Annotated in this window: 51 protein-coding genes, 2 pseudogenes and 1 riboswitch; of the genes and pseudogenes, 38 read left to right on the top strand and 15 right to left on the bottom strand. The window is 35.6% G+C overall.

All coding sequences use genetic code 11. From position 1 onward, the window contains the following. Window positions 1-6 precede the first annotated feature (6 nt). On the top strand, window positions 7-186 hold the full coding sequence (locus PLX19_RS20580; RefSeq protein ID WP_272190686.1) for an acid-soluble spore protein H: 180 nt from the start codon (window positions 7-9) through the stop codon (window positions 184-186). A 30-nt stretch (window positions 187-216) separates the two neighbouring features. On the opposite strand, the gene PLX19_RS20575 is transcribed toward PLX19_RS20580, so the two are convergent. Together PLX19_RS20575 and PLX19_RS20570 are read right to left on the bottom strand one after the other, a co-directional pair. Further along, the gene (locus tag PLX19_RS20575; protein ID WP_272190685.1) at window positions 217-1,608 is read right to left on the bottom strand and encodes a peptide MFS transporter; all 1,392 of its coding nucleotides are present in this window, start codon (window positions 1,606-1,608) and stop codon (window positions 217-219) included. 443 nt (window positions 1,609-2,051) lie between these two features. After that, window positions 2,052-3,017, bottom strand: coding sequence for an ABC transporter substrate-binding protein (locus tag PLX19_RS20570; RefSeq protein ID WP_272190684.1), 966 nt, complete (start codon window positions 3,015-3,017; stop codon window positions 2,052-2,054). A 175-nt stretch (window positions 3,018-3,192) separates the two neighbouring features. Here PLX19_RS20570 and PLX19_RS20565 point away from each other — a divergent pair, with 175 nt between their 5' ends. The 3 genes from PLX19_RS20565 (at window position 3,193) to PLX19_RS20555 (ending at window position 6,130) form a co-directional block, all read left to right on the top strand. Beyond that, on the top strand, window positions 3,193-4,197 hold the full coding sequence (locus PLX19_RS20565; protein ID WP_272190683.1) for a FecCD family ABC transporter permease: 1,005 nt from the start codon (window positions 3,193-3,195) through the stop codon (window positions 4,195-4,197). Beyond that, window positions 4,194-5,252, top strand: coding sequence for a FecCD family ABC transporter permease (locus PLX19_RS20560; protein WP_272190682.1), 1,059 nt, complete (start codon window positions 4,194-4,196; stop codon window positions 5,250-5,252). Before PLX19_RS20565 ends, PLX19_RS20560 begins: the two co-directional genes overlap by 4 nt. A 65-nt stretch (window positions 5,253-5,317) precedes the next feature. Continuing rightward, complete coding sequence (locus PLX19_RS20555) at window positions 5,318-6,130, top strand: ABC transporter ATP-binding protein (RefSeq protein WP_272190680.1); 813 nt, start codon at window positions 5,318-5,320, stop codon at window positions 6,128-6,130. Window positions 6,131-6,168: 38 nt separating this feature from the next. On the opposite strand, the gene PLX19_RS20550 is transcribed toward PLX19_RS20555, so the two are convergent. Next, window positions 6,169-6,900 carry a class I SAM-dependent DNA methyltransferase gene (locus PLX19_RS20550; protein WP_272190678.1) on the bottom strand — a complete coding sequence of 244 codons (732 nt, stop codon included), beginning with the start codon at window positions 6,898-6,900 and terminating at the stop codon, window positions 6,169-6,171. Between the two features lie 206 nt (window positions 6,901-7,106). Between PLX19_RS20550 and PLX19_RS20545 the strand changes: the two genes are divergently transcribed. The 3 genes from PLX19_RS20545 to PLX19_RS20535 all read left to right on the top strand — a co-directional run bounded on the left by PLX19_RS20545 (window position 7,107) and on the right by PLX19_RS20535 (window position 9,516). Beyond that, on the top strand, window positions 7,107-8,297 hold the full coding sequence (locus PLX19_RS20545; protein ID WP_272190677.1) for a glycine C-acetyltransferase: 1,191 nt from the start codon (window positions 7,107-7,109) through the stop codon (window positions 8,295-8,297). Window positions 8,298-8,331: 34 nt separating this feature from the next. After that, a complete protein-coding gene (locus tag PLX19_RS20540) occupies window positions 8,332-9,306 on the top strand; it encodes an L-threonine 3-dehydrogenase (RefSeq protein WP_272190675.1) in 975 nt (324 codons plus the stop codon). Between the two features lie 81 nt (window positions 9,307-9,387). After that, a complete protein-coding gene (locus tag PLX19_RS20535) occupies window positions 9,388-9,516 on the top strand; it encodes a hypothetical protein (RefSeq protein WP_272190674.1) in 129 nt (42 codons plus the stop codon). A gap of 61 nt (window positions 9,517-9,577) precedes the next feature. On the opposite strand, the gene PLX19_RS20530 is transcribed toward PLX19_RS20535, so the two are convergent. The 4 genes from PLX19_RS20530 to PLX19_RS20515 form a co-directional block, all read right to left on the bottom strand. Further along, complete coding sequence (locus tag PLX19_RS20530; RefSeq protein WP_272190673.1) at window positions 9,578-9,775, bottom strand: hypothetical protein; 198 nt, start codon at window positions 9,773-9,775, stop codon at window positions 9,578-9,580. 148 nt (window positions 9,776-9,923) lie between these two features. After that, window positions 9,924-11,807: a vWA domain-containing protein gene (locus tag PLX19_RS20525; protein ID WP_272190672.1), complete on the bottom strand. Its 1,884-nt coding sequence runs from the start codon at window positions 11,805-11,807 to the stop codon at window positions 9,924-9,926. A gap of 3 nt (window positions 11,808-11,810) precedes the next feature. Further along, entirely contained in the window at window positions 11,811-12,704 is an 894-nt protein-coding gene (locus PLX19_RS20520; protein WP_272190671.1) for an ATP-binding protein, read from the bottom strand. A gap of 135 nt (window positions 12,705-12,839) precedes the next feature. Further along, window positions 12,840-14,366: a cardiolipin synthase gene (locus PLX19_RS20515; protein ID WP_272190670.1), complete on the bottom strand. Its 1,527-nt coding sequence runs from the start codon at window positions 14,364-14,366 to the stop codon at window positions 12,840-12,842. Window positions 14,367-14,672: 306 nt separating this feature from the next. On the opposite strand from PLX19_RS20515, the gene PLX19_RS20510 reads away from it, so the two are divergent. The 5 genes from PLX19_RS20510 to PLX19_RS20490 are packed head-to-tail and all read left to right on the top strand — an operon-like array spanning window position 14,673 to window position 20,133. After that, on the top strand, window positions 14,673-15,032 hold the full coding sequence (locus PLX19_RS20510) for a 6-carboxytetrahydropterin synthase (protein WP_272190669.1): 360 nt from the start codon (window positions 14,673-14,675) through the stop codon (window positions 15,030-15,032). A gap of 14 nt (window positions 15,033-15,046) precedes the next feature. Next, the gene (locus PLX19_RS20505) at window positions 15,047-17,458 is read left to right on the top strand and encodes a 6-pyruvoyl-tetrahydropterin synthase-related protein (protein ID WP_272190668.1); all 2,412 of its coding nucleotides are present in this window, start codon (window positions 15,047-15,049) and stop codon (window positions 17,456-17,458) included. After that, window positions 17,455-18,039 carry an exosortase family protein XrtG gene (gene xrtG / locus PLX19_RS20500; RefSeq protein WP_272190667.1) on the top strand — a complete coding sequence of 195 codons (585 nt, stop codon included), beginning with the start codon at window positions 17,455-17,457 and terminating at the stop codon, window positions 18,037-18,039. Before PLX19_RS20505 ends, xrtG begins: the two co-directional genes overlap by 4 nt. Window positions 18,040-18,041: 2 nt before the next feature. Then, complete coding sequence (locus tag PLX19_RS20495; RefSeq protein WP_272190726.1) at window positions 18,042-19,391, top strand: TIGR03111 family XrtG-associated glycosyltransferase; 1,350 nt, start codon at window positions 18,042-18,044, stop codon at window positions 19,389-19,391. A gap of 19 nt (window positions 19,392-19,410) precedes the next feature. Further along, window positions 19,411-20,133, top strand: coding sequence for a Firmicu-CTERM sorting domain-containing protein (locus PLX19_RS20490; protein WP_272190666.1), 723 nt, complete (start codon window positions 19,411-19,413; stop codon window positions 20,131-20,133). 70 nt (window positions 20,134-20,203) lie between these two features. Here the strand turns inward: PLX19_RS20490 and PLX19_RS20485 are convergent, their stop codons facing one another. Then, on the bottom strand, window positions 20,204-21,628 hold the full coding sequence (locus PLX19_RS20485) for an amino acid permease (protein WP_272190665.1): 1,425 nt from the start codon (window positions 21,626-21,628) through the stop codon (window positions 20,204-20,206). 454 nt (window positions 21,629-22,082) lie between these two features. Here PLX19_RS20485 and treR point away from each other — a divergent pair, with 454 nt between their 5' ends. From treR to PLX19_RS20395, 17 genes are all read left to right on the top strand, one after another. Further along, window positions 22,083-22,793, top strand: a complete 711-nt coding sequence (treR, locus tag PLX19_RS20480; protein WP_272190664.1) for a trehalose operon repressor — start codon at window positions 22,083-22,085, stop codon at window positions 22,791-22,793. Between the two features lie 135 nt (window positions 22,794-22,928). Beyond that, window positions 22,929-24,356 carry a PTS system trehalose-specific EIIBC component gene (gene treP / locus PLX19_RS20475; RefSeq protein WP_272190662.1) on the top strand — a complete coding sequence of 476 codons (1,428 nt, stop codon included), beginning with the start codon at window positions 22,929-22,931 and terminating at the stop codon, window positions 24,354-24,356. 15 nt (window positions 24,357-24,371) lie between these two features. Further along, a complete protein-coding gene (gene treC, locus PLX19_RS20470; RefSeq protein WP_272190661.1) occupies window positions 24,372-26,036 on the top strand; it encodes an alpha,alpha-phosphotrehalase in 1,665 nt (554 codons plus the stop codon). 186 nt (window positions 26,037-26,222) lie between these two features. Beyond that, window positions 26,223-26,426 carry a hypothetical protein gene (locus tag PLX19_RS20465; RefSeq protein WP_272190660.1) on the top strand — a complete coding sequence of 68 codons (204 nt, stop codon included), beginning with the start codon at window positions 26,223-26,225 and terminating at the stop codon, window positions 26,424-26,426. Window positions 26,427-26,695: 269 nt separating this feature from the next. Then, window positions 26,696-27,670 carry a phosphotransferase enzyme family protein gene (locus PLX19_RS20460; RefSeq protein WP_272190659.1) on the top strand — a complete coding sequence of 325 codons (975 nt, stop codon included), beginning with the start codon at window positions 26,696-26,698 and terminating at the stop codon, window positions 27,668-27,670. A 493-nt stretch (window positions 27,671-28,163) separates the two neighbouring features. After that, window positions 28,164-28,892: an amino acid ABC transporter ATP-binding protein gene (locus PLX19_RS20455; RefSeq protein ID WP_272190658.1), complete on the top strand. Its 729-nt coding sequence runs from the start codon at window positions 28,164-28,166 to the stop codon at window positions 28,890-28,892. Between the two features lie 12 nt (window positions 28,893-28,904). Then, window positions 28,905-29,729 (top strand): glutamate ABC transporter substrate-binding protein, encoded by an 825-nt coding sequence (locus tag PLX19_RS20450; protein WP_272190657.1) that lies wholly within the window; start codon window positions 28,905-28,907, stop codon window positions 29,727-29,729. Between the two features lie 61 nt (window positions 29,730-29,790). Further along, window positions 29,791-30,447 (top strand): amino acid ABC transporter permease, encoded by a 657-nt coding sequence (locus PLX19_RS20445; RefSeq protein WP_272190656.1) that lies wholly within the window; start codon window positions 29,791-29,793, stop codon window positions 30,445-30,447. Continuing rightward, on the top strand, window positions 30,448-31,092 hold the full coding sequence (locus tag PLX19_RS20440; protein ID WP_272190655.1) for an amino acid ABC transporter permease: 645 nt from the start codon (window positions 30,448-30,450) through the stop codon (window positions 31,090-31,092). A gap of 138 nt (window positions 31,093-31,230) precedes the next feature. After that, the gene (locus PLX19_RS20435) at window positions 31,231-32,655 is read left to right on the top strand and encodes an amino acid permease (protein ID WP_272190654.1); all 1,425 of its coding nucleotides are present in this window, start codon (window positions 31,231-31,233) and stop codon (window positions 32,653-32,655) included. After that, a complete protein-coding gene (locus PLX19_RS20430) occupies window positions 32,633-33,010 on the top strand; it encodes an OsmC family protein (protein ID WP_272190653.1) in 378 nt (125 codons plus the stop codon). Before PLX19_RS20435 ends, PLX19_RS20430 begins: the two co-directional genes overlap by 23 nt. Window positions 33,011-33,580: 570 nt before the next feature. Continuing rightward, window positions 33,581-34,039: a MarR family winged helix-turn-helix transcriptional regulator gene (locus tag PLX19_RS20425; RefSeq protein WP_272190652.1), complete on the top strand. Its 459-nt coding sequence runs from the start codon at window positions 33,581-33,583 to the stop codon at window positions 34,037-34,039. A 19-nt stretch (window positions 34,040-34,058) separates the two neighbouring features. Next, window positions 34,059-35,672: an MDR family MFS transporter gene (locus PLX19_RS20420; RefSeq protein ID WP_272190651.1), complete on the top strand. Its 1,614-nt coding sequence runs from the start codon at window positions 34,059-34,061 to the stop codon at window positions 35,670-35,672. Window positions 35,673-36,422: 750 nt separating this feature from the next. Beyond that, window positions 36,423-37,322 (top strand): ribokinase, encoded by a 900-nt coding sequence (gene rbsK, locus PLX19_RS20410; RefSeq protein ID WP_272190650.1) that lies wholly within the window; start codon window positions 36,423-36,425, stop codon window positions 37,320-37,322. Window positions 37,323-37,451: 129 nt separating this feature from the next. Continuing rightward, window positions 37,452-37,631, top strand: a complete 180-nt coding sequence (locus PLX19_RS26280; RefSeq protein ID WP_442869074.1) for a hypothetical protein — start codon at window positions 37,452-37,454, stop codon at window positions 37,629-37,631. A gap of 182 nt (window positions 37,632-37,813) precedes the next feature. Next, window positions 37,814-38,464 (top strand): fructose-6-phosphate aldolase, encoded by a 651-nt coding sequence (gene fsa / locus PLX19_RS20400; RefSeq protein ID WP_272190649.1) that lies wholly within the window; start codon window positions 37,814-37,816, stop codon window positions 38,462-38,464. Window positions 38,465-39,507: 1,043 nt separating this feature from the next. Then, on the top strand, window positions 39,508-39,726 hold the full coding sequence (locus PLX19_RS20395; RefSeq protein WP_272190648.1) for a helix-turn-helix domain-containing protein: 219 nt from the start codon (window positions 39,508-39,510) through the stop codon (window positions 39,724-39,726). Between the two features lie 58 nt (window positions 39,727-39,784). On the opposite strand, the gene PLX19_RS20390 is transcribed toward PLX19_RS20395, so the two are convergent. The 3 genes and pseudogenes from PLX19_RS20390 to PLX19_RS20380 form a co-directional block, all read right to left on the bottom strand. Beyond that, window positions 39,785-40,939, bottom strand: coding sequence for an MFS transporter (locus PLX19_RS20390; RefSeq protein ID WP_272190647.1), 1,155 nt, complete (start codon window positions 40,937-40,939; stop codon window positions 39,785-39,787). A gap of 377 nt (window positions 40,940-41,316) precedes the next feature. Further along, window positions 41,317-41,694 (bottom strand): annotated as a pseudogene (locus PLX19_RS20385) (CAP domain-containing protein); the annotation flags it as partial. Between the two features lie 1,499 nt (window positions 41,695-43,193). Further along, window positions 43,194-43,733, bottom strand: a complete 540-nt coding sequence (locus tag PLX19_RS20380) for a DUF3967 domain-containing protein (RefSeq protein WP_272190646.1) — start codon at window positions 43,731-43,733, stop codon at window positions 43,194-43,196. Between the two features lie 259 nt (window positions 43,734-43,992). On the opposite strand from PLX19_RS20380, the gene PLX19_RS20375 reads away from it, so the two are divergent. The 4 genes from PLX19_RS20375 to PLX19_RS20360 all read left to right on the top strand — a co-directional run bounded on the left by PLX19_RS20375 (window position 43,993) and on the right by PLX19_RS20360 (window position 47,816). Then, complete coding sequence (locus PLX19_RS20375) at window positions 43,993-44,841, top strand: phospholipase C (protein WP_272190645.1); 849 nt, start codon at window positions 43,993-43,995, stop codon at window positions 44,839-44,841. Between the two features lie 155 nt (window positions 44,842-44,996). Beyond that, window positions 44,997-46,169, top strand: a complete 1,173-nt coding sequence (locus tag PLX19_RS20370; RefSeq protein WP_272190644.1) for an amino acid deaminase/aldolase — start codon at window positions 44,997-44,999, stop codon at window positions 46,167-46,169. Continuing rightward, window positions 46,157-47,473 (top strand): D-arabinono-1,4-lactone oxidase, encoded by a 1,317-nt coding sequence (locus tag PLX19_RS20365; protein ID WP_272190643.1) that lies wholly within the window; start codon window positions 46,157-46,159, stop codon window positions 47,471-47,473. Before PLX19_RS20370 ends, PLX19_RS20365 begins: the two co-directional genes overlap by 13 nt. 136 nt (window positions 47,474-47,609) lie before the next feature. Continuing rightward, window positions 47,610-47,816: a hypothetical protein gene (locus tag PLX19_RS20360; RefSeq protein WP_272190725.1), complete on the top strand. Its 207-nt coding sequence runs from the start codon at window positions 47,610-47,612 to the stop codon at window positions 47,814-47,816. A gap of 47 nt (window positions 47,817-47,863) precedes the next feature. On the opposite strand, the gene PLX19_RS20355 is transcribed toward PLX19_RS20360, so the two are convergent. Together PLX19_RS20355 and PLX19_RS26275 are read right to left on the bottom strand one after the other, a co-directional pair. Beyond that, on the bottom strand, window positions 47,864-48,160 hold the full coding sequence (locus PLX19_RS20355) for an antibiotic biosynthesis monooxygenase (RefSeq protein WP_272190641.1): 297 nt from the start codon (window positions 48,158-48,160) through the stop codon (window positions 47,864-47,866). 70 nt (window positions 48,161-48,230) lie between these two features. Beyond that, window positions 48,231-48,371, bottom strand: a riboswitch (cyclic di-AMP (ydaO/yuaA leader). Between the two features lie 122 nt (window positions 48,372-48,493). Then, a pseudogene (locus PLX19_RS26275) lies at window positions 48,494-49,024 on the bottom strand (methyl-accepting chemotaxis protein); the annotation flags it as partial. 803 nt (window positions 49,025-49,827) lie between these two features. Here PLX19_RS26275 and PLX19_RS20345 point away from each other — a divergent pair. From PLX19_RS20345 to PLX19_RS20325, 5 genes are all read left to right on the top strand, one after another. Then, complete coding sequence (locus PLX19_RS20345) at window positions 49,828-50,982, top strand: 3D domain-containing protein (RefSeq protein WP_272190639.1); 1,155 nt, start codon at window positions 49,828-49,830, stop codon at window positions 50,980-50,982. A gap of 100 nt (window positions 50,983-51,082) precedes the next feature. Then, window positions 51,083-51,310, top strand: a complete 228-nt coding sequence (locus tag PLX19_RS20340; RefSeq protein WP_272190638.1) for a helix-turn-helix transcriptional regulator — start codon at window positions 51,083-51,085, stop codon at window positions 51,308-51,310. Next, window positions 51,303-51,776, top strand: a complete 474-nt coding sequence (locus PLX19_RS20335) for a DUF2178 domain-containing protein (RefSeq protein ID WP_272190637.1) — start codon at window positions 51,303-51,305, stop codon at window positions 51,774-51,776. Before PLX19_RS20340 ends, PLX19_RS20335 begins: the two co-directional genes overlap by 8 nt. A gap of 143 nt (window positions 51,777-51,919) precedes the next feature. Beyond that, window positions 51,920-53,356, top strand: coding sequence for a YncE family protein (locus tag PLX19_RS20330; protein ID WP_272190636.1), 1,437 nt, complete (start codon window positions 51,920-51,922; stop codon window positions 53,354-53,356). Window positions 53,357-53,480: 124 nt separating this feature from the next. Then, the gene (locus PLX19_RS20325) at window positions 53,481-54,113 is read left to right on the top strand and encodes a class A sortase (protein ID WP_272190635.1); all 633 of its coding nucleotides are present in this window, start codon (window positions 53,481-53,483) and stop codon (window positions 54,111-54,113) included. Window positions 54,114-54,223: 110 nt separating this feature from the next. Here the strand turns inward: PLX19_RS20325 and PLX19_RS20320 are convergent, their stop codons facing one another. After that, window positions 54,224-55,609 carry a peptide MFS transporter gene (locus tag PLX19_RS20320; RefSeq protein ID WP_272190634.1) on the bottom strand — a complete coding sequence of 462 codons (1,386 nt, stop codon included), beginning with the start codon at window positions 55,607-55,609 and terminating at the stop codon, window positions 54,224-54,226. A gap of 177 nt (window positions 55,610-55,786) precedes the next feature. Then, window positions 55,787-57,370, bottom strand: a complete 1,584-nt coding sequence (locus PLX19_RS20315; RefSeq protein WP_272190633.1) for a DNA-binding protein — start codon at window positions 57,368-57,370, stop codon at window positions 55,787-55,789. Window positions 57,371-57,671: the final 301 nt, after the last annotated feature.

The following is a 57,671-nucleotide window of genomic DNA, read 5'->3' as shown; positions in this document are numbered from 1 at the left end:
ACAATGATGGATATAAATCGAGTAAAACAAATTTTATCATCATCAAGTAGAATTGACGTTACATATCAAGGTGTGCCTGTTTGGATTGAAAGCTGTGATGAGACAAGTGGGCTTGCGAATGTACACGATATAAAAACACCACAAGAAACAGTACAAGTAGATATCACTGCATTAGAAGAGCATTAAAAAAAGCGGAGAAATTTCTCCGCTTTTTCTTTATTCCATCATATGTGCAATTTTCTTAGAGAACATAAGAAGTACTAAGCCTAATACAATAACGATAATACCGATGCTTGCGAATACTTCTAAATAACCTAAAGATTGTGTGTAAGCTGCTAATTTACCAGCTAGCCAGTTTGCACATCCAGTACCAGCCATCCATACGCCCATTAGTAAAGAAGCTAATTTTACAGGTGCGATTGCACTTACCATAGATAAACCGATTGGTGATAAGAAAAGCTCACCAATTGTATGGAATACATACGTGATAACGATGAACAGTAAGTTTGCTTTTACAGCAATATGAGCTTCATCACTACCTGTTTTTAGAACTGCTAATGTTAATACAAGGTAACCAATTCCTAACAGAATCATACCAAATGCCATTTTTGTTGGGATTTTTAAATCACCATTTTTTGTTTTAGAAAGTTTTACCCATAATGCCGAAACAATTGGTGCTAATAAAACGATAAACAATGGGTTAACAGATTGGAACCAAGAAGTTGGCATTTCCCATCCGAAAATAGTACGATCAACGAATTTATCTGTATAAAGCGTTAAAGAACTACCTGCTTGTTCGAATCCTGCCCAGAAGAAGACAACGAAGCAAGTTAAAATAATAATTGCCCAAGTGCGGTTTTTCTCTTGTTTTGTTAAAGGTTTTTTCTCGACAACTTTTGCAGTGCTATTTGCTGATTTTTTACCAACAACTGTTGTTCCGATATCACCAAGATAACGTTTAGCTAGTAAGTTAAAGATAAGTTGACCAACAATCATACCGATACAAGCGGTTAAGAAGCCGTATTTGAATCCTTTTACCATAACGCCGTTAACAGTTGATGCAAAGAAATCTTCTGCTAAGAAACCACAAAGTAACGGTGCGATTAAAGCGCCTAAGTTAATACCCATGTAGAAGATTGTAAAAGCAGAGTCACGGCGCTTATCATTTTCACCGTAAAGTGAACCTACAAGAGTTGAAATGTTTGGTTTGAAAAATCCATTACCGATAATTAATAATCCTAATCCTAAATAAAGGCCAGTTGTTGTATTCATTGAGAAAAGAACAAAGTTACCAATTGCCATAGTGATACCACCAACAGTAATCGCATGGCGTTTTGTAATAAAGTGGTCAGTTAACCAACCACCAATAATTGGCGTGAAATATACGAGCATTGTAAATGTACCATAAAGTTGTACAGCGGATGCCTTGTCAAACCCTAATCCACCGCCAACAACTGCAGTCGTTAAATAAAGAACTAAAAGACTACGCATTCCGTAGTAGCTAAATCTTTCCCACATTTCTGTAAAGAACAACAAATATAATCCCGGAGGATGTTTCTTTTTTTGTTGTTGTTCTTCAGCTTTGTTTAACTTTACAGCTGCATCCATTTTCATTCCTCCTAATCTTGTTCAACGGATATTTATGTAATCATTTTAATTTACAAAATATTTAGAAGTCAATAGTATTATATGGAAATAGAATAAAAAATTTTGTAAATTCTATAAAAACATCTTCCGTCATCGTATTTTTCCCCTGAAAAACTCAAAATAAGCGTTTTCAAACCTAATATTTTCCGTTTAAATAGCATATAAAATAATTAATAATCAGAAAATTTTAACTAGGTAAACTTTTCTGATATACCAAATTATTATCAGGGATACTTTTTGAATATAACATATTTTGAATAAGAATACAAAATAAAAAACAACTTCTATAAAGAGAAGTTGTTTTTTTGAGATATTTTATCCCGCACTTTTGAACAGTAAGAGCTTGATTGAGCAGGCTTTCCATCGGTAGGGAATGAAGAAATTCTACTGATGGAAGTTTCACTTTATTTTACAAATCGTTTTTCAATGTCATCTAGCATCAAGTTCGCAGCCATTACACCGCCAGCTGTATTCCAAATGACATCGTCCACTTTGTATACTTTACCGTTTTTGGAAGCATTTAAGTTTTTGAATAAAGGATCGTTGATATATTCTTTTTCTAATTCAGAACCTTTCTTTTCATTCCCTTTATCATATGTGAAGTAGAAGATAATATCGCCATCCATTGCAGAAATCCGCTCTTTAGATACGTTACGTTCCGCAAAGTCATCTTTGTTTTGATCACCAGGACGTTTGAAACCAAGTTCTTTTAAAATAACACCAGAGAATGTATCTCCGTGATAAATACGAACATCACCAGGCATAAAGCGCACCATAGAAATTTCTTGATTTACTTTATCTCCAAGTTTACCTTTTAAGTCTTTTATACGTTTGTCGTAATCAGCTAGTACCTGTTGACCTTCTTTTTCTTTATTCACTGCTTTTGCATAAAGTTTAAAATTATCTTTCCATTCACCGCGTAGTGTTTCTGAGAAAACAGTAGGAGCAATGCCTTTTAATTGCTCGTATATTTTTTCGTGACGCAGTTTATTACCAATGATTAAGTCGGGTTTTAAAGCAGCAATTGCTTCTACATTGGGTTGAAGCTCAGTGCCGACAGTTTTTACATTTTTTAGTTTATCCTTTGTATGTGGATACCATGGGTTACCGGTAGGTGCTTCAGCGGCACCGACTGGTGTTACCCCAAGGGCAAGTAAAGCTTCTGTTCCTTCATTTGTTAAAACAACGACACGCTTTGGATTAGCAGGAACTTCTGTTTTACCCATTGCGTGTTCCACAGTAATCATTTCTTTCTTTTCTTCTTTTTTAGGCTCAGCTTTGTTATCTGATTTCCCACATGCCCCTAAAAGAAGGGTAAATGATAACACGAATACAAATAATGCAAATGATTTTTGTTTGATGAAATTCATTATGTATCCTCCTAGATATTGAGAATCTTTTTCAATTAACAAAATTGATATTAAGGGGTTATAAATAGATTGTCAATAGTTCCAATTGAAAATAATTATTACTATCATTGATGTTGCGAATTAAGTTACAATACATTAACAACGTAATCATTATGTATTAAAGGAGAAACGTTACATGTTATTAAAAACAAATCAGGCAAAATGGGTTGGATTATTTGTTGGAATCATTGCAGTTATTACTTGTATTTGGGGGAGTATTATTTTTGGATATACAAATACAAGTGGGAAATTAGCATGGGATGCTTTTTTCCATTTCAATGGTTCGAATGAACATATTATTATTCAAAATGTACGTTTACCTCGTGCGCTTATTGCCGCTAGTGTCGGTGCTAGTTTATCCATCGCTGGTTGCCTTATGCAAACTTTAACAAAAAATCCACTCGCTGCTCCGGATTTTATCGGATTAAACTCAGGTGCTGCCTTTTTCATAGTTGTAGCGATTGTTGTTTTTTCGATTTCATCTTTGTCAGCGTTTACGTGGATTGCCTTTTTAGGTGCAGCAGTTGCTGCTGCGCTTGTATTTGCTTCTAGTTCTTTAGGAAAAGAAGGGACAACTCCTCTTAAGTTAACATTGGCAGGGGTAGCGATAAGTGCCTTATTTTCTTCTTTAACACAGGGACTGCTTGTATTAAATGAAAAAGCGTTAGAAGAAGTGTTGTTCTGGCTTGCTGGTTCTGTACAAGGGAGAAAGTTAGAAGTATTACAATCCGTATTTCCATATTTATTAGTTGGTTGGATTGCCTCTCTCTTGATAGCAGGGAAAGTGAACACGCTAATGATGGGAGAAGATGTAGCAAAAGGGCTAGGACAACGAACAGTGATGATGAAGGCATTGGTACTGCTTATTGTTGTTTTATTGTCAGGTGGATCTGTTGCTGTTGCAGGACCAATTGGATTTGTTGGAATTATTACCCCTCATTTCGCAAAAGCTCTTGTCGGTGTAGATCATCGTTGGAGAGTTCCGTATAGTGGATTGTTAGGTGCCATTTTGTTATTATTTGCAGATATTGCTGCGAGATATGTGATTATGCCACAAGAAGTACCAGTAGGGGTTATGACAGCATTTATTGGTGCACCATTCTTTATTTATATCGCACGTAAGAGAGGACTTAGCAAATGAAGAAGTACATTCCGTTTCGTATAGGAAAAGATGGACTCTCGTTTTTAATGTATAAACGAGCTTGTCTCGTCTTGTTAGGTTTATTAGTTGTTTTAATCGGATTATTTTTTGCAAGTGCGGGTATGGGAGAGATGAAAGTAGCTCCATATGATGTATGGCAAGCAATTATCGGAAACGGTGATGCAATGTCTAGTATGGTTGTAAATAAGTTTCGTATGCCACGTATTCTCATTGCAATTCTTGTAGGAATAGCTCTTGCTGTAGCCGGATGTATTTTACAAGGGCTCGTTCGAAATCCGCTTGCATCTCCTGATATTATTGGCATTACAGGTGGGGCAAGTGTAGCGGTTGTATTATTCCTAGCTATATTTAGTGATAAAAACAATGCATTAACAGTAAGTATCCATTATATGCCATTGGCGGCCTTTATTGGGGCAACCATCGTTGCAGTTTTTGTATATTTATTTGCGTGGAGAAATGATGGATTATCGCCGATTAGTCTTGTTTTAATTGGTGTTGGATTTTGGGCACTAACGAAGGCAGCGACAACATTATTCATGTTGCTAGCACCAATCTACCAAGCGAGCCAAGCCAATGTGTGGATTACCGGTACTGTTTACGGAGCTTCCTGGCAAAACGTAGGGGTGTTAGCACCTTGGGTTCTTATTTTAACAGTGGTTGCATTTATAGCTGCGAGACATTTAAATGCACAAGAACTTGGTGATGATATTGCTGCCGGACTTGGTATTCGTTTAACGAAATCACGTCTTTTCCTATTGCTCCTTAGTACAGCGTTAATTGGAGGAGCGGTTGCCTTTGCAGGTGGAATCGGATTTGTTGGTTTAATGGCACCACATATTTCAAGAAGGTTAGTAGGTTCTTTATATGGTGCGTTAATTCCAGTAGCAGCTGTTGTAGGTGCGATTTTAGTACTTGCTGCAGATTTAATTGGGCGCACAGTCTTTGCTCCGCTTGAAGTGCCAGCAGGTGTATTTACATCAGCAATCGGTGCTCCATATTTTATTTATTTACTTTATAAAAGTCGAAATTCATAAAGGTAAAGAAAAATATACATAGATGATTTACTATCTATAAAAAAACGGAGTAAAGGAAGATAAACATGCAAAAAGCATTAGAAACAAAATCATTAACGTTGTCTTATGGTGAAACAATTATTATTGATGAATTAGATTTAGAAATTCCAAAAGGAAAAATTTCAATTTTTATAGGTTCAAATGGCTGTGGAAAATCTACTTTATTACGTTCGCTTGCCCGGTTATTAAAACCTGCATCTGGGGATATTTTATTAGGAGATCAAATTATCCAAAATATGCAAACGAAGCAAATTGCTCGTCAGCTTGCAATTTTACCACAAGGTCCACAAGCGCCAGAAGGAGTAACTGTTCTTCAGCTTGTTAAACAAGGACGTTATCCATATCAAACATGGTTAAAACAATGGTCAAAGCAAGATGAAGAAATGGTATGGAAAGCATTAGCTGCAACTGGAATGACCGAATTTGCAGAACGAGATGTTCATGCATTGTCTGGTGGACAACGTCAGCGTGCATGGATTGCAATGACACTTGCACAGGATACAAATATCATTTTATTAGACGAGCCAACAACATATTTAGATATGACACATCAAATTGAGGTACTGGATTTATTATTTGAGTTAAATGAGAATGAGCAACGGACAATTGTAATGGTGCTGCATGATTTAAATTTAGCTTGTCGTTATGCACATCATATTGTAGCAATTCGTGATAAACAAATTTATGCACAAGGAAAACCAGAAGATATTATTAATGATAAGCTTGTACGTGATGTTTTTCGCATGGATTGTGAAATTATAACAGATCCGTTATTCGGTACACCGCTTTGTATCCCGCAAGGAAAGGGAAGACGTATACTTCCGCAAGCGATTAATTAAAAGGCAAAGTAAAAAGGCGATAGTGATTCATCGCCTTTTTACTTTGTACATGAAAATAATAGAAACAAAGGAATGCGCAGTCTACGGTTATATTCTTCTTCATTTTGAAAATGCTGCAGCTCTGGTGTTGCTTCGCGTAAACTAGTAATCGTAAAACCAGCTTTTTGTAAAGATAGGAAGTATTGTTCAATTGTTCGGTGGTATTTAACAACTTGTTCATGAATCCATGGCTCGACGCGTTTACCAGTTTTAAAATAATCATCAACCAGCCAGCTTGTTCGTTTTCCAGTGGCTTGTAAGCTTTCAAATGCAGAGGTAATAACTGGATGTTGGACACTAAAGGCAAAAGTCCCGCCAGGTTTTAGCGTTTGAAAAATTTGTTTGAAGCAATCATCAATATGTTCAATATAATGAAGGACAAGTCTAGATGTAACGGTATCAAAAGTAGAAGATGGGTATGTATAGTCTTTGAGGTTTAAAAGGTGAACAATTCCATTTGTATGTTGTAATTGTTTCTGAGCTTCTTCATGCATACGATGAGAGCCTTCAATGCCGGTATAAGAGTGACAACCTTTCTGTAGTAGCTCTACTCCAAATTGTGCATCACCGCAGCCAAGGTCAAGAATGCTTTTACCTTTTATATGGCCGAGTAACTGTAAGAGAGCAGGCTTTTCAATCGTATCGTTTGGGTTATCAATTCGATGCCTGCGTTTCATATATTGTTCAAAAAATAAGTCTTCATTGTAAACGTCAGATTCTGTATAAGACATTGTATCCTCTCCCTGAAAGCGTTTTTTTAATTCTACCAAAATCTAAATAATAATAATAGATTTCCGTCATTAGATAAGATATAATCAGTAGATGTAAGCGTTTACTTTAAACTATTTTCCTATAACAATTTTAAAAAACGTGTTAAGCTGGTAAAGGAAGTATTATGGTAATACTTTCTTTATATGAACGATAGGGAGGTTTCACGATGTCTAGCAAAACACTTGACAATTTTTTAGTAGAAAACCTAGAGGATTTAAAATCAAAGGGGCTTTATAACGTTATTGATCCGCTTGAAAGTTCGAATGGACCAATCATCACAATTGGCGGAAAAGAATATATTAATTTATCTTCAAACAATTATCTTGGATTAGCAACAGACCAGCGCTTAAAAGAAGCAGCAATCAGCGCGATTCATAAATATGGTGTTGGTGCAGGAGCTGTTCGTACAATTAACGGTACACTTGATTTGCATATTAAATTAGAAGAAACAATTGCAAAGTTTAAACATACTGAAGCAGCAATTGCATATCAATCTGGATTTAATTGTAATATGGCAGCGATTTCAGCTGTTATGGATAAAAATGATGCAATTCTTTCAGATGAATTAAACCATGCATCTATTATTGATGGTAGCCGTTTATCAAGAGCAAAAATTATCGTTTATAAACATTCTGATATGGAAGACTTGCGTAAAAAAGCAATCGAAGCGAAAGAATCAGGTCTTTACAATAAATTAATGGTTATTACAGATGGCGTATTCTCAATGGATGGCGACATAGCAAAACTACCAGAAATCGTTGAAATTGCAGAAGAGCTAGATTTAATGACGTATGTTGATGATGCACACGGTTCTGGTGTACTTGGAAAAGGTGCTGGTACAGTGAAACATTTTGGACTATCTGATAAAGTAGATTTCCAAATCGGTACATTATCGAAAGCGATTGGGGTAATCGGTGGATATGTTGCTGGTAAGAAAAACTTAATCGATTGGTTAAAAGTGCGCTCACGTCCATTCTTATTCTCAACAGCATTAACGCCAGCTGATGCAGCTGCTTGTATGAGATCAATTGAAATTTTAATGGAAAGCACTGAGCTGCATGACCGTTTATGGGAAAATGGTTGCTATTTGAAACAAGGCTTAAAAGAGCTTGGTTTTAACATTGGAGAAAGTGAAACACCAATTACACCTTGTATTATTGGTGATGAAGTATTAACACAACAATTTAGTAAACGTCTAAACGAAGAGGGCGTATACGCAAAATCAATTGTGTTCCCAACTGTAGCAAAAGGAACAGGACGTGTTCGTAATATGCCAACAGCAGCACATACAAAAGAAATGCTTGATGAAGCAATTCGCACATACGAAAAAGTTGGAAAAGAAATGGGTATTATTTAACACATTTACATCTAGGAAAGCTTACTAATGAGGAGTGGGGAAAATGAAAAAAATTCTAGTAACCGGTTCTTTAGGTCAAATTGGTTCTGAACTTGTAACGAAACTTCGTGATGTATACGGTGCATCAAATGTTGTTGCAACAGATATTCGTGAAACAGATAGCGAAGTTGTAAAGTCTGGCCCATTTGAAATTTTAGATGTAACTGATGGTCAAAAATTACATGATATTGCAAAGCGTAATGAAGTGGATACAATCATTCATTTAGCAGCATTACTTTCTGCAACGGCAGAAAAAAATCCGCTATTTGCTTGGAACTTAAATATGGGCGGTCTTGTAAATGCGTTAGAAGCGGCACGTGAGTTAAATTGTAAGTTTTTCACGCCAAGCTCAATTGGTGCATTCGGTCCGACAACGCCAAAAGATAATACGCCGCAAGACACCATTCAGCGTCCAACTACGATGTACGGGGTCAACAAAGTAGCTGGAGAACTTTTATGTGATTATTACTATCAAAAGTTTGGTGTAGATACGCGCGGTGTGCGCTTCCCAGGTTTAATTTCATACGTTGCGCCTCCTGGTGGGGGAACAACTGACTATGCAGTTGAAATTTACTACGAAGCAATTAAAAAGGGTGCGTACACTTCTTACATTGCAGAAGGAACATACATGGATATGATGTACATGCCAGATGCATTGCAAGCGATCATTTCGTTAATGGAAGCAGATCCAAGTAGGTTAAAACATCGCAATGCATTTAACATTACAGCAATGAGCTTCGAGCCAGAACAAATTGCAGCATCTATTCGTAAATACATTCCAACATTCACGATGGATTACGCGGTTGATCCAGCTCGTCAAAAAATCGCAGATAGCTGGCCAAACTCAATTGATGCAACAGCAGCAAAAGAAGAGTGGGGCTTCAAAGCAGACTATGATTTAGACAAAATGACAGCTGATATGCTTGAGAAATTAAAAAAAAAATTAGAAACTGAGCTAGTAATTAGCTAATGAGAAGAACCGATTCAATGTGTTGAATCGGTTCTTTTCTCATTAGCTAGCCTATATAAATCCATTTTAATTTTTCGACATATGGATTGCGGCGATGTAGAAAAAAAGGAAGCTGCAATCGTTTGCGCCCTTTGTTTTAAAACATCGCACGTGGCAGGAAAAGGCCCTGACCGCTTCTATGCACAGCCAGATGCACTCGTCCTCCCATAAAAAGAAAGAGGTTTTTATGTCGTTTTTTTAATTTGGATATATCTACATTAGTTTTCCGATATTATTGCTTTGTTTCTTCAAACTGTTTTTCATATTCGTTGCTAAATGCTTTATGTGTTTTTTGATCTTTATCCCAAGGATTCGATTTTCCTAACTTTTTGTTAGAGGCAGAACCGTAAGGCCCTTCAGGAAACTCCTCAGGAATGACATATTGATGTCTAGCTTCAGCAGTTGTAACATCCGAATATTGTTCATCCATTTTGGGGCACAAATGAATCATCCTTTCACATGTATTTGATTCTTAATATGCCCCAAAAATTTTCATTTTTTATCGGCGATTCGACACAATTTAAAGACCGCTCGGCAATAAAAGACAAAAAAACCGGAGCTGCACCCAGCTCCGGTTTTTATTCAATCGTTTTCAGTAGTAACTTCTTCAATAGCGGTTTAATCTTTAATCGTAAATCTTCAGCATGATTCGCTACTAAGAAGTGGTGGTTGTAAATATTTTTCATCAGTTGATACGTAGCTTCTTTTGCTTCGCCTTCTTCGATAAAGATCCCGATGACTTCTATGCCGCTTTTGCGAGCAAGTTTTACAGCTTCGTGTGTATCTAAAATACCGTCTTGTTGATAGTCTAATGCAGACGGTTCGCCATCTGTAAAGACGAGTAGGAATTTATGTTTTTCCGAACGCTTTGCAAGTTTTTCTGACACGATACGAATAATGTATCCATCACGGTTATCTTCTTCTTCACGAAGTTGCATGACTTCTGGACCAATGCTTGGAAGCGTTGAATTTTGATAGGTTACGACTTCATGAATGACGTTTGGCTTATTTTCTGGCGTGGCGCTAGAAGCATCTTCCCAAAATCCGCTAATGGCGTGTGGAATTTTTAACGATTTTAAAGCTTCATGGAACAGAACAACGCTTTTTTTCGTTTCTTCCATTTTGTTATACATCGAACCAGAGCAGTCAACTAGCAGGTGAAAGACAACGTCAAGCTCTTGTGATTCTTGTCCTTTTTTATAAAACATACGCGGTTGTTTTTCTGTATAAATACGTAGGAACTTTTTACGGAGTCTTCCGTAGTATTTATCAGCATTTGCGTTTGTTTTATTTTCAATTGTTTTTTCGATGATTTTCTTTAGTTCTTTCACATCTTTATTTACGACAGATTTTATAGCTTGATAGTCTTTCTTTTCATCATGGTTTGGTTTACGAGCTTCTTTAAAAGTGTGCGATGCGCCGGCGTTATATTTTCCGTATGCACCTTCCCCTTGGCTAGAAGCATGAGATGCTCTCGTATCTTCAGCGTCTGCACCGTCGAAGTTCGACTGCGTACTTTTTTGGGAAGTACCTTGCACAGAAGCAAGTGCTTGATCACTATCCTCAGATTCACGGGCAGTATCACCCATCATATTTGTTTTTGTACCGCTTTCTAATTCAAAGCGTAAGAAGTTTTCGTTTTCATTGTTTTTATTTTCACGATGCCAAGTTGAAAAGCTTTCATTTATTTTACTCTTATTATCGTCATCATCAACAATTTGAACATCATCGTTTGCTAATTCATCTACTCGTTCTTCAATTTTGTCAAAAATGACAGAAGTATTGAGCGGCGCAAGACCAAAGTAGTTATTAATCATATCATGTTCTAAAAGTTCTTCTAAACGATAGCGAATTTTTTCGACAACATACATCGTATCTTCTGTTGTACGCGTTTGAAATGTTTCATGTAAGATTGCTTCAATCTGTTCAAAGTAGTCGTTGTTAAACATTTCGTATTTTTCGCTCGTTACTGTTAAGTAACATAAACAAATAAGCATATCAGCATGATAATTCCGGATCCGGTTAATTTCATATTGTGAGCTGAAATAATTTCGATACATTTCTTTTCGGCGTGCAAAAATTGGTTTTGTACCAGGACGCTCTCGCTTCACAATTTCTTCAACTCGTAAATCTTCTAATAGAACGAATAGCTGTGTTAAAAAATTTTTAAGCGGTGATTGCTGTAGTTCTTTTGCATAATTACGAATTAGTTGCATATCGGAATGATGTTTGTAGCCAAGCGCTTTTAAATATACTTCACTTTTTAAGCCGATTATTTTATCCGTTTCGCTTCGATCATCCCAAAAATGACTGATGACAATTTTATTTTCGATTTCGTCATAATATGCTTTATATCCATATTCTAAATACGCATTTTCCTCTTTTAGAAGAGCGTACATTAAGTTTTCCATTTGTAGAAACAGAGACGCATCGATTTTTTTATCGCTAAAAATTTGTCTCATGAATTATCCCTCAAAGAAATAGCTTTCTGCTAATTCACGTACCGTCATTTGTTCCGTCTCATCACTTAATTTTGCAATAATACTGCGTTCAATTGCACGCATCACTGGAATATATACACTTAAATCACATGCATCGATAATACCGCGAATACTTGCCGCTTCTTCACTCACACGACCATCACGAGCAAGGGGCATCAAGTCACTAGCGAATGCTACAAACTTTTCGATTGTTTCTGCATTCTTTAATTTTGATTCAGCTAATAACAATTCTTTTAATGTTTCACCTTGAATATAAGGAACTTCAATAATAACGAAACGGTTTTTTAACGCCTCATTTAGTTCACTCGTTCCAACATACCCTTCGTTAATGGCAGCAATTACACGATATTCATCACTGCCATACACAACTTCTTGTGTGAATGGGTTTGTAATCATTTTTCGGTAGTCGAGTGCACCGTGAAGAAGTGGAAGCGTTTCTGGCTTGGCCATGTTAATTTCATCGATATAAAGGAAGTGACCATTTTTCATCGCTTTCATCAATGGACCATTCACGAAAGTAACTTCAGAGGCACCGTCCTTTGTTGTTAATGTGTTGTATCCTAAAATACCTTCTACATCTAAATCAACAGAGCAGTTGATGCTATGCATGGGCTTTTGGAATAGATATGATAGCGTTTCAGCAAGAACGGTTTTACCGCTTCCCGTAGGGCCTTTTAATAGAACGTTTTTGCCAAGAAGTAAGGCAGTAATTGCATCTTCAATAATGCTGCTATCTGCTGCTTTGTACATTTTTGTTCCAATTAAAGTAGCAGCATTGCCTGCTGCCTGTTTATTTGTTTCATGAATATTTACAAGTTGCTCTTTTAATCCCTCATGTATATGAAATTGTTCTAACATGTATTTCCCACCTAACATTATTTTCATAAAGTAAACAATCCTTCTTATGATAACGTGTTTTCATAAGTGAAGCAAAGAAAAAACATCTTCCAACTTGGAAGATGTTACCTTATAAACACCGATGGGAGTTTCACTTTATAAAAGCGGTGAAATAAGTCGCATTAGTGATTCAAGCATTCTTTTTCGAAGGCTTCTTCTTTGAAATACTTCCCAACGAATTTCTGTAGAATCCTTAAAGTCTTGTTCAAAATCACGTTTAATATCAAGGACAGTCTGTGAATTATACAACATAGCGATTAATTCATAATTCAGTTCAAAACTACGAATGTCCATATTTGCTGTACCAATTGTTGCAACTTCATCATCAATTAAGACAATTTTAGCATGCATAAAGCCATCTTTATAACGATAAATAGAAACACCTGCTTCTAATAACGGAGCAAAATAAGATTGAGAAGCTTGGTCGCTTATCACGCTATCGCTTATGCCAGGATACAGGATGCGGACATCGATTCCAGCGATTGCACTTAAACGTAGTAATGTTAATGTTTCTTGATCAGGAATAAAGTATGGCGTTGCAATCCAAATAGAACGTTTCGCTGATGTCATTGCTGCTAACAGGGCATTTCGAATCGTCTTGTCATTTGCACTTGGGCCACTTGCGACAATTTGGACAGCACCTTCTGTCTGAGCTGTCGACCCTGGGAAATACTCTTTCTTCATAAACGGTTCCCAAGAATAGCTGTTTAATCCACTAAGTGCGTATAACCAATCTTCTAAAAAGAGCGCTTGTAGTTTGTATAATGCTTTCCCCTCAAGTTTTAAATGACTATCTCGCCAAATTGGAAATTTCTTAGAGCGCCCAAGATATTCATCCCCAACATTCAATCCACCTGTAAAACCAATTTTACCATCAATAATAATGCTTTTCCTGTGATTCCGGTAATTGACAGTTTCAATTAACCACGGAGAAAGGACAGGATCGAATTCTACTACCTCGATTCCTGCATCCTTCATCGGTTGCAAAAAGGTGCTTCGTAATGGATAGCTTCCGAGGTCATCAAATAAAAAGCGGACAATTACACCCTCTTTTGCTTTTTCGATTAAAGCATCTCGAATCCTTGTTCCAATTTCATCAGCTCGATAAATGTAATATTGAATATGAATATGGTGCTTTGCTTCGTGAATGGAAGACAAAATTTCTGTAAATGTTTCTTCTCCATTTGTTAATAATTTCGTCGTCGTTTCATCAGCAATAGGGCCCCCGCCAAATTTTTGAATGATTGTAGTTAAATGGGCAGAGTGTTCATTTAGAGACGATGGTATTTCTTGTTTCAATCGTTTTCCTTCTAAAATTTCACGGAACAACTTTCTTTGTTCTTCGGAACGATGTAAATGTTTTATTCGGCGCCATTTACTTCGGCCAAATAATAAATACAAAAATACGCCAAAAATCGGGAGAATTGCTAATACTAAAAACCAAGCTAATGTACTTTGCGGAGATCGATTTTCAATAAAGATGACGAAAGCAATACCGACAGCTGTAATAAAGAATACGACTCCAGCGAAAGTATATAACGATATAGATGATCTGTTTAATAGCATGAGTAAAATAGTTGAAATGGAAATAACAAATAGTAATTGCAGAACACGATTTTTCATTGGTAGGAATGTCACCTTTTTCTGATTAGTTATAGCTATAGCTTTATTATAAAATGTTTTATTTCCATTAAACAAATAGGAAGTTTTGGTTTGTTCTGCATGGGAGCAGACTTTTTTACTGTTTTAGAAAAGAGATAATTTTACATAGGTCGAAAGGGAAATACTATTGTTGTAACTGCTCTGATGTAATGGATATGTAAAAAATGGAAGTTTGATATTTAGTTTTTGCTACTTTGTGTTTCATTATATACTATGTACTCGTTCTGTATGAAGGGACGCTACAAAATGGTTGAAGGAGAAATTATGATGATTACAAAATATCGTCTACATTTTTATTTGAACGCAAGGCATTATGTGTCTATTAATGGGAATAGATCAGATGTACATCCGCATACATGGGAAATTACATTACTTATTTTACATAAAAAAGAAGAAGAGTTACATTTTACTCATATTGAAAACGTCATTGGAGAATACTTAAATGAATACCAAGGAACGTGCTTAAATGATTCTCCAAGGTTTGCAGGAAGAAACTGTACGATGGAACAAATTGGACGAATTTTTTTTGAAGATTTGACAGGGCGTTTACAGAAGCATGATGTTCCGCTTGAGGAATTAACAATTAATGAGAATCCAATGCGGCAATATGTGATTCAGAGAGGATAGTGAGGAAAAGCAGTATGAAGTTTGAACAACGAAAACGAGTTGGGCTGTTTCTTTTTCTTTTTCAACTTTCTTTATTAGTAGTATGTGCTTTACTTATGTCATGGTATGTGAATCGCTTCGGGCGTTATCCGTGGGGGTCGGACACTTATGGGCATTTTTATAAAGCAAATTTACTATATGATGAATTTCAAAAAGGACATTGGTATGTGAATTATAGTGCACAGTGGTATAACGGATTTCAACCATTTCGATTTTGGGCACCTTTATCTTATTATATTTTAGCTGTATTACGAATGTTCACAACGGATATGGTTTCAGCGTATCAATTATTTTATATTTTTCTTTTTATAATAGGTGGACTTGGCTGGTTATTGTGGGGAGTGTATACAAAACGACAATGGCTAGCATTTTTTATTGGGATACTATGGTTCTTCGTTCCAGAAAATCTTCGCATTTTATTTGCAGAAGGAAATGTTCCTTTTTGCACAATAACATCAATATTACCATTTCTATTTTTACTATTTTACCGTGCAGTACGTGAGAAAAGACTTCAATTGTACCTCATTCTTTCTATTTTAATGGCAATCATAACGCTGATTCATCCGATGTTAACAGCGATGGTCGGCCTTTCTTTCTTCTTATTTTGCCTTATCGACTCAATTATAAATAAAGAGATGATTCATAAATTTATTGTACTCACGTATGCGGCATTAGGGATTGGTTTATCTGGATTTTGGCTATTTCCAGCATTAAATGGCGGCATTATTGGAATGGACCGAGAGGCTAATTTAGAAGTAATGGCACTACACTCATATCCATTAAGTGTATCGCTACATCCATTTTTACGTTTTCATGATATCGAAATCTATTATTTTGGCTGTTCATTTGCTGTTCTCGCTTTATTTGGCTTACTTTTTAGTTCCAAAAAACAGATAACAGGATTTTCTGTTGCCTTATTCATTATGATAGGTACAACAAAACTAGCGTTACCATTGCTGCAAAATATGCCTTTTGTTCAAGTGCTATGGATGCGCCGCTTTACTGCTATGGCGATGGTGATGATTTTGTTCTCTTTTTTATTATGGAAAAATCTTCGGAAGTCTTTCATGTGGTTGTTTATTTTGTTATTAGCTGTTGATTCAGGAGTTTCTTTTTATACAGTTGGATTTAACCAAGAATTTCCGAAAGGACAAGCTGAAGATTTAGATGTGGCCATTTTTACAGCATCGCAGCGTATCGCGATGTTAGATAACTCTGAGTATGGTTCTTTTCCAAGTTATTATTTATCGTATCATGGAAAACAGAATAAGGTAAAAGACCAGGTGTATGGCTGGGCGTGGCAAGGCGCAACGACGGCACAAAATTTAGTACAAATTAATACAGCATTAGAACATGAATATTATGATATTCTATTTGATCGTACGCTAGAAACAGGAGCGGATACATTCGTATTAAAGAAGAACTTTGTGAAACACCCTAAGGAAATGAAGGAATCGGCTAAGCGAGTGGGATATGAGTTACTAAAGGAGACACCAAGTAATTATATTTATAAATATCCTATTGAAGGGAATTTTGGAACAAAAGTGCAATATGAGGGGATCGCAATTGGAAAATATGCGCCCAATATCACTTATATGTTCCCGCAATTATTAATAGGGGACAGAATGAAAATTGATGACTACACGTTTAGCGAGTTGAAAAATTATAAAGTTGTTTACATTTCAGGCGTAGATTACAAAGACAAAAAAGCAGCAGAACAGTTAGTGGGAAAATTAGCTAATCATCACGTTAGAGTGGTAATTGACACAGCTGGAATGACAGAATCATTTCTGAATGTAAATGTTCAATCCATTGCGTTGCAAGATCAGTATGGGGAATTATTTTATAAAGGTAAAAAAATAGAAACAAAACCATTTCCTAAAAAATCAAGTGATTGGAGAACAAATGTTATTAGTGACATAACTAATTCTGAATCACAGTTATATGTGAATAAACAGATTTTTAATTACCTAGCTAAAAGAAAAAATGAAAACGTAATGTTTATGGCATTAAATATTCCTTATTATACGTTTTTAACGAGAAATGGGGATACACTACAAGTTCTTGAGGATATGTTGCAATTAAAAGCTTACACATTACCAAAGAGAGAGGTTGTATCGGTACGTTTAAAACGAAATCATAATGAAGTCATTGTTGATAGTGAACAAGTAAATATACTTGTTCCTGTTGCAGCAATTGATGCTTTCCAAACAGTAGAAGGTACATATGAAAAAATGAATCAATTTATGAACATAAAGACGAAACATGTGAAAGTACATGTCGGGTACCCGTATGTGATGCAAGGTGCTGTTTTATCTGTGAGTGCTTTCTGTATCATTTGTAGTTTATCCTATGCAATGTATAGAAGAAGGGCGGGGGAAGCATGAGCTTTATGATTATTGGGATACTACTGATTGTACTTTGCATTTTCGGTTATAGGATGATGCAACGGATTGGATTACGATTCTTTGCTTTTATAGTAGGAAGCGTAGGTTTTTTTACAGTTTGTATGCTATACTTTCTGCCTTACGTTGAGAAATACGCAAACATTGTGAATTCCTATGTGTTAGAGTGGATTTCGGCCGTATTTCCGGTATTTGATGTGCATCGTGAACTGGTATTCGTAACAATTGAAACGGGAAAAGGGATTGTAACGATGGTATTAAATTATGAATGCTCTGGCGGCATTGAGTTACTCGTTTTTCTATCTCTCGTACTGTTTTTCCCGTTTGGAAATCGAAAAACAAAGGTATTCTCAACGATTTTTGGTATATTCTTTTTAATTGTCGCAAATATTTTGCGGCTATTATTCATTATTGTTGCCACAAAGATATTTGGAGCAGACGCCTACAAGCTTATTCATATGGTATTTGCTCGCATTCTTTTCTTCGGTTTAACGGTATATCTTTATTATATATTATTTACACTTGTTCAAATTCGCTATCAGAAAGTAGGTGAATTAAAGTGACGATGGATGTTTTATTGCGTGAATTCTTTTTTTGGACCGTTTGGCTCATTATTCCGTTACTTGTTGATTTATTCACTGGATTTGGAAGTGCTATTGTTGTTTGGCGTGCTTATTTCAGAAAGAAAGAGACAGAATTGACTTTTTTTCCATATGTAACGATTCTGATTCCTGTTTATAACTCTAAGAAAACATTGAGGGAGTGTTTGCAGTCAATTGCAGATCAACAATATCCATTGCAAAATATACAGGTTATTTTGATTGATAATGGATCAGAAGATGAATCTTTTGAAGTGTTTCAGCAATTTCAAATGGAGCAACCGTTTTTAAATATTAGATATATAAAATCAACGCAGGGAAAAGCACAAGCTTTGAATCAAGGAATATACCTTTCACGTGGAAGGTACATTTTAAATATTGATTCAGACGGTATGCTTGATGCAAGAGCTGTTTATCATACAGTAAGAAAATTTGAACAAGATATAGAGATTGCGGCCATGACTGGCGTTGTCATGATCAATCCGAAATTGATTCAAGAAAATAGTAAACCATTATTAAAATTATTACAGCGCTGTGAGTTGTTTGAGTATGTAGAAGCATTTTTAGTAGGTAGAGGTTACCAATCAAATCGCAATTCTATTTTCACATTAGCAGGAGCGTTTTCAGCATTCCGAAAAGAGGTATTAACAAAAACACAAATGTATAATATTGAAACACTTGGAGAAGACACGCATATGACAACACAAATTCGTCTTATGTACAATGGAAAAGTAGCATTATGCGAGGACGCTTTTTTCTATGTAGATCCAATTGAATCAGTAGACCGTTTATACATGCAAAGGCAACGCTGGCAACGCGGGGGAATAGAAGTTACCGCTTTATTTAATAAATTTTTAAAGAAAAAAATGCGAGGTAGTTTAGATGTCATTCGCTATACAATGATTAAAGATCATACATTAATTTTTTCAAGAATGATTTGGATTTTTGCGCTCGTATATTTAATGTTTTTGGATTATCCATTGTATTTAATTGTAACAGCAAATATGATTCTTTACTTTGCCTATGTAGCAAATTCGTTGTTGTTTTATGTTGTTTCAAAATTGTATTTGAAATCACAGCCAAAGATAAAGAAATATATGCGTAAACATCTATATACGGTATTTTTACTTCCATTTTATCGTATGTTCGTCTTCTTTTGCCGTATTGCTGGAACGATTAACGCAAAGGAAGAGAGAGCAAACTGGAATACGCGCACATTAAGTGAAGAAATGCGGATAATTAGTGAGAAAATAAAGAAACAGTTTTCCTTCTATTTTAAATTGAAAAAATGGATGAATGGCGGCGGTAATAAATGATATATGGAGGAGAGCTACTATGAGAGATGGAAAACTACTTGTGGCCTTTTTAGTAAGTGCATGTGTATTAATTATCGCACAACTACAAGTATTCGCAGCCGCTAAGAAACCGCCTATTACAATTGACGGAGATTTTTCTGATTGGAACAATATGCCGTATGTTTCGGACCCAAAAGGTGATGCGCCAAGTGGAATGAATCATGAAGATATTACAGGTGTTAAATATTATTCAGACGGTGAATATTTATATTTATATGTAGAGAGGCAATCAGCGGGACATCATAAAAATAGTTGGACATTTCATGTTGTATTTCCATATGCGAAACAAGGTGGGCAAGAGAAGTGGGAATATGTAGACATTGATGGGAAATGCCAAATGATGCAGTATCGCTATCCAATTGTCTGGGTAGGAGAAGTTGGGAAAGGAAATCAATATGCTGTAAAAGTGACGGCAGGAAGCTACCAAGAACAAACCCTTTCAGTGAGTAGTAACAAGAAGCAAGTAGAATTCCGAGTCCCTTTAAAAGAATTTGGATTAGATAAGCAAAGGGAAATTCGTTTTGGATTAAAATCAAATGTAAGTGGACAAGTTTGTCCAGCGAAAAATACAATCGATTGGGTTCCAGACAGAGATGGCTGGATTTATATTGATAATGGACCAACAGTATGGCAATTCTCTGCAATCGCTGGATTTGGAATCGTTGGATTTGCAGCATATCGTATTTTAAAAGGGAAAAACTAGTTGTATGCTGGCTAAGTAACATTACTTTAATCAAAAACACTAGCTCATTAACGAGCTAGTGTTTTTGAATTTAACTGACTTTTGTATCAAGTGTATCTGGTTTATTTTTAATGGTATTTTTCATAATGAATGGATAAAGAATGAGTCCAGATACAAATAATCCGATTCCTAGGAAGAAAGTTTTCATATCAGCAGTTCCTGTTTTGATAACCCAAATGGAATAGATCAGAGCAAGTACTGTGACGACTCCATCCAATTTGCGAGAGCCTTGCATGTTATTATATGTTTCACCAGTAATAATAAGTTTTAATTGATACAATGTTGAAACAAGATATGGAATTAAATACGCAAGTGTAGCGACAACAATTGCAAAGTTATATGCTTCTGATACTGAACCAGAAATAGTAGAGAATAAGAAAATTTGTGTCATGATATTTGTTAATAACAATGAATTTGTTGGGCTGCCTTTTTTATTTGTTTTTCCAAAGAAAGCAGGGAATAGTCCGCTTTTCGCTGCTTGATATGGAACTTCTGCACTTACAACAATCCACCCTACTGTAGAACCAAATAGAGAAACAAGTGCTAGAAATGCCATAATGTATGCACCTTTATTACCGATCGCCATGCTTAATGCATCAACCAATGGTTTTTGTGATCCTTTTAGCGCATCTTGCGGAAGAGCACCCATCGTTAACAATGTAATTGATACATAAATAAGAAGTGCAATGACTAATCCGAAAATCGTTGCTTTCTTTACATCGCGCTGTGACTTTGCACGGTTTGAAAGCATAACAGCTGATTCAATACCAATGAACGCCCAAAGTGTTGAGATAGCAGCAGCGTTGATTTGCCCACCTAATGGAATAGATTTTCCAGCCTCATTCATAAATGTTTGTCCATCGCCGAAATTCGCTGCATTAAAGATGAATAATGTAATGATAATAAACATCGTAAAGCCAATAATTTTTGCAACAGTTGCAAGTAAGTTCATATTACCAGCACGATCAATATTTTGAGAAAGAATATATTGAATGCCCCACAGCATAATACTACATACAGCAAATGTTAAGGCTTTTCCTAGTTCTAACGAGAAACCATTTGTCGTGAACAAAATTTGTTTACTTTGCATAACTGGGAAAAACGTAGATAAATATCCTGCAAATGAAATAATAACAGAAGCTGTTGCCGCCCAGTTTGCCGCCCAATATCCCCACGCCATGCTATAACCAGCAACTTTACCAGCTTTTGGTGAAGTGAACATTGCCTCGGCATAGCTTTGTGGACCTGCTTTTAAATTTGGCTTTCGCATTGCTAAGTTTCCAAACACAAGTGCAATCATAAATACACCAAGTCCGGTAATTGTCCATGCAAGTGTGGATCCCATTGGCCCTGATACTTGTGCTAAATTTGCTGGAAGCATAAACACGCCGCCACCAACCATATTTCCAACAACGAATGCTGTTAAAATCCATAAACCCCATTTTTTTGTGTCCATGATTGATTAACTCCTTTTGATGATAGTTTTTTTGTTTTATGATTTATTGTACCTAGTGTTTTTTGGAAATAAAAAAGAGCCATGTAGATAAAAAATACCTACATGGCTCTTTGCCTAACGTAGGTACAACGGGAATAACCCTTGTACCTACGCGTGAATTTTTCCGCTAGGTTTCAAGGGTTTACGTATGATGATGATGTTTTTGTGCAAATGTAACTACAGTTGTATTTGTAAGCATAGTTCTTTGCTCCCTTTCTCCTCTGATTTTGAAGTAAGTATACTATATGTCTTTTAGAAAGGGAAGAGAAAAAAGATATTTTTTATAAAAATTCATTTTAATGATTAAATATTGATATTTATTTTCCTTTTAGCGGAAAATAAACGGATTTTAGGAATTAATTTCTAGCGTGCTATAATACAAAGAGAAAATGAAGGTGATAAGGGGCTATTTAAAATGATGAGCAAGTATGAACAAATCTATACAGATATAAGTAAATTAATTGATAATCGTAAGTTAAAAGAAGGGGATAAAATTCCTTCCGAGACAGAATTAATGAAAGAGTATGAGGCAAGCCGAGGAACAGTGAGAAAAGCAGTTGATTTATTGCAAGAACGAGGTTATGTCCAAAAAATACATGGAAAAGGTGTTTTTGTACTAAAACGAAAAAATATTGAATTTAGCTTTGGAGGTATCATTAGCTTTCAAGAGGAGAATGAACGACTTGGACGATTTTGTATTACAACTGTTGTTGAAATGGAACAGTTGCGAGCATCAAAGGAAGTGGCAAAACTCTTGAATACAAAGGCTAAAACGAAGATAGACCGCATTAAACGGATACGTAATATAGATGGAGAAAATGTAATTTTAGATATTAACCATTTCATATCAGATACGATTCCTGAACTCACAAAGGAGATTGCTGAGAAATCTATTTATTATTATATCGAAAAAGAATTGTGTTTACAGATTAGTTACGCACAGCGTGTTATAGAGGTACAACCTTGTACGGAAGATGATCGCAAATATTTAGATTTAAATGGAACAGATTATGTTGTCGTTGTGAAAAATTTTACGCACTTATATGATGGTACCCAATTTGAATATACAGAGTCACGTCATCGTCTGGATATTTTTCATTTTTCTGATGTGGCGCGTAGAAATTAAAAGTATGAAACGATTCGTGTTTCATACTTTTTTTATAAAAAATTTCAAACTCGTATATACGAGTGTTGACTAACTTATATATACGAGTTAATATGTAACTGTAAACGTTATCAAAAGAGAAACGAGGGAAGAGAAATGGCAAAAGATTATCGTAAAACGGCAGAAGAAGTGCTCCAATACATTGGTGGTAAAGAAAACATTCAGCAAGCAGCTCATTGTGTAACGAGGCTTCGAATTTCTTTAAAAGATGAAAAGAAAATAGATAACGAAAATTTGCAAGCAATTTCTTTAGTGAAAGGAGCGTTTCATAACGCAGGGGTATTTCAAATTGTCATTGGTCCAGGAGATGTAGATCGTGTATATGCAGAATTGATAGCGCTTGCAGGTATGCAAGAAGCAACAGTAGCGGATGTAAAAGATTCCGGTACAAACAAATTAAATCCACTGCAAAAATTTGTAAAAGTGTTTTCTGATGTATTTATGCCAATTTTACCAGCTATTATTACAGCTGGTTTACTCATGGGGATTAATAATTTATTAGGGGCAAAGGACTTATTTTTTGAAGGTAAAAATTTATTAGAAGTATACCCTAATTTAGGTGGTTTATGGGATTTAATCAATATGATGGCGAATACATCATTTGTATTTTTACCTGCACTTGTGGGATGGTCAGCAACAAAACGTTTTGGCGGTAGTCCGGTGCTAGGAATTGTTATGGGATTAATGTTAGTTCATCCTGACTTATTAAATGCATGGAATTATGGAAAAGCAGCGGCAGGTCTGGATGGACAAAATATTAAGTATTTTGATATCCTAGGAATCTTTCGAATTGAAAAAGTTGGTTATCAAGGACAAATTTTGCCAATTCTAGCAGCGGCATTTGTATTAAGTAAAGTTGAGATTTTCTTAAAAAAACGTGTTCCAAATGCAATTCAGTTATTAATTGTTCCTATTACGACTATTTCTATCACAGGGATATTAGCTTTAGGGATTATTGGTCCTGTTACAAGATATATCGGTAATTTGTTAACAAGTGGATTAGTTGGTATTTATGAGACTGCACCTGTTCTTGGGGCAGCATTATTTGGAGCGTTGTATGCACCGTTAGTTATCACAGGTATGCATCATATGTTTATTGCAATCGACTTACAGTTAATTTCACAAAATGGCGGTACATTCATTTGGCCGATGATTGCACTTTCTAATATTGCACAAGGCAGTGCAGCACTTGCGATGTGTTGGGTTGCAAAAAATCAAAATGATAAGAGCATGGCATCAACATCAGCAATCTCAGCGTATTTTGGTATTACAGAGCCGGCTATGTTTGGTGTGAACTTACGTCATAAGTTTCCATTTTATGCAGCCATTACTGGATCGGCACTTGCTGCAATTTTCATTACACTAAACGGTGTATTAGCGCCAGCAATCGGAATTGGAGGATTACCAGCGTTTATTTCAATAATTCCGAAATCGATTCCGGTATTTGTTGTTGGTATGGTAATCGCAATTGTTGTTCCAGTTATTTTAACATTGTTGTTTGCGAAGCGATTGCAAAAGAAATAAAGGAGGCATCTCAGTATGAAAGATTGGCGCAAAAGCGTTGTTTATCAAATTTATCCGAAAAGCTTTAATAGCTATTACAATACAGAAACTGGGGATATAAAAGGTGTTACACAAAAGCTTGATTATTTGAAAAATCTTGGAGTCGACTATATTTGGTTAACACCAATTTATCGTTCCCCGCAAAATGATAATGGCTATGATGTGAGCGATTATTATAGTATTGATCCTTCTTATGGAACAATGAAAGAGTTTGATGAGCTTCTTGTAGAAGCGAAAAAACGTGGTATTGGCATTATGCTTGATATTGTTGTCAATCATAGTTCAACAGATCATGAATGGTTTCAGCAAGCCAAACAAGATAAAAATAGTCCGTATCGTGATTTTTACATTTGGCGTAATGAGAAAAATAATTGGCAATCAAAATTTGGCGGATCTGCATGGGAATATGATGAGAAGACTGGACAATATTATTTGCACTTATTTGATAAAACGCAAGCGGATTTAAACTGGGAAAATGAAGTACTTCGGGAAGAAGTTTATAAAATGATGTGTTTTTGGTTAGATAAAGGCGTGACAGGTTTTCGCCTAGATGTTATTAATTTAATTTCAAAGGATCAACATTTCTTAGATGATGATGGAGAAGCGGTAATGAATGATGGCCGTAAATATTATACAGATGGTCCGCGTATTCATGAATATTTACAAGAGATGAATCGAAAAGTATTTGCTGGAAAAGATGTAATTACAGTTGGAGAAATGTCATCAACAACAATTAATAATTGCATTCAATACTCCAATCCCAATCATAACGAACTGAGCATGACATTTAGTTTCCATCACTTAAAAGTGGATTATCCAAATGGAGAAAAATGGACGAAAGCAGCATTTGATTTTCAGCAATTAAAGGATATTATGTCAAATTGGCAAACAGAGATGCAACGCGGCGGTGGATGGAATGCACTGTTTTGGTGTAACCATGACCAACCTCGTATCGTTTCGCGATTTGGAGATGACAAACAATATCGAAACGAGTCTGCGAAAATGCTTGCAACGGCACTTCATATGCTACAAGGAACACCTTATATTTATCAAGGTGAAGAATTTGGTATGACAAATCCAAACTTTACTTCAATTACTGATTATCGTGATGTTGAATCATTAAACATGTATGAAATAAAGAGAAGAGAAGGGCTGTCTGAGCAAGAAATTCTAGATATTTTAAAACAGAAATCACGCGATAATTCTCGCACTCCAATACAGTGGAATGAGGAAGAGAATGCAGGCTTTACAAAAGCAACTCCTTGGATTTCTGTTGCAGACAATTATAAGACGATTAATGCAGAACGAGCATTGAAAGATAAACACTCTATATTCTATCACTATAAAAAACTCATTGAGTTAAGAAAAACATACGATATCGTTACGAATGGGAGATATGACATTGTTGAGAAAAAACATCCTAACATATGGGCATATACACGTACATTAGATAATGAAATATTACTCGTTATAAATAACTTTTATGGGGAGGCAACAACATTTATCTTACCAGAAGAGATAAATACGGATGGAATGAAACAAGAAATATTGATATCAAATTATGAGGATTCTCGAAGTGATGGAAGACAATTAGTGTTGCGTCCATATGAATCAGTTGTGTATCATTTTACAAAAGCATGATAAATAAAAGGTTGTATGCGGAGCGTACAACCTTTTATTATGCATGGATGAACAGTAAGCTCTCCGTTTATAGGAGTGTTGCATTATTTTTTGATAAATAATTTTTGGAATTTTTGTAAAAAAGATGCGGTAAAAAGGATAGATATGGTAATCTTAGAGTGATGGTTTGTTAAAAGGAGTGGGAGCTTGCCGTATGTCGTACATATTTTAAGTATTTTCATGATTTGCGTAGGGGGAATTAGTGTATATCGCTCTGTTAAATATAAAGGGTACGGAGCTTATTTTAAAGTGAAAAAACTGAAAATTCCGTTATGGATTATTACGTTAGGGGTTGCGCTGTTTGTTATGAGCATGGGGATTTATACGCTTATATTGGAAGGGAATTGGTAATGGTGTTATCGATATAAAGTGAAACTTTAATAAATCCTCACCAATCAGGCGCATGCCAGCAGTTTATCTCCCACCGAACATTCTAGCCACTGAAACTGGACAATGCTTTCGCCGAATTTTGAGGTGGGAGTATTACTGCCCGCAAATAGCGGGATAAATTCCTTATTATTGGAATGGAAAAGGAGTAGGATGTTCTACTCCTGTTTTCAATTTTTAGCAGTAATTTTAAGATTTATGGCGAATTATGTAGAGAAGAGAGGGGTGTTCATATGGAATTAGCAGTTGAAAAAGTGTTTACAAAAGAAATGTTACAAGAAGCGGCAAAACGTTTCAGTGTAACGGTTACGGAAGAGCCATTAGGAGACTTTGAAAATTATATTTTTCGTGCCGAGGGAGAAGGTTGTACACCATATGTTTTGCGTTTGACACATTCATCTCATCGTACATATAAACAAATTGAGGCCGAATTAGATTTTCTAGCATACCTAGGTAAAAATGGTGCAAAGGTAGCCGCGCCGCATCGATCAAAAAATGCTTTATTTGTCGAAAGTCTACAAGCAACTGATGGAACATCTTTTTACGTTTCACTTTTTGATTATGCAAACGGAGAAAGAGTGAAAGAAGAAGATTCTGCTGTTTGGAATGATACGCTTTTTTATGCATGGGGAAAAGCAATCGGTCAGTTACATCGACTTACGATAGATTATCCAAAGACGGAGAATCGCGTTACGTGGCTGGACGATGAAATTACTGTTATTGATATGTTACAGGAAGATAAGGAACTACAGGCAATTGCGTATGAAGTTGTAGCAGAAATTAAAAAATTACCTGTGACAAATCGTACATTTGGATTGATTCACGGAGATATTCATCATGGGAATTTTCACTATGAGAATGGGGAGTTAACCATTTTTGATTTTGATGATGCCACGTACAATTATTTTGCACATGACCTTGCAATGGTTTTATATTATTCTGTCTTACGAAAAGAGTGTTCAGAAGAAGAAAAGGCAATTGTTGTACGTCACCACTTGCAAGTATTGAGGGAAGGATATGAGACAGAACATATTCTTAATGATTCCATATATGATACGATACCACTTTTTATGCGCCTTCGAGATGTTGCTTTATATGGAACGATTATGAAAAAGTTTAATGGTAAAGAAATGCCGGATTATTTTCAAACATTAGTAAATGCAATTTATAAGAGAATAGTTGCAAGAAAAGCAATTGTGGAATGGTAAGGAAAATGAGAGCTACCTTAGAACGCTATGACAGTGTTTTAGGGCAGCCTTTCTTTTTATGACAATATAAAAACCTCTTCTTAGATGGGAACGAGAGCATCTGACCATGCATAGAAGCGGTCATGCGTTATTCTACAAAGCCGTGACTTATTATGTTGAAAAATAAAAATGAATTTGAAGACATAGGACTGTATTAGCTGATTGTTCTCTTTTTTCATTCAAGTATTTTTGTGTTTTTATACAAAAACATGCTTATTTTCTCAAAATAATATTGTATTTCATAAGGTGTATATTTAGGAGTAGGTTTATATTCTTTGAAGCATGAATATAAAAAGATAAACAAGAAGAGGTTTCGTAAACGAAGTGAAAGAAGCAAAGGAAGCGATTTCTTTGCTTCTTTTTTTGTGCCTAAAAGATTACTAGTTATTTTTTTAGACGTTTTTGAATATAAAAAACTATACAAGCCTTTTGGTAGGTAAAGGAGGGGGATAGATTGATTGTTTTTCGCGATGTTAACAAGTATTACGGCGACTTTCAAGTTTTGAAAAATATTAATTTACAAATTGAAAAAGGAGAAGTTGTCGTGGTCGTTGGGCCATCGGGATCAGGAAAAAGTACGTTGCTGCGCTGCATGAATCAACTAGAGACGATCACGAATGGTGAATTGGTTGTAAATGGTGTCAACATACATGAGGGAAAGAAAGATATAAATCAATTAAGACGAAGCATCGGCATGGTATTTCAACATTTTTATTTATATCCTCATAAAACAGTGCTTCAAAATATTACATTTGCCCCGATAAAAGTACTAAAAAAGCCGAAAGAAGAAGCAGAAAAAACTGCGATGTTTTATTTAGAAAAAGTAGGGATTACGGATAAAGCAAATGCTTATCCGCACCAACTATCAGGCGGACAACAACAGCGCGTTGCTATTGCACGGGGACTAGCGATGAAACCGGAGATTATGCTGTTTGATGAACCAACTTCAGCGCTTGACCCTGAAATGATTGGTGAAGTACTTGATGTGATGAAAACTTTAGCAAAAGAAGGCATGACAATGGTTGTTGTTACACATGAGATGGGATTTGCCCGCGAGGTAGCGGATCGCATTTTATTTATGGACAAGGGTGAAATTGTGGAAGAGGCTTCGCCTGCTGATTTCTTTGTCAATCCAAAGCAAGAACGAGCCCAATTATTTTTAAGTCGTGTGCTGAATCGTTAAAGGAGGAATTTGATGATTAAAATGAAAAAGTGGTTTACACTTATCGTTTTTGCATGTTTGTTTGTACTGATTGTAGCTGGTTGTGGTAATAAGAAAGAAAAAGAAGCTGTAAAAAATGAAAAAGAAACTGTTATTGATCAAATTAAGAAGCGCGGGAAATTAGTTGTCGGTGTGAAGTATGATACGAATCTATTTGGATTAAAGAATCCGGCAACAGGAAAGGTAGAAGGATTTGACATTGATGTTGCGAAAGTACTCGCGAAAAAAATTTTAGGCGATGAGAATAAATTAGAATTAAAAGAAGTTACTTCTAAAACACGCATCCCAATGCTGAAAAACGGTGATATTGACGCAATTATTGCGACAATGACAATTACTGAGGAACGCAAAAAAGAAGTTGATTTCTCAGATGTGTATTTTAAAGCTGGGCAATCTTTACTTGTGAAAAAAGGAAGTGGGATTAAAGATATAGCTGACGTGAAAAAAGGAGTAAAAGTGTTAGCTGTAAAAGGTTCTACTTCTACGAACAATATTCGTGCCAAAGCACCGGAAGCGACTGTACTTGAATTTGAAAATTATAGCGAAGCATTTACAGCATTGAAGGCAGGACAAGGCGATGTTTTAACAACAGATAATGCTATTTTATACGGTATGGAAAAGCAAGACGCAAACTATGAAGTAGTTGGGAAGAAATTCACTGACGAACCGTATGGCATTGCGGTGAGAAAGGGAGAAACGGAGCTTACAAAAGTAATTAATGAGTTATTAGAAGAGATGCAAGCAAACGGGGAATACAATAAATTATATGAAAAGTGGATTGGGAAAAAGCCTGAGTAAAAATATAGGAGAGGATGAGAAATTCTCATCCTCTTCTTATGAAGAAAGAGGGGGAGTGTCTGTGCCCGATTTTTCAATTCTCTCAAATAATCTAGATTTGTATTTAGAGGGATTCAAATATACATTGCTGTCTAGTGTGATTGCGTTAATTGGTAGTTTTATTCTTGGTATCATCATCGCAGTGATGCGAATTGCGCCAATTCGGCTTCTAAATTGGATTGGGGCAACATATGTAGAGTTTATTCGGAATATCCCTTTAGTCCTCATTGCGTTTGCTTTTTATTTTGCTTTTCCGGTAATTGGCGTTACATTAAGCGGCTTTGTTGCTGGAACAACTGCACTTACGATATATACAGCGGCTTTTATTACAGAGGCCATTCGTGCAGGAATTTTATCAGTTCCGAAAGGGCAGATGGAAGCAGCGCGTTCTTCTGGTTTAACATATGTACAAGCGATGTATTATATTATTTTGCCGCAAGCGATAAAAATTGTAATTCCGCCGCTAGGTAATCAATTTTTAAATTTAGTGAAAAACTCTTCTATATTAGGGATTATAGCTGGGGCGGATTTAATGTACCAAGGTGATTTAATCTCTACAAGAACATTTGTTACCTTTGATGTATATATCTTTGTTGGTATGTTTTATTTACTTTTAACTGTTCCGCTTAGCATGGGTGTTCGCTTCTTAGAGAAACACTTAGCGAAGGGAGCGGTGTAAATGGATTTTCGAGGTGCTTATACAGGAGATCATATGATTTTTTTATTAAAAGGACTACTTGTTACATTAGAAATCGCTCTTATCGCAATCTTTCTTAGTTTTATCATTGGTACCGTCATTGGTACGCTTAGATATGCGAAAATACCGGTTGTATCAACAATACTTGCTTGTATTGTTGAAATCATTCGTAATTTACCGCTGCTATTAATTATTTTCTTTACATATTTTGCGCTCCCAGAAGCTGGATTGAAATTAGAAATTACAACAGCGGCTATTGTGGCGTTGACGATATTTGAAGCAGCGATGATAGCAGAAATTGTTCGCAGCGGTTTATTCTCAATTGAGAAAGGGCAAATTGAAGCAGCGCGTGCGTCTGGATTATCGTATGTACAAACGCTTCGGCACATTATTTTACCGCAAGCGCTGCGGCGTATGGTGCCGCCGCTTGTCAGTCAATTTATATCCCTTTTAAAAGATACATCGTTAGCAGTCGTTATTTCATTGCCAGAATTAATGCATAATGCTCAAATTATTAATGGGCAAAATGTAAACTATATGATTCCTACACTTCTTCTCGTCGCATGTATGTATTTCATTGTAAATTATAGTTTGTCGATTTTTTCAAGACGATTAGAAAGCAGGTGACTCTTGCATTTTATTTTATGCAAGAGTTATTTTTTTAGAAAAGTTTTAATTTTATATAGAAATTGTAAACGCTTTATTGTATATTTGGTATTATCAGAAATTTTAAAATATAGAGGGGTATGCAAGGGGAGGAAGAATATGAATCAGGCAGCGAATGAGCAATTACATCGTACAATGAAAAGTAGACATTTATTTATGATTGCACTTGGAGGAGTAATCGGAACAGGTTTCTTTCTCGGATCAGGATATACAATTAATCAAGCAGGACCAGGAGGAGCGATTCTCTCTTATTTAGTCGGTGGTTTTATTATGTATTTAACGATGCTTTGCCTTGGTGAACTAACAGTTGCCATGCCCGTTTCGGGATCGTTTCAAAAATATGCGACGAAATTTATCGGACCTGGAACAGGATTTATGATTGGCTGGCTGTATTGGCTAGGCTGGGCTGTAACGGTTGGTTTAGAGTTAACGTCAATTGGTTTAATGATGAAAAGATGGTTTCCGGATGTAAATGTTTGGGTATGGTGCCTTGTGTTCGGAAGTCTTTTATTCATTTCAAATGCAGTATCAGCAAAAAGTTATGCAGAATTAGAATTTTGGTTTTCAAGTATTAAAGTAATTACCATTATTGCATTTATTCTTCTTGGTGGAAGTGCATTGCTTGGCTTCTTACCATACGATGGAAAAGCAGCAGCACCGCTTTTTTCTAACTTCGTACATGATGGTGGGTTATTTCCACATGGAATTGGAGCTGTGTTACTAACAATGATTACGGTAAACTTCTCTTTTCAAGGAACAGAGTTAATCGGAATCGCGGCAGGGGAAAGTAAGGAGCCGGAAAAAACAATTCCACGTGCGATTCGTAATACGGTATGGCGGATTATGTTGTTCTTTATTTTAACAATAACGATTTTAGTAGGATTAATTTCTTGGAAAGAAGCAGGAGTTATTGAAAGTCCGTTTGTTGTTGTCTTTGATAAAATTGGTATTCCATATGCAGCGGATATTATGAACTTTGTTATTATTACTGCTCTATTATCTGTAGCAAACTCTGGATTATATGCAGCAACACGTATTTTATGGTCGCTAGCAAATGAGGCAATGGCACCAACTTCTTTTAAGAAGGTAAATAAAAGAGGGGTCCCGATTACAGCATTAGTTGTGACGATGATTATTGCAGCGTTATCGTTATTAACAAGCGTATTCGCGGAAAGTACTGTGTATATGTATTTATTATCTATTGCAGGGTTATCTGCGGTGGCGAGTTGGATTATTATCGCATTTTCACAAATTCGATTTAGACAACAATATGTAAAGAGCGGCGGCAAGTTAGAAGATTTAAAATATAAGACACCATTATATCCAATTGTTCCAATTGCAGCGCTTGTTTTAAACAGCATTGTTGTGGTTAGTCTAGCTTTCATCCCAGAACAGCGCATGGCATTATATTGCGGCATTCCATTTATTATTTTTTGCTACATATATTATTATATAAATAAAAAGAGACAGCAAAAGGTGCAAATGGAAATGGGGAATACATATGCAACTAATAGTGAAGCGTGATGAAATTATAACGGATCTTCCATATGGTAAATTGCAAATTGGAAAAGAGAATGGATATACACCATTAGAACTTTTGATTGCTTCGATTGCAGGGTGTAGTGCCATTGTATTTCGAACGATTTTAGAAAAAAAACGTATCATGTATCATGAATTTACAATGGAAACGGAAATAAGAAGAAGTGAGACATTATCAAAACCAGTGGAGCGTGTCCATTTACACTATAAAATAAAGGCAGAAGGAATTACGCAAGAACAGTTAGAAAAGGCATTAGAGCTTGCGATGAAAAATTGTACAATTGTTCAATCTGTGAAGGATAGCATCGAAATTATTGAGACAATTGAATTGATTTCATAAAGAGGATAAAACTACCATTGTTATGTTTTGTATACATAGTAATGGTAGTTTTTCTATTGTGGAAAAAATCATCCTAGCATTTCATCTATATAAGTCCATTCTAATTTCTCAACATCTTTGTCTAGCTCTGCCTCCTAGGTCCTCATGTCTAAGAACTTTCCACATGAGAAGGGAAAAAACACCTTCTGTGTGAAAGAACCTTAGCTAATGGACTTAAACAGTCGGCTCCGCTTTTCGTTATTGTCCAGTTCCAGTGGCTAGAATGTTCGGTGGCTTCGCTTCTTCCTACGAGGTAAAAAACACCTCTACGTCAGAAGCTCCATCCCCCTCACATTCTGTGCGAGCCACTTCCACTTTTCTTTATAAGTCGCTGTTATCAAAGTACAACATGACCGCTACTATGCATGACCAGATGATCTCGCTCCCCTAAAAAGAAAGGGGTTTTTATGCAATTTTTCACTGGAAAAATTACGAAAGTTTGTAAGAAATAAAATCATTGACATTATTAATTACAAAGTTTAATATTTAAAAATGTTAAATATTTAGTGGTTGAAATAAGGGGTGGAAAATATGCAAAATGATATGACTCATATAGATAAAATTCAAGCTCTTGCATTTTCTATTGGGAAGAAATTACAAACGGAATTATTAGAGAAATTACAGTCATCTGGATTAACACCACCACAATTTTATATTTTAAAAATTTTAGATCGTTATGGTGCATCAAGAGCAACAACATTAGCGAAGAAAATGTATGTGAAACCGAGTGCAATTACAGTAATGATTGATCGTTTAATCGATCATGAGTTGGTTTCGCGTTATCATGATGAAAATGACCGCCGCGTTGTTGTAATTGAGTTAACGTCAAAGGGGAAAGCTGTTCTAGAAGAGGCAATGATTGCTCGTAATCAACATATTGCTAAGTATTTTTCCGAATTAGAAGTACAAGAGAGAGAAGACTTGTTACGATTATTTGAAAAACTAGAAGCAATTATTTGTCAATCATCAGAGAAGAAAGAGACAAACTAAAGAGAGTTGAGGAGATTACATGGAACAACAAGAAAATCAAAATAGAACGTTGTTGTTAACTGGCTTAGTTATCGCGATGTTATTTGCTGCATTAGACGGAACAATCGTTGGTACAGCAATGCCGCGTATTGTCGGTGAACTTGGTGGATTAAGTTTAATGACATGGTTAACAACAGCATATATGTTATCATCAACAACGGTTGTACCAATCGCCGGTAAATTAGCCGATTTATTAGGTCGCCGCACTGTATATATGACAGGATTAATCGTCTTCATGATTGGTTCTGCGCTTTGTGGTATGGCAAATGGTATGACAGAACTAATTATTTTCCGTGGTATTCAAGGTCTTGGCGGCGGTATTATGATGCCGATGGCTATGATTATCATTGGGGATATGTTTACAGGAAAAGAACGTGCGAAATGGCAAGGGGTTTTTGGAGCACTTTATGGTCTTGCTTCTGTCATTGGTCCGCAAGTTGGTGGCTGGATTGTTGATTCAATGAACTGGAGATGGGTGTTCTACATTAACTTACCAGTTGGGATTTTAGCAACAATCCTTATCGCAATGGGCTTAAAAGGGAAGAAACAAACAGGGCCAATCCAAATTGACATCGCTGGTATTTTCACGATGATTGTCGGCGTGGTGAGCTTATTATTAGCATTAACATTTGGCGGAAAAGACTACGCTTGGGATTCTTGGCAAATCATTGGGTTATTTGCGCTTGCGGTGATTGGTCTTATAAGCTTTGTGATGGTCGAGAAAAAAGCGAAAGAACCGATTTTACCTGTCCATTTCTTTAAAAATCGTACATTTACATTATTAAATGCAATTGGTTTCTTTATGAGTATTGGAATGTTCGGAGCAATCATGTTTGTTCCATTCTTTATGCAAGGTATTGTCGGTGTAAGTGCCGCTGAATCAGGAACGATTATGACACCAATGATGATTACGATGATTGTCACGAGTATTATTGGTGGTCAGCTTGTATTAAAAGTTGGAGTAAAACCACAAATTATTACTGGAATGCTGATTATGGCTGGCGGATTTGGGATGTTAACGACAATGGATATGCATACAAGTAAGCTTGTTGCAACGTCGTATATGATGATTATTGGCTTCGGAATGGGTCTTGTAATGCCAACTTTAACATTAGCATTACAAGAAAGCTTCCCGAAAAAAGATCTTGGAGTTGTAACTTCATCAAGTCAATTCTTCCGTCAAATTGGTGGTACATTTGGGATTACGATTTTAGGTTCCATTATGAATAACACATCCGGTACAGTATTAACAGATAAGTTAGTGCCTGTACTGAATACGTTCCCACCACAAGCAGGACAAATCGTGACGAAGTTTAAAGATATGATTCACACAGATCCACAAGGGCTATATTCAATGTTATTTAGTCCAGAAGCATTGAAGAAAATCCCAGAACCAATTGCAAATAGCATTGTGCCTGTATTAAAGGCATCATTATTAGATTCTCTTCATCATGTATTTATAACTGGTTTAGTATTTATTCTAGTTGGTGCTGTATTTACATTATTCTTGAAGAAAATCAAGCTTTCTGATCGCAAAAAGGGAGCAGAAGAACAAAAGAGTGAAATAGAAGAGAAAGATGCAAGTGTATCTTAATCATCATAAAGAAGAGCATCGCCGGTAATGGCGATGCTTTTTATATGGAATCGCATTTTTTATTAGTGGGAGAGCGATTTTGGATGCTGGAAAAGTAAAGGAGTGGGGCGTTATTTTGTCAATTGCAAATAATTGACGGATTTTCATGAATACGTTATATTATTTGCGTAAACGGTTACATATGATGGAAAGGGAAAAGAATGTATACGATAAAAGACTTCGCTAAACTAGTAAGTGTATCTATGGCTATGTGCATGAAGATACGCTGCAGAGCAAAGTACAGGACATGTTCTCTATAGAATAAGAGTCATCGTTTAATCGAGTTAATCGTTCATCCATTCTTTCCAGAGGTAGCCCAGACGGTAGAAGGTGTAGCTCATATACAAGGATGTACAGTTGTGCTATGTGATCCTGATAGGGATTTAGAAAAAGAAAAAGTACAGTGATGTACTTATGCAAAATAATGTTGCTGGTTTTATCTCGCTATTCGTGGGCTGTAATACTCCCGCCTCAAAATTCAGCAAAATCATTGTCCAATTCCAGTGGCTAGAATGTTCGGTGGGAGGCCCGATTGGTGAGGGCTAATAATCAGTGGGGGATGAAAAAAACAACTGATTAAAGTTTCACTTTATTGCTGCATCAAGTCCGCAAACATAATTAGATGAATTAAAAAGTGCCGGTTATAGCATTTAATCCTATCGTAGCAGAGAATGATCGGATTGCATTCGGTACAGTAAGGAGGGGAAGAGATTGCCAAATATTGTAGTCGTTGGCAGTATTTCCGTAGATTTAGTTGCTATCTCAAAAAAACGCCCGAAAGCTGGTGAAACAGTAATTGGGGAAGCATTTCATACTGTTCCAGGTGGAAAAGGTGCAAACCAAGCTGTGGCTGCAGTACGTTTAGGTGCAAATGTTGCGATGGTTGGAGCAATTGGAAATGATAATTACGGAAAACTTGTTCGAAAAAATTTAGAGAATGAACATATTTTTAATGAATATGTGGAAGCGGTTACGCATGAAACAACAGGAGTTGCCCATATCGTATTGGCTGAAGAAGATAATAGTATCATTGTTGTACAAGGTGCAAATCGTTCTGTAAATGAACAACTTGTAAATCGTGCAAAAGATCTTCTTACGAAAGCAGATATGGTTGTTTTGCAGCTAGAAATTCCACTTAAAACAGTAAAGTATGTACTACATATTTGTGAAGAACATCAAATTCCAGTTATTTTAAATCCAGCTCCAGCGCAAAAATTGCCTAAGGAAGTGTTACAAAAAGCAACGTATATTACACCAAATGAGCATGAATGTCGAATTGTTCTAGATGACTTTACATCACCAATAGAATTATTACTTGAGAAATATCCTAATAAACTGTTGATGACTGAAGGTAGAAACGGTGTTCGATTCCATAATGGGAAAGAAGTTGTTCATGTACCAAGCATTTCTGTTGAAGTGGTCGATACGACAGGAGCTGGAGATACATTTAACGGTGCATTAGCCGTTGCGATTGCAGAAGGAGAAGAATTACAACAAGCGATTTGTTTTGCAAACATTGCAGCTGGGATTTCTGTAACAAAATTAGGAGCCCAAGGTGGTATGCCATCAAGAGATAAATTACGAGAAGTGCAGATGATTGTAGGATGGTGAAGTTTTAATTAGTGTATATTGAATTGTCAAATGCAGTTAAAATTATGACTTTTAGCGTAAATTTAACTTAGAGGTATTGACTTATCAGTAGGTTCTATTTTAGCATTATGACGTACACTTATTGTTGGCATGGATTTATTCTTTGCAATGGGAGTAGGATTACTTGCTGTCCTTATAATCGGAATTGTAAACGGTCTCATCATTGAGGAAGGAAAAGTAGTACCTTTTATCGAAAATGATGTTTTAGGGGTTTTTACATTCATTTTTATGGACAGACGTCTGACAACTCATCTTTCGTTATTGCTTTGATATTTTTGTTAAATGAATAGTAGTGGATGAACAAAATCTCGTTTAACAAGCAATACAACGGATTCCAATGCAGTTACATCGGTAGTAAGTGTGGCAAAGAAAAAAGTAAAAATTATTTTGGTTGAATTAGACCGTATTAAGAAAAGATAAACACATACTTACATTCAGAAAGGAAGAAAAACATGAAATTTTTTATTGATACAGCAAACATTGACGAAATTAAAGAGGCAAACGACCTTGGCGTATTAGCAGGTGTGACAACAAATCCATCTCTTGTTGCAAAAGAAGAAGGCGTAGATTTTCATGAGCGTATTCGTGAAATTTGTAGCGTTGTAGAAGGACCTGTAAGTGCAGAGGTTATTAGCCTAGAAGCAGATAAAATGATTGAAGAAGGAAAAGAATTAGCGAAGATTGCACCAAACGTTGTTGTGAAAGTGCCAATGACGACAGAAGGCTTAAAAGCAGTAAAAGCGTTCACTGATTTAGGAATTCGTACAAACGTAACATTAGTATTCTCAGCAGTACAAGCATTACTTGCAGCACGTGCTGGTGCAACGTATGTATCTCCATTTTTAGGTCGCTTAGATGATATCGGTCATAACGGTATGGACTTAATTCGTCAAATCGCTGATATCTTCGCGATTCATGGTATTCCAACAGAAATCATTGCAGCATCTGTACGTCACTCTGTTCACGTAACAGACGCAGCGTTAAACGGTGCACATATCGCAACAATCCCAGCAAATGTTATCGCTTCATTAGTGAAACATCCATTAACAGATCAAGGAATTGAGAAATTCTTAGCAGACTGGGAAAAAACACAAGGAAAATAATATATAAAAAGTGGTTCAACGGATACGTTGAACCGCTTTTTTGTAAGTGCCACTCATATATCAGTAATTTTTAGAATATATCGACACTTCGACAATGTTCAACATTCAGGATACACTAGAGGAGGCTGACAAAGGTCTAGTTTTTTATTTGGAATTAACGAAAAAACAAACAGGAGGTTCATACATTAGTAATTCTTTGAATATGATAAATATCCGTAAAAATAAATATTTGAATTCAAGGAAAAATAGAAAAGATATGAAGGAGGGAAGAAAACACCGTTTCGAGTTTTTCGGCATTTGCAGTAACGATATTATTAAGTTGTACATGTATGTCGAAAAATTAAAATGGATGTATAGTTTGGTATAAATATCTAAATATTTTATCGAGTTGTGCAGAGAGAAAAAATATTTCCGGGGGAATTGTCGAAAGTTATTCTATTTTTTATTTAGATTCTGTTTATGAACAGCAACAACAGTTACCGCTGTCAGAGAAGTGATTATCTCAATATGCTTTTTAAAATGAAAAACTTGGAACAAAACCTAGAAAGATATGGGGTGTTAAATATAGAATAGAAGTTAGAAGGTGTTCATTTCAACTTTTGGGGAAATATTGATGTAAAAACGTTTTTGATAGATTTTAAGATTCTAGGTTTTAAAATTGAACTTAACCGATTTCACATCAAATAAAGCCTACTAGTGTATCATATGACTTGTCTCAAAAGTCTTATCGCCGTTAAATTCTTTGTTTTTAATACTACAAACAGATTAACGTTGTAAGTCTGTGTTTTTGGCCCGCTTACCATTGACTCTTAACAATTATTCCTCTTCTTCCAATAATCGATTTGCCATATCCTCTAATCTTGTATGAAACCCTCTTTCATAATCTATATAACTCACCTTCCTAATTGTTAATTATTAAAAATAGAAGATCACAATAAAAAGGTCTGCAACAGATCGTTGCAGACCCTTTTACTGTGATGCTACGATTTATTTCTTACTATTTAATATTAGAATACATTAAATTAATTACAGGAGGTACAAACATGAATATCGGAGAGAAGATAAAACATTTAAGGTTAATAAATAAAATGACGCAAGAAGATGTAGCCAACCAATTATTTCTTTCAAGACAAGTTATATCTAAATGTGAACTAGGAAAAAGTCTTCCGGATTTAACTAATTTATTGGCCTTAAGCAAATTATTTAAGGGATTCATTGCTCCAAAAAACAAAAAAATTCGATCTCTTCATAGTCAACTATGAAGAGATCGAATTTTCGTTTCGGGGATACTCCAAAATATTAACTTGGTGGCGATAGGAGCTATCCCATCATTGTCTTCTTTAATCTTCCTCGCACATAAATTATTGAAGCAAAGGTAAACAAGAAAGCTGTTCCAATTACAAAGCTTACGCTCGGCGAGGCGCCGATTGCTCCAATTGTAAATGAACCGGCAACAACTCCTAATGAGAAGAATGCATAAAATAATCCAAATGCTTTTCCGCGATTGTCTTCTGTTGTATTTTCAACAAGTAAGGCATTAATAGAAGGAAAAAGAACAGCAAATCCAATTCCGTAAATCATCATGACAATAAAAAGCATGCCCTTTGATGTAAATATACCAAGTAATGAAAGTGAAAATGCCATCACTGCAATACCGATAACCATCATTTTTTGACGGTTGAAGAGATCGTATATACGATTTGTTGGTAGTAAGAAGAAAAGGATGGCAGTAATTCCAAAGACACTAAGCATCATTCCTGTTGTTGATGTTTTTAGTCCTAATGCTTCTATTTTTACCGGCAACATATATGTGACAATTCCTTGTGAAAACATTAAGGTGAAGGCACCGATATATGCTTGTAATAATGGTTCGAATTTTAATAATTCAAGCAGATCTTCTTTGTTCAGCATTTGTATTCGTGACGATTTTGTTCTTGTTATATGATTTGGCAGCAAGAAAAGTGAAATCATTGTACCAAGTATCATTAAGATGGAAATTGTAATGAAGACCCAGTGTATACCAGCTTTCGCTTTCATAATCCCACTGAAAGCAGGACCAATGATAGCGGCTGTTCCAACAGCTGCACCAGATAAAGCCATTGCTTTTCCCTGTTTTTTAGATTTTGTCTGTTTGGATAAGAAAGTGAAAGCAGCTGGTATTAAGAAGCCATCACTAAATCCGTGCAGAAAACGAACGACAATCAGTTGTTCTCCGCTTTGAACAAAGATATACAATAAAACTATAAGACTTGTAATGCTCATGCTAATATAAAGAACCTTTTTTGCCCCATATTTATCAACAGATGCACCTGCAATAATATTGCCAATCATATTAGCAAACGAGTACATTCCAACGACAAGACCAATAATAAGAGGAGTTCCTCCAAGGTTTTGTGCGTATGTACTCATAATTGGTAACTGTGAAAATGTATCGAAAAATGCGATAATAACAATAAAATAAATAAAGTATTTCAATCCTTTCACCTCTCTTGTGCTATTATGACATAATGATAATTTTCTCCGCAATGAAATTGATTGGTATGTTTGGAAATTTACGCATTGGATTATAGGAGGGAAAAGGTATTAGAAGGTAGTAAAAAATAGATTTTTGCATGTCGATTTTTTGATTTTAATTTACATAATATGTAAGAAAATTTTCTTAGGGATTAATTACAAATTGTAGGTGGAGAATATTTGCCGCTTACAATAATAAAACAGAAGCCATTCGTAAAAATGACTTCTGTCGTTTAAAACTTTTTGTGGAATACCATCATCAAACGGTGGAATTCGTTTCATAATTTAAATCCAAAAAAGTTTCTTGCTAAAAACTCGAGTTTATCAACAATTTTTATTTATTTTTTGATAAATTGTTGCGTCCAAATATTATCCTGTTCCACATAGCCAACACCTATATAAGTAAAATTACCATTTAAAATATTTGCACGGTGTCCCGGACTGTGCATCCAAGCGTCCATAACTATTTCTGGTGTTGATTGCCCTTTAGCAATATTTTCACCTGCTGCGGAATAAGAAATACCAAAACGTGTCATCATGTCAAATGGCGAATTATAAACTGGACTAGTATGATCAAAATAATTATTTTTCAACATATCCTCTGATTTTATACGTGCTACTTTACTAAGCTCTGTATCTATCTGTAATGGAGGTAAGCCCGCTTTCGCTCGTTCTACATTAACTAGCTCAGCAACACGCTTTTCAAACGCATTTAGTACATGACTTTTATTCTCTTGTTTTTTAGCTTCTTCTTGTTTTTTAGCTTCTTCTTGCTTTCTAGCTTCTTCTTGCTTTCTAGCTTGTTCTTGCTTTCTAGCTTCTTCCTGCTTTCTAGCTTCTTCCTGCTTTCTAGCTTCTTCCTGCTTTCTAGCTTGTTCTTGCTTTCTAGCTTCTTCCTGCTTTCTAGCTTCTTCCTGCTTTCTAGCTTCTTCCTGCTTTCTAGCTTGTTCTTGCTTTCTAGCTTCTTCCTGCTTTCTAGCTTCTTCCTGCTTTCTAGCTTCTTCCTGCTTTCTAGCTTGTTCTTGCTTTCTAGCTTCTTCCTGCTTTCTAGCTTCTTCCTGCTTTCTAGCTTCTTCCTGCTTTCTAGCTTCTTCTTGCTGTTTAGCGTCGTTCTGCTTATCAGCGTCGTTCTGCTTATCGGCGTCGTTCTGCTTATCAGCGTCGTTCTGCTTATCGGCGTCGTTCTGCTTATCAGCTTCTTCCTGCTTTCTAGCTTCTTCCAGCTTTTCGGCTTGCAGCTTTTCGGCTTCCAGCTTTTCGGCTTCCCACTTTCTGGCTTCCAGCTTTTCGACTTCCAGCTTTTCGGCTTGCAGTTTTTCGGCTTTCAACTTTTCGGCTTGCAGCTTTTCGGCTTTCAACTTTTCGGCTGCCCACTTTTCGGCTTCCCGCTTTTCAGCTTCCAGCTTTTCGGCTTCCCGCTTTTCAGCTTCCCGCTTTTTGGCTTTCAACTTTTCAGCTTCCAGCTTTTCGGCTTCCCGCTTTTCAGCTTCCCGCTTTTCAGCTTCCCGCTTTTCAGCTTCCCGCTTTTCGGCTTCTCGCTTTTCAGTTTCCAGCTTATTAGCTTCGTCTAGCTTTTCTTTTTCCTGTGCCTCACTAACTTGTGCTGGTTGTATTGAATTATTCATGTTGTCTAAATTGCGATTGTCGTCCGTTTGTTCTAGCTTAACGTTCTGTACTTCGGTATAAAAAACTTCTTCTGAATCGCTATCGTCCTCATTTTGAGGTGAATCACTAGAGTAATCTGTCTCAATTGATTGTTTCGGAATATTACTTTCATTTTCTGAATTTGGAGGATTTTCATTTTGTGATTGGTTAGAAATACTATTTTTAACGTCTACTTTAGAAGAATCACTCTTACTTGATTTTTCAGAATCTTTATTCTCATGTACATCCGCTACATCATCATGAGACTTTTTCGAACTTGTTTTCTTGTTTTGACAACTAACGCATAGGAATACTGCAACCAACACAAAAGTTAGCAAGAATATTAAGCGTTTTTGTTGTTTATTTACTGTCATAAACTACTCCCAACACTCAAATTTGAGCTTTCCTTTTTGTGCACAATATTTACCATAATAAAATCGTCAAAAAAAGTCTAGCATTTTCAAAAAGAAAGGAAAACTTACGGGATTCCACGAAAAATAAAGTGAAACTTTAATCAGTGGAGGTCATGCTGCCTGCGAATTAAGAAATAAATATGTATATAAATGTAATTTCAATTCTTTTCAAAAAAGAAAACTTTCCACCAAGGCTTTTTCTTTGATTTTGCTATTTCTCTTTTTACATTTTGCATCTCTCTAAGTAACTGTGTTAATGTACGATCTCTTTCTTCTATTGCGATATGCTCTTTTTGTTTTAAATGTTCATTTAATTTTTGGTGTAGCTGACTTATTTCTTTACTTTGCTCTTGAATCACCTTTATAAGATTTTGATGAACATTATTTTCTTTTTCAAAATGTTTATGTAGTTCTAATAATAGAGAGTCCTCATTACATGCACTGCCCTTGACTACCATTGCCGTAGAGTTGCTACAAAATTTGTTTAAAATCTCTTTAATTTCTTCTTTATTCTTTCCTTTTTTATAGCATTGTCTAATCTCTTGTAGTGTAGAAATACATGTTTCATGAAATATATAAACTCCGTCTTCGTTACGCATATTTAAATATGACTGATAATCCTCTACATAGCGCTTTGCCGTTTGAATAGGTATAGATGTATCTCGAGCAATTTCTCGAAGTGTAAACCATTTCTCCATGCCTTCTCACCTTTTCAATTAATTTATTACATCAGATAAAAATAGATTATATCATTTATTTATAATGTTAGTAATAAACTAATGAGGGTTTTGCAAGGACCTCTATAAATCTAAAAAACGGGATATGAACATTTACATATTTCGTTTTAATGATAGAAAGTGATTAGAAAATAAGATATCCTTATTATAGGTTAACCGAATATAACTAGAAGATTTTACTTTATGTTAGGACTAAATATAGAATGAGAGGATTTTTTTTATGAAAAAGAAAGTATTGGCATTAGCTGCTATGGTTACTTTGGCTGCACCGGTTCAAAGTGTAGCGTTTGCACACACAAATGATTGTGGGAAAGAGGCACCAATTTTAAGATGGTCTGCTGAGGATAGACATAAAGAAGGTGTTAATTCTCATTTGTGGATTGTAAATCGCGCGATCGATATCATGTCTCGTAATAATACAATTGTAAAACCAAATGAAACTGCTTTATTAAATGAGTGGCGTAACGAATTAGAAAACGGGATTTATTCTGCTGATTATGAGAATCCTTATTATGATAATAGTACATTTGCTTCTCATTTTTATGATCCAGATACACAGAAAACATACATCCCTCTTGCAAAACAGGCAAAAGAAACGGGATCGAAATATTTTAAACTTGCTGGTGAAGCATACCAAAACAAAGATATGAAACAAGCATTCTTCTATTTAGGATTATCTCTTCATTATTTAGGAGATGTAAATCAGCCAATGCACGCAGCAAACTTTACGAATCTTTCTTATCCAATGGGTTTCCACTCCAAATATGAAAATTTTGTTGATACAATTAAAGATAACTATAAAGTTGCAGATGGTAACGGATATTGGAATTGGAAGGGAACAAACCCAGAAGAGTGGATTCACGGAGCGGCGGCAGCAGCTAAACAAGATTATCCAGGTATTGTGAATGATTCAACAAAAAATGGGTTTGTAAAAGCAGCTACATCGCAAGAATATGCAAATAAATGGCGGGCAGAAGTGACGCCAGCGACAGGGAAACGCTTAACGGAAGCACAGCGCGTTACAGCTGGTTATATTCATTTATGGTTTGATACATATGTAAATCGTTAATAAACTTATACGTATGCAAATTATTATCCAGTATAAGCCATAATCTCTTTGAAAAAAGTTTCTTCGATAAGAAGGAACTTTTTTTCTGTTGAAGAGGAAAATTTAACTTTCTTTCCAAATATATATAAGAAATATATAGAAGGGGAGGGCGAGATGTGGATCGTAGAACGTTTCAAGGACTTTCAATGCCATGTGCATTTCTTAATGAAGATGCATTAGAGAGAAATATTCAATCTATTATTCAGCTTCATAAAGGAAAACGGGTTCGGATTGCGAGCAAATCATTACGTTCTGTTTCAGTGATGAAGAAAATTTTACAATCACATTCTTGTTTTCAAGGAATTATGTGTTACTCACCAATGGAAGTTCTGTTTTTAATTGAACAGGGATTTGATGATTTATTGCTTGGATATCCGGTTTGGGATGAAGAGGCTTTGAAGAAAATAAGTATACTTACAAAACAAGGACACAAGATTACTTGCATGGTAGATTGCGAAGAGCACATTCTGTATTTGGAGCATATTGCATTACAAGTAGAAGGAACGTTTCGTATTTGTTTTGATATTGATATGAGCAGTCGTTTTTTTGGCTTTCATTTTGGAGTAAAACGGTCTCCTTTACGTATTGCAGAACAAGTATTACAAGTAGCTGATCGAGTTTTACAATCAGCTTGTTTGAAAATAGATGGTGTTATGGGCTATGAAGCACAGATAGCAGGTGTAGGGGATAATGTACCAAAACAAAACTTCCAAAATAAAGTGCTTTCTTATTTAAAAAGACGGTCAGTAAGGGAAGTTGCAAACAGACGAGGGTCCATTGTACAAGCATTAGGGCAAAAAGGAATTTCACTACGTTTTGTAAATGGAGGAGGAACAGGGAGTATAAAGACAACTGTTCAAGATGAATCTGTTACAGAAATTACGGTTGGTTCAGCTTTTTATTCTCCGCTACTTTTTGATTATTACAAAGACATTGCATTTGAGCCAGCAGTTGGATTTGTATTACCAATTGTCCGTCAGCCAGAACCTCATGTTTATACCTGTTTAGGTGGAGGATATATTGCATCGGGAATGACCGGAAAGGATAAGCAACCGCAGCCGTATATGCCAAGCGATGCAAAATTACTTTCATTAGAAGGAGCAGGTGAAGTACAAACACCTGTTTACTATAAAGGAACAGAACAATTAAAAATTGGGGAGGGGATTGTGTTTCGGCATAGTAAAGCAGGGGAGTTATGTGAAAGATTTTCTTCTTTATATCGTATTTCTGGTGATGAAGTAGTAGGGAAGTATCGAACATATCGGGGGGATGGGCAATGCTTTCTATAAGGGGCCGGCAGTGGCGAAATTGGACAGGGAATGTACAAGGAGTGCCTCAGTATACGATGTATCCGAAAAGTATTGAAGAGGTTGCTGAGGCTGTAAAATTTGCAAAAGAAGCTGGAAAGCGTATTCGTGTGGTTGGATCGGGTCATTCGTTTACACGACTTGTTCAAACAGAAGAGATTTTAATTTCTTTAGATGAATTACAAGGGATTAGCAAGATTGATTCACAAACATTAATCGTAGAAGTATGGGCAGGTACAAAGCTGTCTCAGCTAGGTAAAATATTACAAGAGAATGGATATGCACAAGAGAATTTAGGGGATATTGATGCGCAGTCTATCGCTGGGGCGATTAGTACAGGAACGCATGGAACGGGGATTTCATTGGGGAATTTAGCAACACAAGTTGTGGAAGTAACAGCTGTTCTTGCATCAGGAGAAGTGATCACGTGTTCCGAAAAAGAATATCCACAATATTGGAAGGGATTTCAATTGTCGCTTGGTATGCTAGGTATTATTGTGAAAGTTAAGTTAAAAGTCATTCCAGCATATTCTCTTGCTTATGAAAGTAAAAAAGAATCATTTGCTACCGTTATGAGTAAATTGGAAGAATATAAGAAGAATCGTCATTTTGAGTTTTTTATCTTTCCATATTCTGAAGATGTTCAAGTAAAAATTACAAACGTAACGGAAGAAGTTGGAGGAGAACTTAAGTGGCATAAATTCAAAACAGCTTTAATAGAAAATATGGCTTTTTCATTGTTATCAGAGAGCTGTCGCTTTTTTCCTTCCATAAGTAAAAGTGTTAGCCAATTATCGGCAAAGGGAGTACCAAATACCAAAATCATAGGTCCAAGTTATAAGGTGTTTGCAACTGCTCGTAATGTCCGTTTCTATGAGATGGAATATAGTATTCCATCAGGATCTATGAAAGAAGCCGTAGAGGAAATTTATAATCTCATTCACGAAAAAAAATTTCAAGTACATTTTCCTATTGAATGTCGCTATGCAAAAGGAGATGATATTTGGCTTAGTCCGTCATATGGAAGAGATTCTGCTTATATTGCGGTTCATGTGTACAAAGGGATGCAGTACACTCCTTATTTTCAAGCAGTAGAACGGATTTTTCAAAAGTATGAAGGACGTCCGCATTGGGGAAAAATGCATACAATGACATACGATACGTTGCAACAAGTATATCCAAAATTGCATCATTTTTTAGAGGTGAGACAAACAATAGATCCAACAGCAATGTTTTTAAATTCATATTTGGCGGAAATGTTTTTGTTTAATGAAAGAATAAAGTGATACTTCCATAAGAACTATAGTTACTTTATTTAATGTTTAGAATAATATTGAATTCCATTTTAAACAGCTTATAATTTAAATATGGCATTAGAGTAATTTTAAGAATTGATTCGGGATAAGGGGGAGGTCGCAAATGATGAAATATGAGATGTTTTTAGTAAATGGAGAGTATGTAACAACGTTTACTAGTGCATGGCAATTTAAAGAAGGAGAACAAATCTTTTTTAAAGATGAGAAAGACTTAGAAAAACGTAATTTTAGCATCGTGAATATAACACATGATGTATTTCAAAAAAACGAACATGTTATTCATTTATACTGCCAAGAAAAGAAAGTATATTGATGTTGAAAAGCATGGAAGCTATATTGCTTCCATGCTTTTTTGTTAGCTTACTGATGTAGTTGAGCTGCATTGGACTTGGAAGAAATGATATACGGTTGAATTTGCTGCTGCCACGTAATTGCAGTAGATTTCTTTTTATAGATGATCCATTCCCGATAATCCTCTTGCGTTTTCCATAATGTGCGAATGAAGAATTCGGTATGATCTTTACCATGTTTTGAGTAGGAAATTTCTATATTAATAAAACCTAGCGTATTAGGAGATGGGTAATATTGTTGTAATGCTGTCAGTACTTCTTTTTCACAATTTCTTTTTATATAAAGCATGTTTGTCACAATGAACATAACAGATCCCTCTTTTTTTTAGTAGTAAAGTAATAAGGTAAGTATCGTTTTTCTTCAGTCATAACATAAGAAATCCCTCCGGTTATGCTTACGAAGTTAGCTGTCGAGTTCGTGCCTTGAAGGTTATCCTACTGTTAAAGATTCGCCCCTAGTAAGTCGTTGCTTACAATAATGGTTTCTCCGTTCCATATGGATTCAGCAAAAAGTATTTATATAAAATATAATACTATTCAGAAAAAACAGAGTAAACATAAGGAAGACGACAATTTTTTACAAAAAACAAATATAGAGATGGAATGATAAAAGCCTGAACCTATCGGTTCAGGCTTTTTATTATTTTTTTGTTCCAGTTAGTGCTTCTAGACTGCTAGATAATTTTGTATCTACTTTTTGCGCATCATTGATATGTTTTACCATCGTATCATTTACTTGTTGGAACATGTGTTGTGTTTTTGTAAATTCACGTAATACGCCTTCGTTACAATGTTTTTGCTGTTCGATTGATTCAATAACATTTGTAGCGCCTGTTTGTAATGTTTGTACCATCGTTAAGATTTTTTCAATTCTTGCATTTGTATCTGCGCTTACTTCGACACCTTCATCTACAAGGTGAAGATTATCTTTTGTATTTTCATATGCTTTTTCAATTTCTTCTTGAATTTTCTTTGTTAAATCTCCGATGTTTTTTGTACTTTCAGCAGTGCTTTCAGCAAGCTTTCGAACTTCATTGGCAACGACTGCAAATCCTTTTCCATGTTCACCAGCACGAGCAGCTTCAATACTTGCATTTAAAGCAAGTAAGTTCGTTTGAGCAGCGATATTTTGAATCACTTCCACAATTTGTTCAATTTCTTTTGAACGCTCACTTAAATGATTCATACTATTAGACGTACGTTGTGATTGCTCACCTAATTTGTTAATAACAGTAAGCAAGCCGTGAACGGAATCTTTTCCTTCATTTGAGCACGTTACAATTTCTCCAATGGCTTGAATAAGTCCTTGTTCTTTTTGAAGCATATCATTGTTCAGCTCGTTGGAACGGTTTGTACTTATCGTTACGTTGTTAAAACAGTCACTTAACTGTTGAATTAGATCTTGTAGCGTATGATGCTGGCGATTGACTTCTTCATGTTCACTGACAATAGCTAATACGTTTCCATGTAACGAAGTGATAACCTTTTTGTGTTCTTGTTCTTTCTCATGTAATTGATGTTCTAATTCCTGTACTTGATTTTGTAATTGAGCAATTTCTTTTTCTAGTGATTTGCTTTTTGTAAACATAGTCTTCTCTCCAAGCTTCTATAATTTTCTTTTCATAATAGGGAGTGAAATCTTTAAAATTTCATTTTATCTCGCTACTTGCGGTCGTGGTAAAATATCCCAAAATTCAGACAAATAAAAAGGATAAGTAGAAAACTGGTTATAAGAGCCCGATTTGTTCAATAAAGAATAAGGAAACTCTCCACTTCGAAATTTTTCACTTTATATTGAAATTGTAGCATTATTTTTAAATATATCTATATAAAAATTTAAAAATATTAAATTAATTTATTACAATTTTTCTATGATTCGTTATATTTTGTCATGAAAAATAAACTGTATTTAATGCGTTTGTAAACAAACTGTAAAACAAATCATGTATAAATGTAAGAGAAGGGAGTCGGATTATGAACTATTTTAAGCGCATCAGTAGTCTCGTATTAGCTGGATTTATTTGTTTCACTAGTACAGTTGCTGTAAAAGCTGAGTCAAACGACGAGAAATTAAACAACATGCAGCAGCAATTGCAAAATAACAATAATGACATGCAGCAAAAAGAACAAGAGAAACAAGCTGTAATGAAAGACATTGAAGGAATTCAAAAGGAATTAACGGACTTAAATAATACAATTACAAAAAATAAAGAAGAACAAGATGCAATTCAGCGTAAAATTGATGAAACGCATAAACAAATTGAGCAAAAAATGAAAGAGATTATTGATTTAGAAAACAAAGTACTTATGCGTAAAGATATTATGAAAAAACGTATAGTCTCTGTTCAAGATAGCTCAAATGTAAGTTTAGTAGTAGAAGTAATTGTAGATTCAAAAAACATTGCAGATTTCCTGCAACGTATGACTGCAGTTTCTACGATTATGGATGCAGATAAAGAGATTATTCGTTTACAAGAACAAGATCTTCGTCAAATTGAAGCTGATAAGAAGGTAATTGATGAAAAAGAAAAGTCTTTAGAAGGCGATAAACAAAAATTAGCAAAAGTACAAGCTGATTTACAGGATAACTTAAAGAAACGTCAAGATAATCTACAAGCTGTACAAGCAAAATATAATCAAATTTCTAGCCAGCTTACACTTGCTGCGCAAGAAAAAGCGAAGATTGAAGCAGATATGAAGGGTGTACAAGATGCAATTGCTCGTGAACAACAAGCAGCTGCAGAGCGTGAAAAAAATGCAAAAGCTGCGCAAGCACCACAATCGAGTGAACCACCTTCAGAAAAACCTACTAAAGGTGGCCGTGACATTATTGTAGAGGCTACAGCTTACACAAATGATCCAGCTGAAAATGGAAAACAGCCAGGTGAACATGTATATTCTGCTTGGGGACACTATGATTTAACTTCAAACCCAAATATGAAGTTAATTGCCGTTGATCCAAAGGTTATTCCATTAGGCTCACGCGTATGGGTCCAAGGATATGGAGAAGCTATTGCTGCAGATACTGGTGGTGCAATCCAAGGATATAAAATTGATGTTTTCGTTCCAGATAAAGGGACTTCTAGTGCTTGGGGAAGAAAACAAGTTCGTGTTGTCATTTTAGACTAAAGTAAAAATCTACTTTGCAAAAGCAAAGTAGATTTTTTTATGATTAAATGTTAAGTTGGATTTACATTTTGTAAAGTTTAGCATACAATAACGGTAAGAGGTGGTAAAATTGACCATTTACAATCGAGTAAAAGAACTACGAGCCCGTTTTCATTTTTCGCAAAGTGTATTGGCTGAAAAGGTGGGGGTAACGAGACAAACGATCGCTGCTATTGAAAAGGGGGATTATGTACCATCATTATTATTAGCGCTCATGATTTGTGATGTATTTTGTTTGCAGATGGAAGAGGTATTTGTATTACAAAAGGAGGAGATAGCAAATGAATAGAATTGGTCTTTCTTATGTAATAAATATAGGTATACTTGTTATAGCAGGTTGGGGGTTTGTTGAGTGTTTTCATCTCATGACGGAACTTGCAAACATCATCAGTACTGAAAAGCAGACGTGGTATGTGACGATGAATATAACGCCAATCGCATTAATGCTGATTGTAGCAATAGTGACACCCATTGCTTACAAAGTGCAAAAAAAGAAATATAAGAAATTATCATTTTGGATATTTCCGTCATTATTTCCAAGTGAAGATGAGAGAGAAGAAATATTGACGGCGAAAGCGTGTCGCACAACATTTCTTTCATTATGTTTTATTATCCCTTGTGCAGCTGCCACGTTAGTTTTTTATCCACTATTTAATCGAAACATCCCAGAATATCCGCTATATGTATTACTTCTTGTTTTATTAATCCAAACTACAATATTTCATATTTCTTTATATCGTAACAAGGTTGTGTAAAAGGTGTGCGAAAGAGCACATCTTTTTTGGGGGAATATAGGGGATTTTTCTGTGTTTTTACAAAACTTTAATACAAGGCTATAGGGAGAGTTTACAAATCCTTTTTACAATAGAAGAAGTATTGAAATTGGGGGGATTAGAGAATGAGAAAGGTTTTGCTCTGTGGAGGAATTATAGCGAGTGTATTATGGACAGGCAATCATGTAAACGCAGAAGAAATCAATCAAGAAACGAAACAATTTGCCAATAAAATAGAAAGTTTACAAAAAGGGAGTATTTCAAATCCAACATTTCGTGGGAAAATAGAGGAAATGGTAAATAATTTTATTAGTAATAAGCATAAGAATACAAAAATAGAAAGAACGGCTATTTTTTCAATGCCAAGCAAAAAAGCAGAAATCGCGGTATCTTCACCAGATGGTAAGACGTTAGTTGTAACAGAAGCAGACTTAGGACAAATTAGCATTCTTTCAATTGAAAATTTACAAGACATTCAATTGAAAGGGACAGTGAGTTTGAAAGGATTTCATTCCGAAGCAGAGGTAACGAGTACAACAGTTACACCAGATGGTAAGTATGCACTCGTTGCTTTTCGTACCGGGGATAACTTGTATAATGCGCATAGAGGAAAGATAGCAGTTATAGAGTTAGCATCCAAAAATATTGTGAAAATATACGAGGTGGGTGTAGGTCCAGATTCTATTGCTTTATCAAAAGATGGGACAAACCTTGTTGTTTGTAATGAGGATGAAGAAGGAGATCCAAATGACGAAAATGAAGTCAATATGAAAAAAACAAAGCGACCGGGTACAATTTCTATCATCACGTTCCCTAATGGAGATGTATTGAAAGGAATTCACCATGAGCTATCAATTGATATAAGTCAGATTGGAAATGGAACAGTGTACAAGCATGACCCGCAGCCAGAATATGTAGCGATTAGTCCAAATGGAGAAAAAGCAGCTGTTACATTACAGGAAAACAATGCAGTTGCTATTGTTAATTTGCAAGGACAAAACATTGAAACGATATTTGGCCTTGGAACAACAAAGCATAAAGCAGATTTGCAAAATGATGGTGTTGTTTCTTTTCAAGATGAAATGATTGCAAGACCAGAACCAGATGGTATAACGTGGGATCCATCGGGGCGTTTTGTAATTACTGCTAATGAAGGAGACCTAGGGAAAAATGAATTTAAAGATGGTGTGAAATCAGGTGGACGCAATATATCTGTATGGAGTCAAAATGGTTCGCTTGTATACGATAGTATGAATCTTACTGATGAAAAATTGGCAGCTAAAGGCTTATATTTAGATAGTCGTAGTAATAGCCGAGGTAGTGAAGTGGAAAATGTTGCGACAGGAATAATACAAGAAAGTCCAATTATGGCTGTTGCTGCTGAAAGGGCAAATGCAATACTCTTTTTTGATATAACAATCCCGATGTTCCCTGTTTATATTGGTCTTGTTCCTTCAGGGGGCAAAGCACCAGAAGGGATTCATAAGATTAGCAACCGTAATATATTTGTAAGTGCAGATGAAGCAGATGGAACATTAAGCTTTTATTGTTTGCAGAAATGATAATCATGGCACTTCCTAATAAGGAGTGCCATTTCTTTTGTCTTGTACATGTTACTTGTATATCTAGCATTCTTACTTTATCATTTTATATAAGAGGAATTTTGTAAAGGAAAGGAATTGGAGCATGAATAAGAAAAAGATTTATAGTATACTGGCACTTCTATTATTTATTGTAGGCGGCGTTTTAATTGCAAAACCATTTTACGATGGTTACAAAGCGGGAAAGATGCAAGACGAAAACGTACAAGCTATTAAGAAAATAAAGTATGAAAAACAAGAAACGAAATTTGTTGATGCTTCTAAAATAAATCAACCGGATTTAGCTGATGTGGCAAATGCTTCATTAGATAAAAAACAAGTGATTGGACGTATGTCGATTCCGAGTATTGGATTAGAACTTCCAATTTTAAATAGTTCAACTGAGAAAAATTTATTATCAGGTGCAGCAACAGTAAAAGAGAAACAAGAGATGGGAAAAGGAAATTATGCGTTAGCAGGACATAACATGTCGAAAAAAGGTGTGTTATTTAGCGACATTTCGAAATTAAAAAAGAATGATAAAGTATATGTATATGATAGTGAAAATGAATATGAGTATGCGGTAGAGCAAGTAACACAAGTTACGCCAGATAAATGGGAAGTCGTTGAAGATCACGGGAAAAATGAAGTAACCCTGATTACATGTACGTCTGTACTTGATAATTCAAAGCGATACGTAGTATCTGGGAACTTGGTGCAAACGAAAAAAATTAAATAATAAAAAAAGAAATTCCACCTTCGTCGAGGGGGAATTTCTTTTTTCTATAAGCAAGCGATAGAAGAAGGAGAAAATGCTTAAAAAAGATGAGGGATTATCCCTCATCTTTTTTAGTCCATCCACTTTACTAATTTTTTTGAAATTAATAGTAAGATACAGCCTAAGAAAATAGCGACAGCTCCAATAACAGCAAATACTTCTGAATATCCTAATGAAGTTGTAAAGTTTGCTAACTGTCCACCTAAAATATTAGCAACACCTGTACTTGCTAACCAAACGCCCATTAATAAAGATGCAAGTTTGACAGGAGCAAGTGCACTTACCATTGATAGTCCGACCGGAGATAAGAATAATTCCCCTAATGTATGGAACAGGTAAGTAAAGACGATAAAGAGCAGGTTTGCTTTTTCAGTAATTTGTTGTTCATTACTTCCTGTTTTTAACGTAGCAACAACAAGAACCATATAACCAATTCCGAGTAAGATCATACCGAGACCCATTTTTGTTGGGATTTTTAAATCACCGCGTTTTGTAGTAGCAAGCTTTGTCCAAAGTGTAGAAACAACAGGTGCTAATAAAATAATGAATAATGGGTTTACAGATTGAAACCAAGATGTTGGAATTTCCCAACCAAATATAGAGCGGTCTACAAAGCTATTTGTATATAAGGTTAAAGAACTACCGGCTTGTTCAAATCCAGCCCAGAAGAAAACAACAAAACACGTTAAAATGACAATAACAGCTGTATGTTGTTTTTCTTTTTTTGTTAATGGTGTATTGCCAGCTGTTTTGTTGCCTGTTCCTGTTTGTAAAGCCGCTGTTGGTTTTTTACCAATATCACCAAGAAAACGATTTGATAATGTTGTAAATAAAATTTGTCCGACAATCATCCCGATAGACGCAGCTAAAAATCCATAGCGGAAACCGTAATGCATAACGCCATCTACTGTTGTTTTAAACAAATCTTCTGATAAATATCCGCAAACGAGTGGAGCAAGGAATGAACCGACGTTAATTCCCATATAAAAAATTGTAAAGGCACCATCACGGCGTGGATCATTTTCTTTATATAATTCTCCGACAAGAGTAGAAATATTTGGTTTGAAGAAACCGTTCCCGATAATAATGAGCGCTAATCCGAGGTATAGTCCTAATTGGCTTTGCAGTGCAAATAACGTAAGGTTACCAATTGCAATTGTTATACCGCCAAGTGTAATCGCTAATCGTCTACCAAGATAACGATCTGTTAAAAATCCACCAATTAATGGAGTGAAGTAACAAGCGCCTGTATAAAAGCCATAAATCGTAAGTGCCCAGCTCTTACTAAAACCAAGGCCACCGTTTATTAAAGCTGTTGTTAAATATAATGTTAATAATCCTCGTAATCCGTAATAGCTAAATCGTTCCCACATTTCTGTGAAAAAGAGTAAGTACAAACCTGGAGGATGTTTCTTTTTTTGCTGTTGTTTCTCATCAAACTGTAGTGCAGCATCCATATGTGATTTCTCCTAACTTAAAAAACAAAGTTAATAGTTTTATATGTTTAATAGTTTATCTTATTAAATTTTCTGAGTCAACAAAGGTCACTTTTTTGTAAAAAATTATTCTTATATAGTGATAGGGGGGGAGTTATGTACAAAAGAAATCCCCTTTCTATTGAAAGGGGATTTCTTTTATCGAATAGCAGATGTTCCAATTACAACTGTTTTATTTTCTTTTACAGTCGTATTTTGACGAAGGCGTAATGTAGCTTGTCCTACTGTATTAGGAGCGATTTGTACATTCACGACTTTTTCAGCGACACCTAGGCTATTTGTCGTAAAGGAAAATGAATTACTATAACCGTAAGAAGAAGGCCAAGTACCATTTTCGTTTTGAACTTTTGCTACTTGTGTACCACCACTTGTATAAATACCTAGGGAGTAATTATTGTAAGTCGTGTTTGGTAATAAATGATTTGCCTGTATTTTTATTTGAAATACACCGCTGTTTGGAAGAATACTAGGGTGAATAAAGTTATAATCATTCGTTGAGACGTTTCCATCATCATTATTATTGTTGTTATTATAGCCATATCCGTAAGAACCAGGTTTAAATGTACTTGAATTAAACCATTGGTACCCTTGGTTAGGAGCGCCCCATGGTTCTGGTTGCGGCTCAGTTGATGCACTTGGTTGTTCAAATGTTTTTAATGGTGTTGGTTTGTCTAATTGTAATCCGTTTACTTGGTCTAAGCTCGTATATGTTTCTTTTGTAGAGAGCCATTTTACGATATTTGTTAATAAAGTAGCATCGCTTTCTTCTTTATATCCATCATATGTTTTTTTAGGCTGTCCCGTATCTTCACGAACATATTTTGGCGTTGCATCTTCAACTGGCGAAGAGTCACCGATAAAGGCTGCTTTTCCTAAACCAACTTTTGCAACTGCGACGTAAGGGCCTTCAGCGATGCCACCGCCGTTATATACACCACTATCAACAGCGTTATTCCACTTAGGTAAACTTTCTGGTAAATAGACAATCCCTTTTGCTAACTTAGGATTTACAATTGCAATTGTGGATCCTGCATGCATGGCAACAGATGAAACACCTGTAGTAATTCCAAATGATTGATCAGGCGCTACAATTTTATTTGTAGAAACATCACCAATTGCATTATAGCGAAAGCGTACGCCGAAATTGTCTGCTAGCCAATCAGAACTTTCTACACCTTGCATAGCTTGTGAAGATGCCTCTTCAGAAGACATTCCTTTTGCTGGATTTTCCCACGCCCCGCGGCGATACCCGTTGAAAACTTCTGAGGAATCCCAGCGATTTTTATTACGGTCAGCATTATAATGATCGGCTATAAAAAAGATACTGCCGCCATTTTTTACATATTGCAGCATCGCGTCTTGTTCGGATTTTTTATAAGGAATGTTTGCTTCTGGAACGATGAACGCATTGTAATCTTTTAAATCATCATATGTAATAGGTGTTGATTTGCGTAGTTCTTTTACAAAGTAGCCTTTGTTTGCAACGCCGTTTCCAAAATCAGAAAATCCCCCGTCAATAACCCAATCAGCTGTTCCTGCTGTTTGGGCATGTGTATTATCAAATAATACCTTTTTTCCAGCATTTTCGTTCACAATTTTTGCAGTAATTTGCGGAGCTGGATCTACAGCGCTTTCAGCAAAAGTCGTCGAACTAAATATGGTAGCCATACTTAAAGTCATTCCTGTTGCGAGTGTGAGTTTCAGCCATTTTTGTTTCTTCATAAATAATCCCCCTAAAGTAAGTTAAGTAAGAGTGCGATTTGTTCAACTAACTATCAAATGCCCCTACGGATAAAAGTGCCCCTGTATTACTTTAACGGAATATAACGGAAGAAAAAAGGGGGATTTTATAAATTTTTGTAAATTTAAGGTGAATTTTGTTGAGAAATATTTTTTATGCTGCGATAGAGGAGAAAAAATCCCTTCCTCATATGAGGAAGGGATTACAGGCTGTGGAGAAAGTATTCTCCGCAGCCTGTTTTTGTGTCTGAACCTCTTTTTATCTGTCAACACTGATAAAAAA

The sequence above is a fragment of the Bacillus sp. BP-3 genome (assembly GCF_028401955.1).
Taxonomy (GTDB): domain Bacteria; phylum Bacillota; class Bacilli; order Bacillales; family Bacillaceae_G; genus Bacillus_A.
This window is presented reverse-complemented; position numbering and strand designations above follow the sequence as displayed.

What these genes read in the sequence shown, in the direction of transcription:
- PLX19_RS20565 (WP_272190683.1), top strand. Translation starts at nt 3,193, where the DNA reads ATGTTATTAAAAACAAATCAGGCAAAATGGGTTGGATTATTTGTTGGA.
- PLX19_RS20375 (WP_272190645.1), top strand. Translation starts at nt 43,993, where the DNA reads ATGAAAAAGAAAGTATTGGCATTAGCTGCTATGGTTACTTTGGCTGCA.
- PLX19_RS20550 (WP_272190678.1), bottom strand. Translation starts at nt 6,900, where the DNA reads ATGTCTTATACAGAATCTGACGTTTACAATGAAGACTTATTTTTTGAA.
- PLX19_RS20345 (WP_272190639.1), top strand. Translation starts at nt 49,828, where the DNA reads ATGAACTATTTTAAGCGCATCAGTAGTCTCGTATTAGCTGGATTTATT.
- PLX19_RS20430 (WP_272190653.1), top strand. Translation starts at nt 32,633, where the DNA reads ATGCAACTAATAGTGAAGCGTGATGAAATTATAACGGATCTTCCATAT.
- PLX19_RS20495 (WP_272190726.1), top strand. Translation starts at nt 18,042, where the DNA reads ATGGATGTTTTATTGCGTGAATTCTTTTTTTGGACCGTTTGGCTCATT.
- PLX19_RS20525 (WP_272190672.1), bottom strand. Translation starts at nt 11,807, where the DNA reads ATGAGACAAATTTTTAGCGATAAAAAAATCGATGCGTCTCTGTTTCTA.
- PLX19_RS20510 (WP_272190669.1), top strand. Translation starts at nt 14,673, where the DNA reads ATGATTACAAAATATCGTCTACATTTTTATTTGAACGCAAGGCATTAT.
- PLX19_RS20555 (WP_272190680.1), top strand. Translation starts at nt 5,318, where the DNA reads ATGCAAAAAGCATTAGAAACAAAATCATTAACGTTGTCTTATGGTGAA.
- PLX19_RS26280 (WP_442869074.1), top strand. Translation starts at nt 37,452, where the DNA reads ATGGATTTATTCTTTGCAATGGGAGTAGGATTACTTGCTGTCCTTATA.
- PLX19_RS20330 (WP_272190636.1), top strand. Translation starts at nt 51,920, where the DNA reads ATGAGAAAGGTTTTGCTCTGTGGAGGAATTATAGCGAGTGTATTATGG.
- PLX19_RS20460 (WP_272190659.1), top strand. Translation starts at nt 26,696, where the DNA reads ATGGAATTAGCAGTTGAAAAAGTGTTTACAAAAGAAATGTTACAAGAA.
- treP (WP_272190662.1), top strand. Translation starts at nt 22,929, where the DNA reads ATGGCAAAAGATTATCGTAAAACGGCAGAAGAAGTGCTCCAATACATT.
- PLX19_RS20395 (WP_272190648.1), top strand. Translation starts at nt 39,508, where the DNA reads ATGAATATCGGAGAGAAGATAAAACATTTAAGGTTAATAAATAAAATG.
- PLX19_RS20335 (WP_272190637.1), top strand. Translation starts at nt 51,303, where the DNA reads ATGAATAGAATTGGTCTTTCTTATGTAATAAATATAGGTATACTTGTT.
- PLX19_RS20315 (WP_272190633.1), bottom strand. Translation starts at nt 57,370, where the DNA reads ATGAAGAAACAAAAATGGCTGAAACTCACACTCGCAACAGGAATGACT.
- PLX19_RS20450 (WP_272190657.1), top strand. Translation starts at nt 28,905, where the DNA reads ATGATTAAAATGAAAAAGTGGTTTACACTTATCGTTTTTGCATGTTTG.
- PLX19_RS20535 (WP_272190674.1), top strand. Translation starts at nt 9,388, where the DNA reads ATGGATTGCGGCGATGTAGAAAAAAAGGAAGCTGCAATCGTTTGCGCC.
- fsa (WP_272190649.1), top strand. Translation starts at nt 37,814, where the DNA reads ATGAAATTTTTTATTGATACAGCAAACATTGACGAAATTAAAGAGGCA.
- PLX19_RS20360 (WP_272190725.1), top strand. Translation starts at nt 47,610, where the DNA reads ATGAAATATGAGATGTTTTTAGTAAATGGAGAGTATGTAACAACGTTT.
- PLX19_RS20545 (WP_272190677.1), top strand. Translation starts at nt 7,107, where the DNA reads ATGTCTAGCAAAACACTTGACAATTTTTTAGTAGAAAACCTAGAGGAT.
- PLX19_RS20560 (WP_272190682.1), top strand. Translation starts at nt 4,194, where the DNA reads ATGAAGAAGTACATTCCGTTTCGTATAGGAAAAGATGGACTCTCGTTT.
- PLX19_RS20570 (WP_272190684.1), bottom strand. Translation starts at nt 3,017, where the DNA reads ATGAATTTCATCAAACAAAAATCATTTGCATTATTTGTATTCGTGTTA.
- PLX19_RS20355 (WP_272190641.1), bottom strand. Translation starts at nt 48,160, where the DNA reads ATGTTCATTGTGACAAACATGCTTTATATAAAAAGAAATTGTGAAAAA.
- PLX19_RS20325 (WP_272190635.1), top strand. Translation starts at nt 53,481, where the DNA reads ATGAATAAGAAAAAGATTTATAGTATACTGGCACTTCTATTATTTATT.
- PLX19_RS20380 (WP_272190646.1), bottom strand. Translation starts at nt 43,733, where the DNA reads ATGGAGAAATGGTTTACACTTCGAGAAATTGCTCGAGATACATCTATA.
- PLX19_RS20485 (WP_272190665.1), bottom strand. Translation starts at nt 21,628, where the DNA reads ATGGACACAAAAAAATGGGGTTTATGGATTTTAACAGCATTCGTTGTT.
- PLX19_RS20440 (WP_272190655.1), top strand. Translation starts at nt 30,448, where the DNA reads ATGGATTTTCGAGGTGCTTATACAGGAGATCATATGATTTTTTTATTA.
- PLX19_RS20490 (WP_272190666.1), top strand. Translation starts at nt 19,411, where the DNA reads ATGAGAGATGGAAAACTACTTGTGGCCTTTTTAGTAAGTGCATGTGTA.
- PLX19_RS20575 (WP_272190685.1), bottom strand. Translation starts at nt 1,608, where the DNA reads ATGGATGCAGCTGTAAAGTTAAACAAAGCTGAAGAACAACAACAAAAA.
- PLX19_RS20530 (WP_272190673.1), bottom strand. Translation starts at nt 9,775, where the DNA reads ATGGATGAACAATATTCGGATGTTACAACTGCTGAAGCTAGACATCAA.
- PLX19_RS20365 (WP_272190643.1), top strand. Translation starts at nt 46,157, where the DNA reads ATGCTTTCTATAAGGGGCCGGCAGTGGCGAAATTGGACAGGGAATGTA.
- PLX19_RS20320 (WP_272190634.1), bottom strand. Translation starts at nt 55,609, where the DNA reads ATGGATGCTGCACTACAGTTTGATGAGAAACAACAGCAAAAAAAGAAA.
- treR (WP_272190664.1), top strand. Translation starts at nt 22,083, where the DNA reads ATGATGAGCAAGTATGAACAAATCTATACAGATATAAGTAAATTAATT.
- PLX19_RS20420 (WP_272190651.1), top strand. Translation starts at nt 34,059, where the DNA reads ATGGAACAACAAGAAAATCAAAATAGAACGTTGTTGTTAACTGGCTTA.
- PLX19_RS20520 (WP_272190671.1), bottom strand. Translation starts at nt 12,704, where the DNA reads ATGTTAGAACAATTTCATATACATGAGGGATTAAAAGAGCAACTTGTA.
- PLX19_RS20435 (WP_272190654.1), top strand. Translation starts at nt 31,231, where the DNA reads ATGAATCAGGCAGCGAATGAGCAATTACATCGTACAATGAAAAGTAGA.
- treC (WP_272190661.1), top strand. Translation starts at nt 24,372, where the DNA reads ATGAAAGATTGGCGCAAAAGCGTTGTTTATCAAATTTATCCGAAAAGC.
- xrtG (WP_272190667.1), top strand. Translation starts at nt 17,455, where the DNA reads ATGAGCTTTATGATTATTGGGATACTACTGATTGTACTTTGCATTTTC.
- PLX19_RS20515 (WP_272190670.1), bottom strand. Translation starts at nt 14,366, where the DNA reads ATGAAAAATCGTGTTCTGCAATTACTATTTGTTATTTCCATTTCAACT.
- PLX19_RS20580 (WP_272190686.1), top strand. Translation starts at nt 7, where the DNA reads ATGGATATAAATCGAGTAAAACAAATTTTATCATCATCAAGTAGAATT.
- PLX19_RS20505 (WP_272190668.1), top strand. Translation starts at nt 15,047, where the DNA reads ATGAAGTTTGAACAACGAAAACGAGTTGGGCTGTTTCTTTTTCTTTTT.
- PLX19_RS20425 (WP_272190652.1), top strand. Translation starts at nt 33,581, where the DNA reads ATGCAAAATGATATGACTCATATAGATAAAATTCAAGCTCTTGCATTT.